Genomic DNA, 57,671 nt, shown 5'->3' on the forward strand with positions numbered 1-57,671 from the left:
GTGTATCTGTCGGTTTGGCAAAGTTGTTTATATGTATTGCAAGATGAACTGCCGTCGCAGCAGTTCAGTATGTGGGTTAGACCATTACAAGCAGAAAGTACCGAAGACACCCTAACTATTTATGCACCAAATCGTTTTGTACTGGATTGGGTTAGAGAAAAATATCTCAATCGTATTAACGAATTATTAGTAGAAATTTGTAAAGATGAAGCCCCTGAGTTACGTTTTGATGTAGGCAGCAAACCTATTTTAAATCAGCCGATGGTAAATTCTCCAGTAGCGACAGAGCACACCAGTGCTGCGCCAGTTGCTGCCACTGCCAAGCAGCCAGTTAGACAAGCAAAGCCTGTAGTTGAGCCTGCACCTAAATCTGGGTATAAATCCAATATTAAAGAAAATTATACTTTTGATAGCTTTGTTGAAGGTAAATCAAACCAACTAGCTAAAGCTGCGGCGACCCAAGTTGCTGATAATCCAGGTTCTGCCTTTAATCCGGTATTTATTTACGGTGGTACAGGCCTTGGTAAAACGCACTTATTACATGCGGTAGGCAATGGCATTATGGCAAATAAGCCTGATGCAAAAATAGTTTACATGCATTCAGAACGCTTTGTACAAGATATGGTAAAAGCACTGCAGAATAACGCGATTGAAGAGTTTAAGCGTTATTACCGTAGTGTTGATGCATTAATGATTGATGACATTCAATTTTTTGCTAATAAAGAACGTTCTCAAGAAGAGTTTTTTCATACTTTCAATGCGCTACTTGAAGGTAACCAACAAATTATATTAACTTCTGATCGCTACCCTAAAGAAATTAAAGGGGTAGAAGACCGCCTTAAGTCGCGGTTTGGTTGGGGGTTAACTATCGCTATTGAGCCGCCAGAACTTGAAACGCGCGTCGCCATCTTGATGAAGAAAGCCCAGCAAAGTAAAATTAATTTACCGCACGAAGTGGCCTTTTTTATTGCCAAAAAATTACGTTCAAATGTACGTGAATTAGAAGGTGCGCTCAACCGTGTAATTGCTAACGCTAACTTTACAGGTCGTCCAATATCTATTGATTTTGTAAAAGAAGCGCTACGTGATTTACTGGCATTGCAAGACAAGTTAGTCACCATTGATAATATCCAACGTACCGTAGCTGAATATTATCGAATTCGTGTGTCAGACTTACTTTCTAAGCGCCGCAGTCGCTCTATAGCAAGGCCACGCCAAGTTGCTATGGCATTATCTAAAGAGTTGACTAACCATAGCTTACCAGAGATTGGCGATGCTTTTGGTGGACGTGACCACACCACTGTATTGCACGCTTGTCGAAAAGTTAAATCACTGCGTGATGAGAGTCACGAAGTGAAAGAAGATTACCAAAACCTAATAAGAACATTGTCATCTTAGGGCTGACTTTATTATGCAAATAACAATATCAAGAGATCAATTTTTAAAACCTTTAGTGCAAGTATCGGGTGCTATTGAGCGCAAACATACTTTGCCTATTTTATCTAACGTATTGTTAGAAGTTGAAAACGGGCAGCTCTCAATGACTGGAACCGATCTCGAAATAGAGCTGGTTGCCAGTGTTTTTGTAGGGGATGATGTTGATGATACTAAACTGACATTACCAGCCAAAAAACTGCTCGATATTTGTAAAAGCCTGCCTGATGGCTCAGAGCTAACGCTCACCAGTCAAGATCATCAGTTATTATTAACCAGTGGTAAAAGTCGTTTTTCATTAACTACTTTGGCCGCAGCTGACTTTCCTAATCTTGAAGAGTGGGATGGCGAAGTCGAGTTTCAATTAACTCGCTTAGAGTTACGTAAACTTTTAGAAAGTACTCATTTTTCTATGGCGAACCAAGATGTTCGTTATTACTTAAATGGTATGTCGTTTGAAGTTGATAATGCTGATATAAAAACAGTGGCTACCGATGGACATCGCCTTGCGATTGCACAAAAAGAATTACCGCAATCATTAAATACTCAGCGCCAACTTATTATTCCACGTAAAGGCGTGCAAGAAATCATGCGTTTAATGGTGGCTGACGATGAGCTCGTAACCATTCAATTTGGTGCTAATCATATTCGTATTATTGATGTAGAATTTACTTTTACCAGTAAGTTGGTTGATGGTCGTTTTCCTGACTATCGCCGCGTATTACCTCGTGGTGGCGACAAAGTTATTACCGCAAACAGAGAGTGGTTACGTAGCGCTTTTCAACGTGTTTCTATTTTATCTAACGAAAAGTTTCGTGGTGTGCGCTTAAACTTGTCTGAAGGGTTATTGAAAATAACAGCCAACAATCCTGAACAAGAACAAGCCGAAGAAGTAGTTGAAGTAATGTACCAAGGTGACGATTTAGAAATTGGCTTTAATGTTTCCTACGTACTCGATGTATTAAACACACTCAAAACTGAAGATGTATTATTTACGCTTGCCGATTCAAATAGTAGTGCGCTAATAGAAGGTGGTGGTGACGAAGAAGCCATGTACGTTGTTATGCCAATGCGCCTATAAGATACTATGAGTTTAAGTCATTTAAGCCTCAATAATTTTAGAAATATTGAGGCTTTGACGCTAGAACCAATCAACGGCGTCAATGTTATATATGGTGATAACGGCTGTGGCAAAACCAGTTTACTCGAAGCCATTTATTACCTTTCTCATGGCAAGTCTTTTCGAACTGCTAAGCACAAAAGCATTATAGCGCATCAACATGATAAATTTACTATTCATGGCCGCAAGGTACTGCATGATTTATCGGTTCCGATCGGTATCAGTAAATGTGTATCCGGTGAAACAAATTTAAAAATTCAAGGTAAAGCATGCCGACGTATTTCTGAGCTAGCACAATTAATGCCGGTGCAAGTTATTACACCAGAAAGCTATTCGTTATTTTTTGGTGGGCCTAAAGAGCGTCGTAAATTTTTAGATTTAGGATTGTTCCACGTGGAACATGACTTTTTCTTTTTGTGGCAATCGTTCAATAAAGTCCTCAAGCAACGTAATGCGTTGTTAAAAACTAAACCTCGTAATTATTTCGAGCAAATAAAGTTTTGGGATAAAGAATTTGTTAGACTATCAGAACAAATAAATAGTTTAAGAATTGCGTATATAAGTAGGTTTAAGCAGCAGTTTTTTGATAAAATGTGTGCAGACTTAGCGCTTATAAGCGATTTAGAAATTAATTTTTATGCGGGCTGGAAAGACGGTGATTCATTAGCCAACAGCTTAGAGCAAAGCTTTGACCGTGATGCACGGCAAGGCTTTACCAGTAAAGGCCCACATAAAGCAGATTTTAGTTTTAGTGTTTCTGGCAACAGTGTCGAAAATACGTTTTCACGCGGTCAATTGAAGTTACTGTTGTATGCGTTAAAAGTAACGCAAAATAGCTTAATTGAGTCAGAAACAGAAAAGCAATCTATATTGCTAATAGATGATTTACCTTCAGAGTTAGGTGAAGATACAAAAGAGAAAGTAGGTCAGCTTTTAGCTCACTCCCGTTCTCAGTTATTTATATCTTCTATTTTAACTGAAAGTATTTCTGCTGTGGTGGAACCCATGCAACGAGAGTTGCAAATGTTCCACGTGAAACATGGCAACCTAATAACAAGATAAGTAGGATTAACCATGTCTGAGAATTACGATTCGTCGAGCATTAAAGTACTTAAAGGATTAGACGCAGTAAGAAAGCGTCCAGGAATGTATATAGGCGACACTGATGATGGCACAGGCTTGCACCACATGGTGTTTGAGGTCGTTGATAACTCAATCGATGAAGCTTTAGCTGGCCATTGCGATGATATCTTTGTAACTATTCACTTAGATGGTTCTGTCTCTGTTCGAGATAATGGTCGTGGTATTCCTACCTCAATCCATGAAGAAGAAGGTGTTTCAGCTGCCGAAGTTATTATGACAGTACTTCACGCTGGTGGTAAGTTTGACGATAACTCTTATAAAGTATCGGGTGGTCTTCATGGTGTTGGTGTTTCGGTAGTAAATGCACTTTCTGAAAAGCTCAAGCTAACTATCCGTCGCCAAGGTAAACTATATCAACAAAGCTATAGTATGGGTGTACCCGATGCACCTTTAGCTGAAATAGGTGAGTCTGATACAACAGGAACCGAGTTACGTTTTTGGCCAAGTGATGAAACCTTTACTAACTTAGACTTCCATTACGATATTTTGGCTAAACGTTTACGTGAATTATCATTCCTGAATTCAGGTGTGAGTATTATTCTAAATGATGAACGTGAAGAAAATAAAACTGACCACTTCAAATATATTGGTGGCATTCAAGCGTTTGTCGAATACTTAAATCGTAACAAAACACCTATTCATAAAGGGGTATTTCATTTTACTCACGAACGTGAAGAAGATGGGATTAGCGTTGAAGTATCAATGCAGTGGAATGATGCATACCAAGAAAATATCTACTGTTTCACTAATAATATTCCACAACGCGATGGCGGTACTCACTTAGCTGGTTTTAGATCTGCGTTAACACGTACGCTAAATAGCTATATGGAAAAAGAAGGCTTTAACAAAAAAGCAAAAACAACCAGTAATGCAACAGGCGACGATGCACGCGAAGGCTTAACTGCGGTTGTGAGTGTTAAAGTTCCTGATCCTAAATTCTCATCACAAACAAAAGACAAGCTTGTTTCAAGTGAAGTTAAATCGGCGGTTGAACAAGCAATGGCTGAGAAGTTTTCTGAGTTTTTGCTAGAACACCCAATGGATGCCAAAATAGTTGTTGGTAAAATAATTGATGCTTCACGTGCTAGAGAAGCAGCTCGTAAAGCGCGTGAAATGACACGCCGTAAAGGGGCTATGGACTTAGCAGGGCTACCTGGTAAGTTAGCTGATTGCCAAGAAAAAGACCCAGCCCAATCTGAATTATATATAGTGGAGGGTGACTCAGCTGGCGGTTCAGCCAAGCAGGGTCGTAATCGTAAAAACCAAGCTATCTTGCCACTCAAAGGTAAAATTCTTAACGTTGAAAAAGCACGGTTTGATAAAATGCTTTCTTCACAAGAAGTTGCGACTCTTATCACTGCATTAGGTTGTGGTATTGGCCGAGATGAATATAATCCAGAAAAACTGCGTTACCACCGTATTATCATCATGACTGATGCCGACGTGGATGGCTCTCATATTCGTACGCTATTATTGACTTTCTTTTATCGTCAAATGCCTGAGATTGTTGAACGTGGCTATATTTATATTGCACAGCCACCGCTTTATAAAGTAAAAAAAGGTAAGCAGGAACGTTATATTAAAGATGACCCTGCACTTGTCGATTATCTAACTTCACTAGCATTAAATAATGCTGCGTTATACACCAGTGCTGATGCTTCAGCAATGGAAGGTGAAGCGCTTGAAAGTGTAGTACACGATTACCAAAATACAGTTAAAGTTATCGAACGCTTAAAACGTAAATACCCTAACTCTGTAATGGAACGCTTAATTTATCAAAGCGAGCTAACGGAAGCGGATTTAGCTGATGAAGAAAAAGTAATTGCATGGACTAAAGAGTTGGTTGATGACTTAGTTGCTCGTGATGAAGATGCGACTATTTTCCATGCTGGTACAGAGTATGACAGCGAGCGTAACTTGTATTATCCGGTTGTGAATATCCGACAGCACGGTGTGGATAAAGCGCATATACTTAACCATGACTTTATTACCTCTCGTGATTACAAACGTATAGCGGCTACGGGTGTTAACATAGCTAACATCCTAAAAGAAGGTGCTTATGTACAGCGTGGAGAGAAAACATTAGCTGTTGATAACTTTGTGGATGCTTTAGAATGGCTTATCGCAGAATCTAAGCGTGGGCTTTACATACAACGCTATAAAGGGTTGGGTGAAATGAACCCAAGTCAGCTATGGGAAACTACTATGGACCCGTCAGCGCGTCGCATGCTTAAGGTAACAATTGAAGATGCTGTTGCCGCTGACCAATTGTTTGCCACCTTAATGGGTGACCAAGTTGAGCCGCGTCGTGAGTTTATTGAAACTAACGCGCTACGTGTTGTGAATCTAGACGTTTAATAAATTACAGCATTTATTTTAAAAGGAGCCTAAGGCTCCTTTTTTATTGCCTGCAATTGCACAAACTGCTTAAAACCTTACTGCACACAAGGTATACTGAAAGCAATTTTTAGACTAAACGCACCAGACTATAAGCCAAATATGCAAAAATATGACGTTAAAACCTTTCAAGGTTTGATCCTGGCTTTACAGGACTATTGGGCACAGCAAGGCTGTGTTATTGCTCAACCACTGGATATGGAAGTGGGAGCAGGGACATTTCATCCATTAACTTTTTTAAAATCGATTGGCCCAGAACCAATGTCGAGCGCCTATGTACAGCCGTGTCGGCGTCCAACGGATGGTCGTTATGGTGAAAACCCAAACCGTTTACAGCATTATTATCAATTCCAAGTCGTGTTAAAGCCTTCTCCAGATAATATTCAAGAGCTTTACTTAGGCTCTTTAGCCGCTGTCGGTATTGATACTCTCACTGACGAAGTGCGCTTTGTTGAAGATAACTGGGAATCGCCTACGCTAGGTGCTTGGGGTCTGGGTTGGGAAATTTGGTTAAACGGTATGGAAGTAACTCAGTTTACCTACTTTCAACAAGTGGGCGGTCTTGAGTGCTCACCAGTCACTGGTGAAATTACTTACGGTTTAGAGCGCCTAGCTATGTATATTCAAGGCGTTGATAGTATATACGACCTAGTGTGGGCAGATGGTCCAATGGGACGTGTTACTTACGGTGACGTCTTTCATCAAAATGAAGTTGAACAATCAACTTATAACTTTGAACATGCCAATGTTGATGTGTTTTTTAAGCAGTTTGATGATTGTGAAAATCAAAGCCAAAAACTGATTGAAGCCAATTTACCGCTTCCGGCCTATGAACAAGTAATGAAGGCATCACATGCGTTTAATTTACTTGATGCTCGTCACGCTATTTCAGTGACAGAACGCCAGCGTTATATTTTACGTGTTCGTGCGTTATCTAAAGCATGTGCACAAAGTTATTATGATGCACGTGAAGCGCTCGGTTTTCCGCTTTGTAAGGATTAAGCATGTCAGCACAAAATTTATTAGTAGAAATTGGCACCGAAGAGTTGCCACCCAAATCGCTGCGTAAATTAGCCGAAGCATTTGCCGCTAATTTAACCGCAGAACTTGCAAGTCTAGAGCTGGCTCATCAAGGGGTAAGCTGGTATGCATCACCTCGTCGTTTAGGTTTACAAGTTACCGCACTTGAAGCAAAACAAGGCGATAAAGAAGTTGAAAAGCGCGGCCCAGCAACTAAAGCTGCATTTGACGCAGACGGCAACCCAACTAAAGCTGCAATGGGGTGGGCTCGAGGTTGCGGTATAGACGTTAGTGAAGCACAAACGCTTGAAACAGATAAAGGCGCGTGGTTATTACATATCGCTAAAGTGGCGGGTAAAGACACCACAGCATTGATGACCGATGTAGTTAATAAAGCGCTTGCTAAATTACCTATTCCTAAGCCGATGCGTTGGGGCGCGAATAAAACGCAATTTATTCGCCCTGTGCATACAGCCACTATTTTATTTGGCGATCAGTTAATTGAAGGTGAGGTGTTAGGCAAAGCGGTAAGTAATCAACTACAAGGCCATCGCTTTCATCACCCAGAAAAGATCAGTATTAACCATGCTGATGATGTGTTTGAAGTACTTAAATCGGCTCATGTTGTTGCTGATTACGAGCAGCGTAAAGCGAAAATACGTGAGCAAATTGAAGCTGCTGCACAAGCGGTGAACGCACAAATTGCCATGGATGAAGATTTACTTGAAGAAGTAACTTCATTGGTTGAATGGCCAGTTACTTTAACGGCCACGTTTGAAGAAGCGTTTTTAGATGTACCCGCTGAAGCGCTAATTTACACCATGAAAGACGATCAAAAATATTTCCCGCTACTTGATCAAAATGGCAAGTTACTTAATAAGTTCCTATTTGTTTCTAACATTGAAAGTAAAGACCCAAGTGTCGTTATTGCCGGTAACGAAAAAGTAGTACGCCCACGGTTAGCTGATGCGCAATTCTTCTTTGAAGCAGACAAAAAGAAAACCCTTGAAAGCCGCTTAGAATCACTCGACAGTGTACTGTTTCAAAAGCAACTAGGTACACTTAAAGATAAATCTGAGCGCATTAGTGAGCTTGCTGGCTATATTGCAGAGCAACTTGGCGCTGATACTGAACTTGCCAAACGCGCAGGCCTGTTAAGTAAAACAGATCTAATGACCGAAATGGTTATGGAGTTTACTGACATTCAAGGTGTGATGGGAATGCATTATGCTCGCCATGATGGTGAAGCAGAAGATGTGGCGCTGGCACAAAATGAGCAATATATGCCACGTTTTGCTGGTGACAACTTACCAACAAACTTGATCAGCTGCGCCGTCGCGATTGCTGATAAGTTTGACACCTTAGTGGGTATTTTTGGTATAGGCCAAGCGCCAAAGGGTGACAAAGACCCATTTGCTCTACGCCGCGCCGCGATTGGTGCATTACGCATCATGGTTGAAAAAGAGTTACCACTGGATATTTTAGACCTAGTAGCAAAATCACAAACTTTGTTTGGCGAAAAGCTAACTAACCTAAATGTATCAGCCGATGTTTTTGAATTTATGTTAGGGCGCTTTCGTGCTTGGTATCAAGATGAAGGCCTTAAGGTTGATGTAATTCAAGCCGTACTTTCACGTCGTCCTACTAAACCTGTTGATTTTGACCGCCGCGTTAAAGCTGTAAGTCACTTTCGTACATTAGATGCTGCAGAAGCGCTTGCAGCAGCTAATAAACGTGTAAGTAATATATTGGCTAAAAATGACATTACTGAGCAAGGTGATATTGATCAGAGCTTATTAAGTGACGATGCAGAAAAGCTATTAGCCTCGCATGTGGCTAAATTTGCCACCGAGCTTGCTCCTCTTTATGAAAGTGGTGATTATCAGCAAGCTCTAACGCAGCTTGCGGGTATTCGCGAAAGTGTTGATAACTTTTTTGACAATGTCATGGTGATGGCTGACGACGATGCCGTTAAGCAAAATCGCCTAGCGTTACTAAGTCAACTGAGTGGGTTATTTTTAGATATTGCTGATATTTCTGTACTACAGAAATAATACCTATTGTATTTAGTCTAATTGGTATTAAGTTCAGCTTAACTTAAAAAGCCAGCAGGTATGCTGGCTTTTTAGTATAAGAGGTTAATTTATGAAACGTATTCTAACATTGGCAGTGGTTAGCTTATTGACAGCTTGTTCTAGCCAAATCCAAATGCCTGATATGAGTGGTGTGCTATCAAGCCAAGAGCTTGATAAAGTCATGTACTTACGTGGCGACTTTACTTTGTGGGATGCAGAGCCGCAGTATCAATTTGAGCAAGTTGGCCCAGCGATTTATCAAGCTAATGTAAAGTTCTCAACACCAGGTAAAGTGTACGAGTTTAAAATTGCCGATGTCGATTTTAGCGAAGGTTACAATTGCGGTTATAGTGAACTTGATCCAGCTGGGCAAACATTAGCTTTAGGCCAACCTGTGACTGCCGACTGTAACACCATCTATAACTACTTCAGCTTCACCCCAGCAATCAAAGGCAGTTATATAGTCAGCATTGATTATCGCAATTTCGATCAGCCAAAAGTAACTATAACGAAGAAGTGAGCGCTTTTATAAACCTTTCTTTACTAAGTATAGGTAGGGCGCCTGTTCGATTTTTTTTGCTATGAGAGTGTGATCCATAAAGGTGCAAAAGCTGGGGATATCGCGAGTGGTAGATGGATCGTCGGCTGTAATTAACAGTGTTTCGCCATTTTCCATTTTACGTACCGCACTTCTGATCATCATAACAGGCTCTGGGCAACGTAGGCCAATAGCATCTAATTGGTGATCGGGGTTATCAAAACTCATGGCTGATTTACCTTAGATTATGTGGTCGCATTTAATGGTGAATTTAAGGCTGCTAGTTTAACCACCTCGACGCGATAAATAAAGTCACTTTAATGATGCATATCAAGCCACCAGCTTAGTTGTAACAAGAATAATAAAAAAGCCGAGCATATTGAAGTGACCCCCAATAGTTGGACAGTCCAATTACTGGGGGTCTTTTTATGTCCAAACATCATCGAGCTTTTAAGCTCAAAGTAGCTGAGTTCGCTTTATCTGAAAGCTCTCCGGCGATAGGTAATAGATTTAATGTTACACAAAGGCAGGTCCGATATTGGACCGCTGTTTATCGAATTCATGGCGCTGAAAGCTTCAGGTCTGTTCACAAACCTTATTCTCAAGCATTTAAGATAGAAGTGTTAAAATCGATGGCAGCTAACAGTTGGTCACTCAGCTATACCAGTGCGTTCTTCGATTTATCGTCCCCAGGTATTCTTTTTCAATGGCAAAAGCTTTATGCTCGCGATGGTATATCCCGTCTCCAACCACAGAAAAAAGGTAGGCCAACCATGACAAATAATTCTTCTTCATCAAAACCAGTAGAGCAAATGACTGAGGAGGAGTTACGAGAAGAGTTAGCATACTTACGAGCAGAGAATGATGTGCTAAAAAAGTTAGAAGCCTTGGCTCAAGCCAGAAAGAAAAAAGCAAAGACAAGACGATAGTCGTCGAAGAGTTCAAGGCAAAACATAGCTTACGACATCTATTAAAGGCCACGGGGTTGGCGAAGAGTGTCTACTATTATCATCGAACTACATGTGAGCAGCCCTGCGCCAACAGTGATTTACTCGTAAAAATACGTGATATCTATCACACGCATAAAGGGCGATATGGCTATCGCAGAATTACGAGTGCCCTAAGAAAAATGGGGGTACTCGTTAATCATAAGCGCGTTCAACGTCTAATGAATGAGTTAGGCCTTAAGTCAAAAGTAAGGCCTAAGCGCTATAAATCTTACAAAGGTGAAGTGGGTAAAATCGCAGAAAATACGCTTAACCGCGAGTTTACTGCGCAGAAGCCTAATCAAAAATGGGTAACGGATGTGACGGAGTTTAAAGTGGATAATGAGAAGGTATATCTATCGCCTATGATTGACTTATTCAACCAAGAGATAATCAGTTACGAAGTAAGAAAATCCGTTGCGCTTCCCTTGGTAACTGACATGCTTAAAACCGCAACGGCTAAGTTGAAGCCGAACGAGAAGCCGATAGTACACTCAGACCAAGGATGGCAATATCAAAACAAGCAATATCAAAAGCACCTTAAAGAAAAAGGGTTAAAACAAAGTATGTCTAGAAAAGGAAACTGTTTAGATAACGCTGTTGCTGAAAATTTCTTTGCCATACTGAAAAGCGAGATGTATCACAACGAAACGTTCAAGGACGCGAATGAACTCATTGAAAACATCAAAGAATATATCCACTATTATAACAATGAGCGTATTAAGCTGAAACTAAAAGGCCTGAGTCCGATACAATATCGAAATCAGGCCTTGGCTGCCGCTTAGAAATGAGTCCAACTTTATGGGGTCACTTCAAAATCAGCGCGGCTTTTTATCACCAAGAAGGTTACGTTAGTCTTGCACACGTTCAAATACAGTCGCTATGCCTTGGCCTAAACCAATGCACATAGTAGCTAAACCATACTTTGCGTTTTTATCTTCCATTAAATGAATTAACGATGTGCTAATGCGCGAACCTGAACAACCTAGTGGATGGCCAAGCGCGATTGCGCCGCCATTTAAATTCACTTTTTCGTCAACCACATCAGCAAGGCCTAAGTCTTTAAGAACAGGTAGTGACTGTGCTGCGAAAGCTTCGTTAAGCTCGGCAACATCAATATCATCAATAGTAATACCGGCTTGCGCTAATGCCATTTTACTTGCTGGTACTGGGCCGTAACCCATGATTGATGGATCGCAACCGGCAACTGCCATTGCTTTAACGCGAGCACGAATAGGTAGGCCTAGTGCTTTGGCTTTGTCTTCACTCATGACTAGCATTGCTGATGCGCCATCTGAAAGAGCCGATGACGTACCGGCTGTTACCGTACCTGATGCTGGATTAAATACGGGGCGAAGTTGTGATAAACCTTCTACCGTTGTTTCTGGACGAATAACTTCATCGTCTTCAACCAGTGTTAATGAACCATCGGCGTCGTGACCTTCCATAGCAAGAATCTCACGGCGGAAACGTCCTTCAACAGTGGCTGCATGGGCACGTTGATGTGAGCGGTATGCAAATTTATCCTGCTGCTCACGGCTAATACCGTGAATCGTTGCCAGGTATTCTGCGGTTAAACCCATTGAGCCCGCAGCTTGTGCAACTGAGGTTGCAAGGCCTGGATGAAAGTCGTTACCGTGCGTCATGGGGACATGGCCCATGTGCTCAACACCACCAATTAGATAAGTGTCGCCAGCGCCCGTCATAATTGCGCGTGCTGCGTCATGTAGCGCTTGCATTGATGAGCCACATAAACGGTTTACTGTGACCGCAGGTACTGTATGTGGAATACCTGCAAGTAATGCGGCGTTACGTGCCACATTAAAACCTTGCTCAAGCGTTTGCTGTACACAACCCCAATAAATATCATTAATTGATGCAGGATCAACGCTTGGGTTGCGATCAAGTAAGCCCTTCATTAAGTGGGCGCTTAAATCTTCCGCACGCTTATTTTTAAATACGCCGTTTTTTGAACGACCCATTGGTGTGCGGATACAATCTACAATTACTGGATTATTCATGTTCTTACCCTTCCACCTTATAGAAAATACGGCCTTCTTCGGCCCATTTGCGAGTTTCATCTGATACTTGGTAAATCGCACCTAAGTGAGCGTACTTGTCTGCTGTAGCAACAAAGTTAGCTAACCCTGTTTGATCTAAGTAACGGAATGCACCGCCTCTAAATGGAGGGAAACCAATGCCGTAAATAAGTGCCATATCAGCTTCTTGTGGTGAAGCTACAATACCTTCTTGTAAACAAAGTAATACTTCGTTGATCATAGGTACCATACAACGGTCGATGATTTCTTTTTTATCAAATTCTTTTGGTGCATCAGCAATTTGACTTAGTAATTCAATTGCCTTTGGATCGTGTGCTTTTTTCAAGCGACCACGTCTATCGGTTGCATATTGATAGAAGCCGGCTTTGTTCTTTTGACCAAAACGTTTTTCGTTAGCAAATACAGCAACAGGGTCTTTCTCTTGACGAGACATACGCTCAGGGAATCCATCTGCCATTACGCCAGTACAATGGAAAGCTGTATCAATACCTACAACATCAAGTAAGTATGCCGGGCCCATTGGCCAGCCAAAGGTGTTTTCCATTACTTTATCTACTTTTGCAAAGTCTGCGCCTTCAACGACCAGTTTGCTAAAGCCTGCAAAGTAAGGGAATAAAACACGGTTAACAAAAAAGCCTGGGCAGTCGTTAACAACAATCGGTGACTTACCTAGTTTAACGGCATAATCTACAACGGCATTGATTGTTTGCTCTGAGGTTTTTTCACCACGAATAATTTCAACTAACGGCATCTTTGGCACCGGGTTAAAAAAGTGCATACCACAGAAGTTTTCTGGTTTATCTAAAGCAGACGCTAACTCATCAATACGAATTGTTGAAGTATTTGAGGTAAGCACAGTGCCTTCAGGCATATCTTTTTCAAGCTGCGATAATACAGATTGTTTTACTTTCGGGTTTTCTACTACGGCTTCAACAATAATATCGGCGCTTTGTAAGTCGCTATCATTTAAAGTTGGTTTAATTTTGCCAAGCGTAGCAACCATTTTATCCATAGCCATATGGCCACGTTTAACTTTTTGGCCTAGTAGTTTAGATGCTTCACCCATGCCTAAATCAAGCGCATCCTGTTGGATGTCTTTCATAATAATAGGAGTGCCTTTATAAGCTGATTGGTAAGCAATACCGCCGCCCATAATACCCGCGCCTAATACCGCAGCTTGTTTAATTTCAAGCTTACTGGTTTTGGCCAGCTTTTTAGCTTTGCCTTTGATGTATTGATCAGCTAAGAAAATACCTGTTTGTGCTGCAGCTTCATTGGTTGCGGCAAGTTTAGCAAAATTAGCATTTTCAATTGCCATTGCTTCGTCGCGTGTGCAGTTTGCAGCGGCTTTAATTGTTCTTACTGCCATAACAGGAGCTGGGTAATGACCTTTGGTTTTACCCATTACCATACCTTCTGCCATTGCAAAGCTCATGCCTTGCTCAACACGGTTTAATTTTAGCGGCTGTAATTTTACTTGTCGTTTAGCTTGCCAATCAAGCTTACCTGAAATAGCAAGTTCAAGTGTTGAAATACTTGACTCTAAAAGTTTGTCAGCACTAACTACCGCGTCAAATGCGCCTACTTTAAGAGCATCTGCTGCACGGTTTTCTTTTCCTGTGGTGATCCACGTCATAGCATTATCAGCGCCAATGATGCGCGGTAGGCGAACTGTGCCACCAAAACCGGGCATAATACCTAGTTTAACTTCAGGTAGACCAATCTTAGCTTCAGTGCTAGCAGTGCGATAGTCGGTAGCAAGTACCCACTCACAGCCACCGCCAAGTGCCATGCCATTTACAGCACTTAGTGTTGGGAATGGTAAGTCTTCTAATGCATCAAAAACATCAGTGGCATTTTTTATCCAAGCGACTAATTCGTCATGTGGCTTGGTAAAAGTAGGTAAAAACTCGAAGATATCAGCACCAATAATAAAGTGGTCTTTATCGCTGGTGAACACCATGCCTTTAATATCTTTATTGGCAGCTAATTCTTTTAATGCAGCTGCACAATCTTGTAAAGTTTGCTGAGAAAGCTTGTTTACCGAACCCGGAACACAAAACTTGAACTCGGCGATACTATCCTTTACGAAAGCAACTTCGAAGGAATCGCTCTTATATAACATTTTAATTCTCCCTAGCTATTGAACTAAGACTGGTACGATGAGTTTGCATTTCAATCAGTGTGCTTGCTTTAAAATTAAAATGCAACGTAAAATTTACTCCGCTTACTTTCTACTGGTTAAAATATAGCTGGTTTGGTGCTAAGGTGTAAGCGTTTGTCTTTTATTTCCCTTTTGAAAACTTAAGGTCATCATGAAAAAACAATCTTTAGGTTGGACGGCAGCTGCATTACTTTTCCCTTTATTCTCTGCCGTGGCTAACAATGAACATGAAGCATTTTTAGATGCCGAGAAAGAAGTTAGGTATGGAAGCTATAAAGAGTTTAAAGAGGTTGTTGGCAAACTTGACCATCCTTTAAAACCGTATGTTGAAAAAGCGTATTGGCAACGTCATCCTAGCCTTAAGCACCAATCTGAAATTGAAAATTACTTAACGATTTATCAAAGCACGCCGCTTGAATGGTCGGTGCGTAAGGCATGGCTTGCGTATTTAAAAGAGAAAAATATGAAAGCGGCTTATATACGTAACTATCGAAAGACCTCAAACGCGGCGATTACCTGTACTTATCTAGGTTACCAATTAGATTTAGGCGCACCTGACAATGCTATTTTTAAGCAAGCAGGCGAACTATGGACTGTAGGCAAGTCACAGCCTAATGAGTGTGATGACTTATTTGATTTATGGCGTAAAAAAGGCCACATGACGTCAGAGCGTGTTTGGCAACGAGTTACCTTAGCTGCAGAAGGCGGTACGCAAAGCTTACTACCTTATTTAAAAACCTTACTGCCTAAAAGTGAGCAGTATTTAGCTGATCTATATTTAAAGGTACGACGTGATCCAAGTGCCGCCGCGGGTTTATATCGTTATAAGAATAAATCGGCTAAAGAGGCGCAAATTGCACACTACGGTGTGCAGCGGTTAGTGTGGCGCGATAAGGAGTTGGCACTTAAAGCATGGGGGAAAATGGAAAAAATGTTTGATTTTTCTGAACAAGAAAAAGCAGATGTTTACTACACCTTTGCTTTATCGCTTGCTTCAAGTGGACATAAACAGGCGAGTTTTTGGCTTAATAAAGTACCTAAAGATCGGCAAAATAGTAAGTTAATGCAGTGGCAGTTAGGCAATATGCTTAAAGTTCAAGATTGGCCTGGGATTATTGCGTTTTTTACGGGTAAAGAAAATTTAGGTTTAGGGCAGCAGTATTGGCTTGCCTATAGTCTAGATAAGCGCGGTGATACGCAGCGAGCTAAAGCTATTTGGAAAACTGTCGCAAAAGAGCGTCACTACTATGGCTTCTTGGCATCAGCAAGGCTTAATCAACCTGTTAGTTTAAATACTATACCTATTAATGTATCTGATGCGTTGGTTACACAAGTGTCTGAGGCTCCTGGTTTTAAACGCGCCAAAGCACTTTATGAATTAGATCGCTTTACCTCGGCGCGCCGTGAATGGAATTACCTTACCCGTACTTCTAGCGAAGATGAAAAGCTTGCGGCTTCTAAACTTGCAGCAAAGCTTAACTGGTACGACAGCACCATTTATACTTTGGCACAAATAAAAGCATGGGACTATGTAGAGCTACGGTTTCCATTTGCCTTTCAAGACTTATTTGAGCGTTACAGTAAACGCAGTCATGTTGACCCAACGTGGAGCATTGCGATATCGCGCCGTGAAAGTTCATTCGCTTCTGATGCTCGTTCACATGCTAATGCTCGGGGGTTAATGCAATTACTGCCAAGCACTGCTAAATACGTAAATAAAGGCTCGGTTTCAAGCCGTAGCTTATATCAACCCAAAACAAATATTCGTTTAGGTACTCAATACCTTGAATATTTAAAAAAGAAAAATAATGGCAATGAAGTGCTCGCTACCGCCTCTTACAATGCAGGTTACCACCGGATAAGGCGTTGGCTACCCGATGAAGCAATGCCAGCTGAATTGTGGGTTGAACTTATTCCGTATCGTGAAACCCGAAATTATGTAAAAAATGTTTTTGCATATAGGCAGATTTATCACACGCGGTTAGGTCGCAAGGGGAATATACTGGCGCCAATTTTAGATATGAAAATGGGCGGTTAAAGTCTGTCTATGCTAGACTAGTGGAAAATTAAATTTAATAGATGGGTTTATGATGGATAAATTAGCTGTTTTATACGCTGAACATATTGCAACATTACAACAACGTACAACTACAATTATTGAGCGTGAAGGATTGGAAGGGTTGGTTATTCACTCTGGCCAAGCTAAACGTCAATTCTTAGATGATATGTACTACCCGTTTAAAGTTAACCCACATTTTAAAACGTGGTTACCAGTTATTGATAATCCTCATTGTTGGATTGTGGTAAATGGTAGCGACAAGCCTAAGCTAATTTTTTATCGCCCCGTTGATTTTTGGCATAAAGTGCCAGACGCGCCGCGTGATTTTTGGGCTGAATATTTTGATATTGAGCTGTTAGTAAAGCCAGATCAAGTAGAAAAGTTATTACCGTACGATAAAGCAAAGTACGCTTATATTGGCGAGTATGTAGACGTTGCCCAAGCGTTCGGTTTTAGTATTATGAACCCTGAGCCTGTAATTAACTTTTTTCATTATCACCGAGCATATAAAACTCAGTACGAACTTGAGTGTTTACGCCAAGCAAACCGTATTGCTGTTGATGGGCATAAAGCTGCGCGTGACATGTTTTTTAATGGTGGCTCTGAGTTTGATATTCAACAAGCGTATTTATTAGCTACCCGTCAAAGCGAAAACGAAATGCCGTATGGCAATATTGTTGCGCTTAACGAAAACTGCGCTATTTTGCATTACACGCATTTTGAGCCTAAAGCGCCGCAAGAGCATCGTTCATTTTTGATTGATGCCGGTGCGAATTTTAATGGTTATGCAGCTGATATTACCCGTACATACGACTATGTAAAATCAGGTGAGTTTAGTGAGTTAATTAAAGTAATGACTCAGCATCAAATTGAGTTAGGTAAAGCTTTAAAGCCGGGTCTATTATACGGTGAGTTGCACTTAGACTGTCACCAGCGTGTGGCACAAGTACTTAGCGATTTTGATATTGTTAAATTACCAGCTGCTGAAATTGTTGAGCGCGGTATTACTTCAACTTTCTTCCCGCATGGCCTTGGCCATCATCTTGGTTTACAAGTACATGATATGGGCGGCTTTATGGCTGATGAATCGGGGGCTCACCAAGCACCGCCTGAAGGTCATCCATTCTTACGTTGCACACGTTTAATTGAAAAAAATCAAGTGTTCACTATTGAACCAGGACTATACTTTATCGATTCACTATTAGGTGATTTGGCGAAAACTGATAATAAGCAGTTTATTAATTGGGAAAAAGTTGAAGCCTTTAAACCATTTGGCGGCATTCGTATTGAAGATAATATTATCGTTCACGAGAATAGCCTCGAAAATATGACCCGCGATTTATTGTTAGATTAATCGTTGAGTATTAGAAAAGCAGGGGCCATATTTGGCCCCATTTTTATGTAAGCCCATAAAATTATGTCTGAATATAAATATCCAGCAGAGTCTGTTTTCTATCAAGAAGAAATCAAAAAAAGCACTTTTATTGTGCATATTGGCCATACTCCCGATTTAGATGCAGCCAAAGCATTTATTCGCGATATTGAGCAAAAATATAGCGATGCTCGCCATAATTGCTGGGCGCATGTTGCAGGAAACCCAGGAGGAAGCCATGTCTATGGGTTCTCAGACGATGGTGAACCGAATGGCACGGCAGGTAAACCCATGCTAAATGTACTAGTGGGCTCGGGATTAGGTGAAGTAACCGCAGTGGTAACTCGTTACTTTGGTGGTATAAAGTTAGGCACCGGTGGTTTAGTACGTGCTTATGGTGGCTCGCTCAATAATGCGCTTACACATTTAACTACTATTATTAAAGTACCTAGTGTTGAGCTTGTTGGCAGCAGTGACTACAGCAGCCAAGGGGCAATTGAGCAATTATTAAAAACTCAGTATCACGTACTTAATATAGAAAAGCAATTTACTGCTAATATTGAATGGGTTATTACTATAGATAGCCGCCAAGCGAAGCAAGCGATCAAAGATATTTATGATTTGAGTCATGGCGCAGTTGAGTTAAGTGTTAAACAGTAAGACAATAGCCATTAGTTAATAACGACATTCTAATAAAAAAGCGATAGCTGAATGCAATTTCGTACCATAATAAAAATTCTTGGCCAGTTAGTGATGTTGTTTAGTATCACAATGGTTCCACCTGCTATTGTGTCACTAATCTACAAAGATGGTGGCGGTGTGCCGTTTGTTTTGGCATTTATATTTAGTGTGATTATTGGCTTAATTGCGTATTACCCTAATCGCGCTGAAAATGGTGATTTAAAAGCCCGAGAAGGGTTTTTAATTGTGGTGTTGTTTTGGTTGGTACTGGGTGCGTTCGCATCGCTACCGCTTATTTTTTTACAAGAACCTAATTTATCTTTAGCAGACTCTGTATTTGAAGCGTTCTCAGGGCTAACTACCACGGGAGCAACGGTACTTACAGGCATTGAATACTTACCTAAATCACTTCTATTTTATCGCCAACAATTACAGTGGTTAGGTGGAATGGGGATCATTGTATTAGCGGTGGCAGTACTACCTATGCTTGGTGTAGGTGGTATGCAGCTCTATCGAGCGGAAACACCAGGCCCAGTTAAAGATTCTAAAATGACACCACGTATTGCCGATACTGCAAAACACCTTTGGTATATTTATGTGTCACTTACTACAGCCTGTACGCTGTCATATTGGGTGGCAGGTATGAACTGGTTTGATGCAATATGTCATGCCTTTTCTACCGTCGCGATAGGGGGGTTTTCAACATATGATGCCTCTATGGGGCATTTTAACAGCCCTGTAATCAACTTTATCAGTGTGGTTTTTTTATTAATTGCGGCGGCTAATTTTTCTTTGCACTATGCTGCAGTCGCTAATCGTAACTTAAAAGTTTATATTCGCGACCCAGAGTTTAAAGTATTTTTGTTTATTCAATTAGCGTTAGTGGTTGTGTGTTTTGCGGTACTTTCGTCGAACAACATTTATGCCAATGGTGATGAAACGCTAGATCAAGCGCTATTTCAATCCGTATCTATGGGCACTACCGCGGGCTTTACTACCGATAACTTTTCTGCGTGGCCGTTGTTTTTACCAATATTATTAGTCTTTTCTAGCTTTATTGGTGGTTGCGCGGGATCAACCGGTGGTGGCATGAAAGTAGTACGAGTATTGTTATTGTACTTACAAGGTATTCGAGAGCTTAATAGGTTGGTGCACCCGCGCGCTATTTATTCTATTAAGTTGGGTCGTAAAGCTTTACCGGATAAAGTTGTTGAGGCGGTATGGGGGTTTTTCTCTGCTTACGCCTTGGTTTTTGTAATTATTATGCTGGCTTTAATGGGCACCGGAATGGATAACATTACTGCGTTTTCAGCAACGGCAGCGTGTTTAAATAATTTGGGTCCTGGTCTTGGTGATGTTGCAGCTCATTACGGTACTATTTCAGATGCAGCAAAATGGTTACTTACGATTGCAATGGTATTTGGTCGGCTCGAAATCTTTACTTTACTGGTACTGTTTACACCGACCTTTTGGCGAGGCTAGCACTTAAATCATATCGATATTTTAGTCATTAATCACCTTATTGATTTAACCGTATTAGAGCCTTTTGAGTAAACAGTTTTCGCTAGTTTGCGACAAGTTAACGAAAAGTCAGCAGCATATTTATATTACCTGCTATTAATTATAAAATTAATTTTTTTATTTAAAAACAAAAGCTTAATTTATTTTTAATAAGAAAAAAGTTAACAGTATAATTTTTTTGCAGCGTTTTAATTTAAATTTCCCTTCTAAATCTACCCTAAATTTATATTTGGTTTAATTGGCGCCACTTTAATTTAATGTAACCAATATTGATTATATTGGTAATGATGTATTTCCTCTTAATTACTGTTGCTAATTGGCAACAAAAAACACTTCAAAAAAAGTATAAACTGATATGCTTATAATATAACTCATTGAAATATAGTGATTTTAAAGTTTTGGCACTGAAGTTGTAATAGTTAGTTCGAACTTAATGAAGAAGTGATTGACCATTAAGAGTTTAATCACTCACATATAATTTGAAGGAATATTACTATGAACATACTTAGCAAAGGGATAGTACTTATTGCATTAACTTCTTCATCTGCGGCATTTGCTTTTGAGGCGCTAGACTTTGATACGCTTGATGTAGATAAAAGTGGAGCTATTAGTCAAGTCGAAGCGTCGGAAGATGCTGAGCTTATGAATAGGTTTGCAGAACGAGATACTGACCAGAACGGTGAGTTATCAAAAGAAGAGTATTCAAAAGCGTAAAGCTAACGTGTTTATCCTGTGTTGCCAAAGACAACCTAAGTGGATAAGGAATTACTGAAAGAGGATAACAAGGACTGTGTTAAACCTAGTTTAAGCGATTTTTTTGATAGTACATTGAAGGATTATATTATGAATACATTAAATAAAACATTAGCATTAATCGCCCTAGCTTCATCTTCAGCGGTATTCGCGGGTACCGACTTCGACACCCTTGATGTTGACGGTAGCGGCACCATTAGCCAGCAAGAAGCGGCGGTTGATGCAGCGCTTTCAGCTAAGTTTGCAGAGCTTGATACCGATCAAAATGGTGAGCTGTCTCAAGACGAGTTTGCTAAAGCTTAATTTCATTATTGGAATACCCGAAAAGGATTTCTCCCTATACGAACAAAGCAGCCAATTGGCTGCTTTTTTGCGTTTGTATAAAGCAACTATTCACCCACCTCACTGTTATTGTTAAATTTATTTGGTTTGTTATCTATCATGTTCTTAACTGGCGCATGGAAGTAAATTATTTTTGAGCTAATAAGTTCTACGCTGCACTTATAGTCAGTATTTGGATTTTTAGGCATTTATACAGCCGCTCAATATTACCCAAATTATAATCATAAAAAACAATACTGTAGCGAACTAGACGCAAAATTTTTCCTATAGAAAAATTACCCCCACTTATTAATAACGACCCCTTAGGTTTACTTTTTTATTTGGGTGCCGAGCCCCAAAAAATACCTACCTTGAGTTGTCAAAATCACGCTAGGGACAGGGCTATCATGTTGTTATCTTTGTTTTATGTCCCTATGAATGTTTATGTCCCTATGAATGACTATGCCAGCATTGCTTTAGCGTTTTATTAATCTTGAGTGTCGGTCTCAGCGGCTATTTAGTAATTTTTCTGGCAAGAGCTTTTAAGCGACAAGAATACCGGGTTGTATCAACGCCTTGCCTATGGAGTGCAATTAATATGGTTAAGCATTTTCGTTAGTGATTTAATATTTATAATAGGAGGTACTTATATCTGAATATGCAGTAAGTGTTGATGCATCTTCTTCTTCAGATAGAGTGCCACTGAAGAAAAATTCGATCTAGAAGAGGCTTTTATTGCATCACTGTCGAGTTGCCATATGTTGTGCTTTTTCTCCATTGCTGTAAAAAATAACTGGTTGTTGATGGGGTTATCGATAATGCTTTCGCGTGATGAAAAAAGAGACCTATTGTAAAATTGTTATGACGCAAGTAACACTTCGGCCTGTGATTATATTTTTACAGACTAAACCTACTACTTTATAAGGCTGAAGAAATGCACCACCAGTCACATGAACTGTGTTTCATTACTAATTCGTAAAACGAAGGTGATCATTGAAGTGTAAAATTGAGAGTTTTTTAGTGCAGGTAAGCGGTGGGTTTCGCTTACTGGCAACAAATAGTGGTTTCTTTTTCTAATTTAAAAAAATAATTTACTAATATTCACCAAATTAAAAATTACTATATATAAATCATTGTGTTATGCATAAAAAAGTAATTGAATTTATCATAACTATTTTTATTAAGCATTTTAAGTTAAGCCGAGCACACCCTTTAAAAGCACATAGCCGCCTGCAAGAAATCATTTTTGTGTTATTTATAAAAAACATAACAACTTGATATTTATATCTTTTAATTTATCCCTAGCAATCGTGTTGCTAAAAAGAAACAGTAAATCCGTTTTAAAATCTTTGTTCATTCAAAATAACCATTTAACATGTTGAAATTGTTTAATTTTTAAATGTTGGCATCGAAGTTGTAATAGTTAGTTCGAACTTAATGAAAAAGTAATTAACCATTAAGAACTTAATTACAAACATACAATTTGAAGGAATAGATTATGAACACATTAAACAAAACGTTTGCACTTATCGCCCTAGCTTCTTCATCTGCAGCGTTTGCTGCAACTGATTTCGACACACTTGATGTTGATGGTAGTGGATCAATTAGCCAAAGTGAAGCATCAATAGATGCAGAGCTAATGAGCATGTTTACAGAGCTTGATACTGACCAAAATGGTGAGTTATCAAAAGAAGAATTTTCAGAAGCTTAATTAAAAGTTACCCATCCTGAGTTGCCAAAGACAACCTAAGTAGACAAGGGAGTTTACGAAAGAGGATAACAAGGAAGTTAAAACTACTTTATTAGTTAAATAAGCTAATTCTTTTGATAGTACATTGAGGGGGTAATTTTATGAATAGATTAAATAAAGCGTTAGCACTAATCGCTGTTGCTTGTTCATCTGCAGCGTTTGCTGCAACTGATTTCGACACACTTGATGTAGACGGAAACGGCGTAATTAGCCAAAGCGAAGCGGCAGTAGATGCAGAACTTATGAATAACTTTGCTGACCTTGATACAGACCAAAGTGGTGAGCTATCGAAAGAAGAGTTTTCAAAAGTCTAGTTTTCTCTCACTGGGATCTCTGAAAAGGATTTCTTTAATTAAATATTGTTAAAATTTAAATAGGATACTTATTATGAAACGTATTAACACAGCTCTAGCACTAATCGCACTTGCATCATCTTCAGCTTTTGCCGCTGGCGTAAGCTTTGATTCTTTTGATACTGATGGCGATGGTGCTATCACGCAAGAAGAAGCGTCAGTAAATACGCAACTTGTTAAAATATTTGCTGATTTAGATACTGACAAAAATGGTGAGTTATCTAAAGAAGAGTTTTCAAAAGTTCAGTAATTCGTAAATAACTCATACGACACTACAAACGAAAAAGCAGCTTAATTAAGCTGCTTTTTTTTGTTTTTATAAATTGTAGTCTAGTTGCAATGTAAACTTACGTGGGCTGCCATAACGGTATTGATTGTAAAAACCAATTTGGCTGTAATAGGTTTTATCAAATAGGTTATCAACATTAAAGCTAACCGCTATTTGTGAGTTTATTTGATAGCTTGCCATAAAGCTGGCAATGCCATAGCTTGCTTGTTCTACTTCAACCTTTCCCTGTACTGGGTTTGTAACCTCATCAAAACTGCGGCTTTGCCAGCGATAACCAGCACCTAGCTTTAGTCCTTCTAAACTATTAGTGAGTTTATAGGTTGTAAATAGCTTAAATTGATCTTTCGGATTGGTGGTATTTAAAAGCTCGCCCTCAGGCGTTTCCCCTTCGCTGCGGGTATAGCCAAAATAACCATTCCAATTGTCGTTAAATGTACCATTGAGCTCTAATTCATAACCTTCGGTTACAGTGCCATCAATAGGTTGATAAATAGCCTGCAAAGTCTCGGGAATAGTCTCGCCGGTATATTGGCCGAGATTATCTTGATGAATTTCAAAACCAGACAAAGAAACATCTAAGCGTTCGTTTAGCAGTGATGCTTTGATGCCAATTTCATAGTTTTTACCTAGAATAGGATCGAGATAATTACCATCTTGGTCAATTTGACTTTGAGGTGTGAATATATCGGTATAGTTAGCATAGAGCGCCCAGTTATCTGTTAAAGCGTAAGTGGTGCCGAGGTAATTGGTAAGCTCGTTATCTAGTTCATAGTTGTGCTTACTGCCAAAGTTATCTTGGTCAGTTTGCCATTGATTTAGTCGGCTGCCTAAAATAACTGATAACGAATTAGTTATATTAAGCTGTGAGGAAAAATATAGAGCATCTTGTTCGGTAGTACCGTATGAGCCATAGGCCGGTGTGGATTGCCAAGTTGGTTTTGGGTAGTTGTAATCGGCAGCTGTAAAGTCGCCAATGATCATTGACTCTTCTTGTCCTGGATAATAAGGCGTCGAAAAGTCTTGCTCTTGGTTATTATAGCCAAACATTAATTGGTGACTTTGTCCTAACCAATTAAATCTGCCGCTAAGTTCAACTTCGTAGGTACGTTGTATTCTATTGGCATCAATATAATTTAACGAACCAGGCACCATACCAATGTTGGTTTGTGAGTCTGGATTACCTGTTGCCCAAAACACATCGTAATCTAAGTCATTATTGCCATAGATATAACTGGCGCTAAGTTGCCAGTTGGAATTGAAGTTGTGCTCAATACTAATAAAACTATTTAGTGCGTTGGTTTGTGACGATGACCAATTAGGCGCTGTAGAAGCTTCCCGATCATAATGGGTGCGAGTGCCATCTGCATAAAAAATAGGTAGTCCACCGGACATAGTGCCTTTTGGCTTAGTGGCTTGGTTATCAATTGATACAGTAAGCAAGGTGCTGTCAGTTAAATCCGCTTCGATAATACCGTATAAAGTCGTGCTGCTTTGCGAGAAACGATTTTGGTATGACTCCTGATCTTGGTAAGCGACAACAGCACGACCGCGAATACTTTCGGTATCATTTAAACTACCAGAAACATCGACAACACCACGATAGTTTTGCCAAGAGCCAACTGATGCAGAAAGATTTACTTGGTTGTGCGCAGTAGGGCGTTTGCGTATTAAATTAATAGCGGCAGAGGGGTTACCTGCTCCCAACATTAAACCCGTGGCGCCACGGACTATTTCAATACGCTCATAAATTGCGGTGTCGGTTAAATTATCACCGTAATTAAAGCGAGTGTCGTAGGTTGTTGCAATACCATCGTACAGAATGCTTGTTACGCTTATTCCACGAGCGGAAATTGAAAACTTACCGTTGTCGGCCTCTCTTGCATTTATACCCGTCACACCCGTTATCGCTTCAATAGCGCTGGTTAGGTGCTGATCGTTCATAAACTCGCTGGTAACAGCGATAGCTGATTGCGGAGTTTGTAAGTGAGATAAATCAAGGCCTGTAGCCGAGCTCATTGAACTTACTTTATAATCATTATGCTCCTCGCCAACGATAGTTAGCTTTTCAATATCTTCTTTAGTTTCGGCTATTGTATTAAGTGAGAAGGTTGAAAGGAGTACACTAATTACGCTGCAATAAGTAAGGCTGAGCGGTTTATTTAAGGTTGGGAGTGTCATCTGAAGAAGTCCATTTTGTATTAAAAATATAGAAGTAATTATCCACATAAAGCGTGTTTTATTTTCAAGCACCGGGAGACTAATAGATTTGATAATTAAAGTAAATGTTTTTGAGAGTGATTTTCAATTGCATTAATGGGTGGTCTACTGTGTTTATTTATACACAGTAGCGTAAAAGACTATATGAGGGTGGCTTATAAAAATATAGCGCTTACTTGGAATAGTTTTTCGACTACAGTAATGTGTTTTTTATCAATCAAGAACATAATTACGTGATCCCCTGAGTGGATAATAGTATCGTCATGAGCAATCAACACGTCGTCATTGCGTACAATCGCACCAATTGTAGTTCCGGCGGGGAGTTTAATATCGGCAATTGCGCGGCCTACCACTTTTGAGGTATTCTCATCACCATGAGCAACGGCTTCAATTGCTTCAGCTGCACCTTTGCGCAGTGAATACACATTAACAATATCACCACGGCGAACGTGAGTTAAAAGTGCTGAAATAGTGGCTTGCTGAGGAGAAATAGCAATATCTATATCGCCGCCTTGTACTAAATCAACATATGCGCCACGCTGTATAAGCACCATGGTTTTTTGTGCGCCCATACGTTTAGCCAGCATTGCTGACATAATATTGGCTTCATCATCGTTAGTGACGGCGATAAACACATCAACTTGCTCTATATGCTCTTCTGAGAGTAGCTCTTGATCTGAGGCGTCACCACAAAATACCACAGTATTATCAAGCGTTTCAGATAACTGCGCCGCACGTTCATAATTACGTTCAAGCAATTTTACGCTGTGGTTTTTTTCAAGAGATCGGGCAAGGCCTGCACCAATATTACCCCCACCAGCAATCATGATTTTTTTGTATGAACGCTCAAGTTTTTGCAGCTCGTTCATTACTGCACGAATATGTTTCGTTGCGGCAATGAAAAACACTTCATCATCTGCTTCAATAACCGTTGTACCAAGGGGCTTAATTGCTTTACCTTGACGGTAAATAGCGGCCACACGGGTTTCAACGTTAGGTATATGCTCTTTTAATGCTGAAAGTGCATAACCAACTAATAAACCACCATAATAGGCTTTTACTGCAACAAGCGATAACATGCCATCAGCAAACTGTAGTACTTGTAGTGCGCCTGGGTAGTCTATTAAACGGCGAATATATTTAGTTACCAATGCTTCAGGGGCAATATAGTGATCGACCGGCAAGTCATCATTTTGGAATAACTTTTCACGGTATTTTAGGTATTGATCTGAACGAATTCGAGCTATTTTAGTCGGCGTATTAAAAATACTGTAAGCCACTTGGCAGGCAACCATATTCACTTCATCTGAACTGGTTACGGCAATAATCATATCGGCGTCTTCAGCACCAGCACGACGAAGTACGTCGGGGTGAGCACTATGGCCGATAACCCCTTGTAAATCGTATTTGTCTTGTAGTTCACGTAAGCGGTTGCCATCAATATCGACTACCGTTATTTCATTTTGCTCACCGACTAGGTTCTCAGCAAGAGTGCCGCCGACTTGCCCAGCACCGAGTATGATTATTTTCATTGTTTACCCGTGGCGTTAGCTTTGTTTAATAATTTTTGCATAATAAAAACCATCACTTTCACCGGGCAATAATTGTAAGCCAGGGTTCGTTGTGGTGTCGTTATCATGCAGAGGTTGATGCATTGCGTTTGTGTTGTTTGCTAAAAATTTTGCGACTTGGTGTTGGTTCTCTTGCGGTAATACCGAACAAGTTGCATAAACCAAGGTGCCTCCCGGCTTTAGTAATGGCCAAATGCTATCTAAAATATCACCCTGTAGTACGCTAAGATCGTTGATATCTGAGGCGCGACGTAACCATTTTATATCTGGATGACGACGAATTACTCCCGTTGCTGAGCACGGAACATCTAATAGAATGCGGTCAAAATGTTGTTCATCCCACCATTTATGTGGCTGCGAAGCATCACCACATTGTAGGTCTGCCCCTAAACCAATTCGAGTTAGGTTTTGCTTTACGCGCTCCAAACGTGTTTCGTCGCTATCAAGGGCAAGTATATCAGCATCGGCAAGCTCTAAAATATGGCAAGTTTTACCACCTGGAGCGGCGCACGCATCTAAAATATGATCATCACTTTGGGGGGCTAAAAAGCGGGCAGCTAGTTGCGCTGCGGCATCTTGAACAGAGCAAGCACCGGTATCAAATTCTGGTAATGAAAATACATCGCGGGGCTTATCCAGCTTTATACCATCAGGAAAATCTGGGTTTAAGGTGTGTTCGATATCATTTGCGCGAAGCATTTCGCTATATTCTGCGGTGCTGTACTGAGCTTGATTTACGCGTAACCACATCGGCGCTTGGCGCTGATTTTCTTCAAGTATTTGTTGCCAGTTATCAGGGTAGGCTTCGCTTACTTGTTTGATAAACCAATTAGGGTGGTTATATAAACATACTGGTATTTGCTTCGCTTTTTCTTCAAGTTCGTTTTGTTGGCGTTGAAAACTACGTAAAATAGCATTGATCAGGCCTTTTAAACCCAGTGCCCGCATTTGCTGTAATGCATTGACTGTTTCACTAATTGCAGCATGCGGTGGAACACGCATATGTTGTAGTTGGTAAATCCCCACATACAATAAAAACTGGAATATTCGGCGTTTACCCTTTAGTGGTTGTTCAACTAAATGTTGGCAATAATTTTCAAGACTGGGTAAATAACGCAGTACGCCATAGCAAATTTGTTGTAATAAGGCTTTATCTTTTGGCGGTAAACCCTGGCTTGCAAAAGGAAGCTCTTGATTAAGTGACGCGCCTTTATCTACTACGTTATATAAAGTTTCGGCGGCCAGTGCTCGTACGTTTGGAACATTACTCATTATTTTCACCTAATACGGTGCCTGGAGTTACCCAGTCACCGCGACCATTTAAAAAGTCGCTAATTGCCATTGGCTTTTTGCCTTGCGGTTGTAGTTGTGTAATACACAGTGCTTGCTCGGAACAGGCAATAATAATTCCACTTTTATCACTTGATAAAACTTGCCCGGGATTACCTGTTTGTGCAACAACGTGTGCTTGGTAAACTTTAACCGTTTGTCCGCCCATTTGGGTGAAGCATACTGGCCATGGGTTGAATGAGCGAATGTTACGTTCAATTTGCACTGCACTCATTGACCAGTCAATATTGGCTTCTTCTTTTGAAAGTTTTTTAGCATAATTGGCTTGCTCATTATTTTGTTGTTGGGGCGTAATTTCACCTGCCGACAATTTATTAATGGTCTTAAGCAGCGCGCTAGGGCCAAGTTCAGCTAATTTATCGTACAGTGAAGCGCTGGTGTCGCAGCTTTGTATCGGGCAGCGGCTAATATGCAGCATGTCGCCAGTATCTAAGCCTTCGTCCATTTGCATTATAGTGACACCGGTTTCGCTGTCGCCCGCCCAAATAGCGCGTTGAATAGGCGCTGCACCACGCCAACGCGGTAAAATTGAGCCATGCACATTCAAACAACCTAGACGAGGTGCATCTAATATGGCTTTTGGTAGCAATAAGCCATAAGCGACTACGATCATAATATCGGCGTTTAAGTTGTTTAACTCGTTAAGGGCTTCATCGCTTTTTAAGGACGCGGGTTGAAAAACGGGTAAGTCATGCGCTAAAGCAAGTTCTTTTACCTCACTGGCTTTTAATTTTTTTCCGCGTCCAGCAGGGCGATCTGGTTGACTGTAAACACCAACAACTTGATGTTCAGAGTTAATTAGCGCGTTTAGATGGCGCGCAGCAAAATCAGGCGTGCCAGCAAAAATAATGCGTAATGGTTGTGTCACTGCAGTTCCTAATGGTTTATTTATTTTTAGCGGCCAATTTAGCTTCTTTTTCAAGCTTCTTACGAATACGTTGGCGCTTTAGTGGTGATAAATAATCAATAAATAACTTGCCTTGTAGGTGATCAAGCTCATGCTGAATACAAATAGCGAGCAATTCGTCAGCGTCAAGACTCAATGGCTCACCTTGTTCATTATGAGCCGTTACCGTTACAGTCTCTGCTCGGTCAACTTTTGCATAAGATAAAGGCACTGATAAGCAGCCTTCTTCACTTACTGTTTCTCCATCTTGCTTAGTAATTTCAGGATTGATCAACACAAGCGGTTGGTCGCGCTCTTCAGAAACGTCGATCACCACAATACGCTGATGAATATCAACCTGCGTTGCCGCTAAGCCAATTCCATTTTCGTCATACATGGTTTCGAGCATATCTTTAACTATTTGACGAACATCATCGTTTATCTCTGGTACTTCTTTCGCGATAGTACGTAAACGCTCATCCGGAAACCTTAAAACTTCTAACCTTGCCATAGTAACCTTTTACACTTGTGATTCATTTAGGATATTGTATGCTCTTATTTTAGCCATTCGCGTTCACCTTTAACAGGTTTTGATTAATAATAATAAAAAAACACCATAAGGAAACCCAATGAAATACCCTTTATTGGCAGCAATTCTTGCTTTAGGCGCTGCTTTTCCATCTATAGCGGATGTGTTAACTATAAAAAAAGATGCTCCAAAACAGTATGTTGTAAAAAAAGGGGATACACTTTGGGATATTTCAGGGGTTTATCTTGATGAGCCTTGGCAGTGGCCTGATTTATGGCAAATGAATCCACAAATAAATAACCCGCACCTTATTTATCCCGGTGATTCGTTGTCATTGATTTACGATGCTGACGGAAATCCGAGGTTAGTGGTGAACGAAAAATATAAAAAGTTATCCCCAGATGGACGTATTACCCCAAAAGGCAAAAATGCGATACCGACATTACCACTTGAACTGATTCGGCCTTTTTTAAGTTATGAGCAAGCATTAAGCAACGATGAAATAGCCGATAAGCCTTATATTTTAGGTGCTAACAGTAATACTAAAATGAATGTTACTGGGAAAATTGTTTATGTAAAAGGTAATTTAGAGTTACATAAAGCTTATGCTATTTACCGAAAGGGAGAGCCTTATACCAATCCGGGAAGTGACAAGGTGCTAGCTTACAAAGTTGACTTAATGGGGGTTGGTCGTGCTTTTCGTACTGGTGATGAAGAGCAGGGGATTCCTGCCTCAGTTAACATTGAAAGTGTCAAACGTGAAGTAAAACCGTCAGACTTTTTAGTACCTGCAATGCAAGGTAATACTTTGCCCGCCTATTTTAATATGAAGCGTCCTGAACGCCCAATTGAGGGTAATATCATTGGTTCAGCGAATGAGCTAAGAGAGTTCAGCACGATGGATATTGTAGTGCTAAACTTAGGGTCAGAGCAGGTAAAAGTAGGCCATGTACTTGATATTGAGCGCCAATCACCAGATGTATTAGAAGGGAGTCATGGCCCGCGTTATAAAGAAGATTCAAACAGCTTAGAAAAATTAGTAGCAGATACAAACGAATTTTTTGGTGTAAAGCCAGATAAAGACAGCAAAGTATGGCACATGCCTAAAGAGAAAGTTGGCGAGCTAATGATATTTAAGGTTTATGATAAAGTTAGCTACGCTTTAATTGTAAAGAATCAGCACCCAATCCGCGTCGGTGATTTTGCAGTAATAAATTAAACATGGTTTGAGTGCTCTAAGGAGGGAGCATGACACAATCTACAGACAAACTAATGCATTGGCTGGCCTTTTACTTATGTAAAGGCCTAGGTATTAAAACACTTATAACACTGGCACAAACCTATCCATTAGAAAGCTTATTTAGCCTTTCCCATCAACAATTGCTCGAATGCGGCTTAAATCAACGAATTGCTACAAACTTATTAAAAACCAATTGGCAGCAAGTTGAGCACTATCAACAGTTAATTCAAAATAGTGATATTCAGGTTATTGATTATTACCATCCGAATTACCCCGATAATTTAAAAGAAATAGCCAGCGCCCCTTTATTGCTATTTTGCCGTGGTGATTGTGATTTACTAAAAAGTTCACAAATAGCTATTGTAGGCAGTCGTAATGCAACACCCATAGGGCTTGAAACAGCTGCTGAATTTGGCCATCAATTATGCTTGGCTGGTTTAACTATTACCTCAGGCATGGCACGTGGAATCGATGGCGCGGCCCACAAAGGTGCACTATCAGCTAACGGTAAAACTATTGCTGTGCTAGGCACTGGTGTAGACGTTTACTATCCAAAGCGGCATCGCTTATTGACTGATCAGGTGCTTACGCAAGGTGGATTATTAGTTAGTGAGTTTTTACCCGGTACGCCAGCTAATGCCAATAATTTTCCAAGGCGAAATCGCATTATTGCTGGGTTATCACTTGGCGTAATGATTGTAGAAGCTGAAATAAAAAGCGGCTCGCTCATTACTGTGCGTTACGCGATTGAGCAAAACAAAGAAGTATTTGCGGTGCCTGGCTCAATTAAAAATCCATTAGCGCAAGCGAGCCATTTTTTGATCAAGCAGGGCGCAAAGTTAGTCGAAAATGTCAGTGATATTTTAGATGAAGTGAGCTTTTCGCCACAAAGCAGTCTATATAACATAGAGCAGCCTATTAGTGACCAACAGTCCTGTCCGGTGTTTGACAGTATCGGGTATGAAGTCACTAGCATCGACGATATTGTTCGCCGTACACAATGGCCTATAGATAAAGTACTGACGCGATTGCTCGATTTAGAATTAGTCGACAGGATAGAGCGAGTACTTGATGGGTATATTAGATTGGGAGCAAAGTAATATGTTTGACATTCTTATGTATTTATTTGAAAACTATATTAATGGTGAAGCTGAAATATTTGCCGAACACAACGAGCTCACTGATGAGCTACAACGCGCCGGTTTTAATAAACCCGAAATATATAAAGCGCTTAACTGGCTAGAGCAACTGGCTGATTTACAACACAGCGATGAATTCCCTTACCTCAATGCGCAGCCGCAAAAAGTAATACGTGTATATACTGACTCAGAGTGTCAAATGCTTAGTGTAGAATGCCGGGGTTTTTTAATGTTTGTTGAGCAAATAGGGGTGATCAACAGTATCACTCGCGAAATGGTTATTGACCGCTTATTTGCTCTCGATAAGCCGTTTATTTCGTTAGAGGATTTAAAGTGGGTGGTACTCATGGTGCTATTTAATGTGCCTGGCTCAGAGCAAGCTTATGCGCAAATGGAAGATTTAATCTTTGATGAACCCACGGAGTTACTGCATTAACTTGTTTCTTTAATTAGTTTGGGTATATTAGGCGCAAATCAGCCAACAGGTAGCCACACTATGAGCAAAATTGATCATTCGCTTTTCGCTGCAGACAAATATGCTTTAGAAAAAGAGCACGGTCAGTGCCCCGAGTGTGGCTCAAAACTGATCATGCGTAATAGTAAAGCAGGTCCTTTTTTAGGCTGTAGTAGTTACCCAGACTGTGACTTTATACGGCCACTTGTCTCGCACGAAACGCAGCAAATTAAAGTCCTAGATGACAGCCCATGCCCTGAATGCGGTAATCCGCTGGTGGTTAAAAATGGTCGTTATGGCATGTTTATAGGTTGCACAGGTTATCCTGAGTGCCATTATATTGCCCACGATGAAAAAGAGCCTGACCAAGAAATACTACCTGCTTGTCCTAAATGTAAAAAAGGGCAGTTAGTGGCACGCAGTAATAAGTTTGGAAAGACATTCTATTCATGTAACAGCTACCCAAGCTGTAAATATACCTTAAACTATAAACCTGTTGAGCATGCTTGCCCACAGTGCCAGTGGCCTATAATGATGCGTAAGCAAATGGCTAATAGTGTTGTGTTACAATGCCCCCAGAAAAGTTGCTCGCATAAAATCACGCAGAGCGAATGAAAGCTTAAATTAATTGTACTTGGAGATCTTCTTTGACCGACTCAACTTCAGTTCCATTTACGGCACTTACTGCTTTAGAGCAAGGTGGCGTTATTTTTTATCCAACCGAAGCGGTTTATGGCTTAGGTTGTGATCCTGATAATCAACAGGCCGTTGAGCAATTGCTAGCAATGAAGCAGCGTCCAGTCGAAAAAGGCTTAATTTTAATTGCAGATAATTATGGTCAACTTTTAAAGTATGTTGATGACGCAAAAATCCCTATGGATAAACGTACTGATATTTTCTCTAGTTGGCCAGGAGCAATCACTTGGGTGATGCCTGCAGCTAAAACCACACCAAAATGGTTAACTGGGCAGTTTGATACCATTGCTGTACGCGTTACAAACCACCCAACGGTAAAGCATTTATGTCAAAAGTTTGATAAACCTTTGGTATCGACCAGCGCTAACTTATCAGGCCAAGATACGGTAACCAGCATAGCGATGGCTAAAAGTGAGTTTGGCGAAAAAGTAGCATTTTACGTTGATGAGCCTCTTGGGGATAATACCCAGCCAAGCACTATTAAAGACGTTATGACCGGCAAAGTATTTAGAGGATAGACCATGTACAGCAATCGACTCGAGCAAGTACAAACCTACTTACTGGCGCTGCAAGACACTATTTGTCGGGGTCTTGAGCAAGCCGATGGCAAAGCTAAATTTGTAGAAGACTGTTGGCAGCGCGCCAAAGGGGGGGGTGGCCGTACCCGCGTAATAAGTGGCGGAGATGTGATTGAGCAAGGCGGGGTTAACTACTCACATGTATTTGGTGATTCAATGCCCGCATCAGCAACCGCGCATCGTCCAGAACTTGCAGGACGCAACTTTAATGCCTGTGGCGTGTCGCTAGTTATTCACCCTAACAATCCGCATATTCCGGCCAGTCACGCTAATGTACGGTTTTTTATCGCCGAAAAAGAAGGTGAAGAGCCTATTTGGTGGTTTGGCGGTGGCTTTGACTTAACCCCGGTTTACCCAAACTTTGACGATGTTAAGCATTGGCATCAGGTGGCTCACGACCTTTGTGCACCATTTGGCGATGATGTTTACCCTAATTATAAGAAGTGGTGCGACGAATATTTTTACATTAAACACCGCGACGAAACCCGTGGCGTGGGTGGGTTGTTCTTCGATGATTTAAACGAACAAGGTTTTGAACAAAGCTTTGCCTTCATGCAAGCCGTGGGGGATAGCTTTTTAGATGCTTACTTGCCAATTATTGAGCGTCGTAAAAATGACGAATACACCCAGCAACAGCGTGATTTTCAATTGTATCGCCGTGGCCGTTATGTTGAATTTAACCTAGTGTGGGACAGAGGGACTTTGTTCGGCCTACAAACTGGTGGACGTACTGAATCTATTTTAATGTCTATGCCGCCACTCGCCCGCTGGGAGTATAATTATAACCCAGACCTCGATAGCGCTGAGGCACAGTTATATCAATATTACTTACGCCCACAAGATTGGCTAAATAGTACACCAAGTAAGTTGATACCCAGAGAGTGGCAATTATAATTTTTGGAAAGTAAAAAGGCGCTAATTGGCGCCTTTTTACTACTTACATTAAGACTGTTATGGTTTACTCAATGTTGATTAATCATATGGCTTGCTAGTTGCTCAAGCGATTTTCGCAACCCTTCGCGCAATAGCGGGTTATCTACCTCAATATCTAACGCTTTATTCATGCAATGCATCCATTGGTCGCGCAAATTTTGATCAATAGGAAAAGGCATATGGCGTTTACGAAGCATGGGGTGACCATGCTTTTCGGTAAATAAATCAGGGCCGCCTAACCAGCTCGATAAAAACTCAAAAAACACTTGGCGAATGCGATCTAATGGTTGAGGGTGCATATCATATAACGGTTTGGCGTATTCATCGCTTGCCATAATGTCGTAGAATCTATTCGCAAGCGCACGAGTACCTGCTTCACCACCTATAATTTGATAAGGTGTTTTTTCTGGGGTTGGTGCTTGTTGTGGCTCTGGTTTTTTCGATTTTGAAAAAAATCGTTTAATCATCGTTTTTATCATCGTTAATTAGCAGTATGTAGCTGAACAAAGAGGTTGCTCGAATATGGACAAATATGCAGTTTTTGGAAATCCTATTAAACACTCAAAATCCCCTGCGATACATAAGCAATTTGCAACCTCATTAGGTGAACAAATAGATTATCAGGCAATATTAGCACCAATAGATGGCTTTAAAACAGCAGTGGCAGATTTTTTTTCTGCTGGTGGTCTTGGCGCGAATGTTACCATGCCCTTTAAAGAGCAAGCTTTTGAGCTAGTCGATGAGCGAACAGAGCTTGCCACTATTGTGGGAGCGGTTAATACTATTAAGTTATTAGATGATGGTCGCTTATTGGGTGATAACACTGACGGCGTGGGCTTTGTAAATGACTTACTCGCTAATAATGTAGCAATAGCAGGCAAGCGTATACTACTAATAGGTGCTGGTGGCGCTGCGCGTGGTGTTATATTGCCGTTACTTGCACAAAACCCAAGTGAAATAGTTATCGTAAACCGTACAGCATCAAAAGCTAAAGCGCTGGCGGAGTTGTTTACTGAATATGGCAAGATTACAGGTTATGGTTTTGACGATTTGCCTGTTAGTGATTACGCGTTAATTGTAAATTCTACATCAAGTAGTATGTTAGGAGAATTACCCGCACTTGCTGAAAAACACCTTAATGGCTGTAATTGTGTTTATGATATGTTTTATTCTCTGCAAAACACGCTATTTATGCAATGGGCAAAGGATTATAAAGCTGATATTACCGTTATGGATGGTAGTGGCATGTTAGTGGGTCAAGCTGCTCAAGCATTCTATGTATGGCGAAATAAAATGCCAGAGATACTCCCCGTCGTAAGCGCGTTAAAATCTGGAGAGCTAAAATGAATCAAGCCGTACAATTTATTGATCGTATAGATTATAATGAGAAAACTCAGCAACTGACGTTTTACGCACAAGTAAGTGGTCTAATGGTCGAGTGTATTATTGATATGCAAAGTTTAACTATTGCAGACTCAGCGGCAGCGCAACATCACTTTGAGCTACGGCGTTTTGACTACGAAGAACTTGCCGAGCAATTAATCGAAGACGAAGAATATAACTCGACAGGTCAAGTGGCTATAAAGATGATAAGTTAACCCTCTGCTAGGTATTCGTCTTTAAGTTCAACATAGTTAGTTGCAGATACTTTTAAAAAGCCAAGTTCTTGCTCTGTTAAAGGGCGAGCTTGCTTTACAGGGCTCCCTACATATAAAAAGCCAGACTCTAAACGCTTGTTAGGTGGCACTAATGAACCACCGCCAATAATGACATTATCTTCTACAATGACATTATCCATCACAATGGCGCCCATACCCACCAAGATGCGGTTTCCTAAACGACAGCCATGTAACATTACTTTATGACCGACCGTTACATCATCACCAATAATAAGAGGATAACCATCAGGATTGCTTTTACTTGCACGAGTTAGATGTAAAACACTGCCATCTTGTACATTAGTACGTTCGCCAATACGTATATAATTAACATCCCCACGAGCTGCTACTAAAGGCCATACACTACTGTCTTTACCTAATGTAATATCACCGACTAATACGGCTGACTCATCAACATACACAGATTGATTAAAAGTAGGGGTAATTCCTTTATAAGAACGAATAGACATAAAAGCACCTAATAAATATGAGAGTAGTTGAACCAGATGATAGCAGTAGAGCTAATAAAATGACCAGTCAGTATTAGTATTGGTTACTAAACTAGCGTTTTTGAGATGTTTAGCTCGTAAATCGAGCGAACAGTGCTTTATTTCAAGTTTTCTTTAAAAAACGCTTGCGTAAAAATCTGTCCTCCCTATAATGCGACCCCACTGACACGGCAGAGCAGGCAACGCTTAGCGAGGCAAGCAGCAAGTCAGTGAGTCGAGTAAAACTTGAGTTTAGATTTTTTAGAAAGTTTAAAATTAAGTGTTGACAAAAAAATAGGAAAGCGTAATATGCGCAGCCCTAGCGAGGTAAAGCAAAGCGCTTTAATCGCAACGTTCTTTAACAATATAAAGCAATCATCTGTGTGGGCACTCGTACAGATTGAGTTCTAACAGCCGAATCTAGTTCGCTAGATGAGGCAAAAAATTTAGAGTCTCAATTGAAACTGAGTGACCAACGGAATAAATTTATTTATTCAGCACAGTCAATTCAATATCGAAAGATATTAAATAAATTCAGAATTCATTGAGCATGTCCGCTCCCTTTATGGGAAGGACAGAAAAAACTTTTAATTGAAGAGTTTGATCATGGCTCAGATTGAACGCTGGCGGCAGGCCTAACACATGCAAGTCGAGCGGTAACATTTCTAGCTTGCTAGAAGATGACGAGCGGCGGACGGGTGAGTAATGCTTGGGAACATGCCTTGAGGTGGGGGACAACAGTTGGAAACGACTGCTAATACCGCATAATGTCTACGGACCAAAGAGGGCTTCGGCTCTCGCCTTTAGATTGGCCCAAGTGGGATTAGTTAGTTGGTGAGGTAATGGCTTACCAAGGCGACGATCCCTAGCTGGTTTGAGAGGATGATCAGCCACACTGGGACTGAGACACGGCCCAGACTCCTACGGGAGGCAGCAGTGGGGAATATTGCACAATGGGCGCAAGCCTGATGCAGCCATGCCGCGTGTGTGAAGAAGGCCTTCGGGTTGTAAAGCACTTTCAGTCAGGAGGAAAGGGTTGTAGTTAATACCTTCAATCTGTGACGTTACTGACAGAAGAAGCACCGGCTAACTCCGTGCCAGCAGCCGCGGTAATACGGAGGGTGCGAGCGTTAATCGGAATTACTGGGCGTAAAGCGTACGCAGGCGGTTTGTTAAGCGAGATGTGAAAGCCCCGGGCTCAACCTGGGAACTGCATTTCGAACTGGCAAACTAGAGTGTGATAGAGGGTGGTAGAATTTCAGGTGTAGCGGTGAAATGCGTAGATATCTGAAGGAATACCGATGGCGAAGGCAGCCACCTGGGTCAACACTGACGCTCATGTACGAAAGCGTGGGGAGCAAACAGGATTAGATACCCTGGTAGTCCACGCCGTAAACGATGTCTACTAGAAGCTCGGAACTTCGGTTTTGTTTTTCAAAGCTAACGCATTAAGTAGACCGCCTGGGGAGTACGGCCGCAAGGTTAAAACTCAAATGAATTGACGGGGGCCCGCACAAGCGGTGGAGCATGTGGTTTAATTCGATGCAACGCGAAGAACCTTACCTACACTTGACATACAGAGAACTTACTAGAGATAGTTTGGTGCCTTCGGGAGCTCTGATACAGGTGCTGCATGGCTGTCGTCAGCTCGTGTTGTGAGATGTTGGGTTAAGTCCCGCAACGAGCGCAACCCCTATCCTTAGTTGCTAGCAGGTAATGCTGAGAACTCTAAGGAGACTGCCGGTGATAAACCGGAGGAAGGTGGGGACGACGTCAAGTCATCATGGCCCTTACGTGTAGGGCTACACACGTGCTACAATGGCGCATACAGAGTGCTGCGAACCTGCGAAGGTAAGCGAATCACTTAAAGTGCGTCGTAGTCCGGATTGGAGTCTGCAACTCGACTCCATGAAGTCGGAATCGCTAGTAATCGCGTATCAGAATGACGCGGTGAATACGTTCCCGGGCCTTGTACACACCGCCCGTCACACCATGGGAGTGGGTTGCTCCAGAAGTAGATAGTCTAACCCTCGGGAGGACGTTTACCACGGAGTGATTCATGACTGGGGTGAAGTCGTAACAAGGTAGCCCTAGGGGAACCTGGGGCTGGATCACCTCCTTATACGATTTAGAACTTATTTGTTCGTAGTGTCCACACAGATGATTGTTAGTTAGTTTTACCCTTTGGGTTAACTAATTAATATGCTCTTTAAAAATTTGGAAAAGCTGATAATAAAATTCTGATAGATACATTGTATTTATCAAGAGTTTTCAAAAGTAAAAAAGAATGATAGCAGTATCATTCAGTGCCAATTTAATCACTCTTTTATTAGATAATGATTAATTGGTATCTACTTTAGTATTCAATATTAACTTCTGGCGAAGTTAAACTGTCACAAAACAAAGACCCGTTTGGGTTGTATGGTTAAGTGACTAAGCGTACACGGTGGATGCCTTGGCAGTTGGAGGCGATGAAGGACGTATTAACTTGCGATAAGCTTAGTCAAGCTAGTAAAAAGCACTTGAGACTAAGATTTCCGAATGGGGAAACCCACCTGCTTGCAGGTATCGTTAACTGAATACATAGGTTAACGAGGCGAACGCGGAGAACTGAAACATCTAAGTACCCGTAGGAAAAGAAATCAACCGAGATTCCGGAAGTAGCGGCGAGCGAAACCGGAACAGCCCTTAAGCTTTTGTTGTGTTAATGGAAGGCGCTGGAAAGCGCCACGATACAGGGTGATAGTCCCGTACATGAAAATGCAATTTAAGTGAAATCGAGTAGGTCGGAGCACGTGAAACTTTGACTGAATATAGGTGGACCATCATCTAAGGCTAAATACTCCCAACTGACCGATAGTGAACCAGTACCGTGAGGGAAAGGCGAAAAGAACCCCTGTGAGGGGAGTGAAATAGAACCTGAAACCGTGTACGTACAAGCAGTAGGAGCCTACTTGTTAGGTGACTGCGTACCTTTTGTATAATGGGTCAGCGACTTATATTTTGTAGCGAGGTTAACCGAATAGGGTAGCCGTAGGGAAACCGAGTCTTAACTGGGCGATGAGTTGCAAGGTATAGACCCGAAACCCGGTGATCTAGCCATGGGCAGGTTGAAGATTGAGTAACATCAATTGGAGGACCGAACCCACTAACGTTGAAAAGTTAGGGGATGACCTGTGGTTAGGAGTGAAAGGCTAATCAAACCGGGAGATAGCTGGTTCTCCCCGAAATCTATTTAGGTAGAGCCTCGGACGAATACTTACGGGGGTAGAGCACTGTTAAGGCTAGGGGGTCATCCCGACTTACCAACCCTTTGCAAACTCCGAATACCGTAAAGTACTATCCGGGAGACACACGGCGGGTGCTAACGTCCGTCGTGAAGAGGGAAACAACCCAGACCGCCAGCTAAGGTCCCAAAGTCATAGTTAAGTGGGAAACGATGTGGAAAGGCACAGACAGCCAGGAGGTTGGCTTAGAAGCAGCCATCCTTTAAAGAAAGCGTAATAGCTCACTGGTCGAGTCGGTCTGCGCGGAAGATGTAACGGGGCTAAACTATGCACCGAAGCTGCGGATTCATCTTAGGATGAGTGGTAGGGGAGCGTTCTGTAAGCGGTTGAAGGTGTGCCGGGAGGCATGCTGGACGTATCAGAAGTGCGAATGCTGACATGAGTAACGATAATGCGGGTGAAAAACCCGCACGCCGGAAGACCAAGGGTTCCTATCCCATGTTAATCAGGGTAGGGTAAGTCGACTCCTAAGGCGAGGCCGAAAGGCGTAGTCGATGGGAAACGGATTAATATTTCCGTACTTGGTATAATTGCGATGGGGGGACGGAGCAGGCTAAGCAAGCATGGCGATGGTTGTCCATGTGAAAGTGAGTAGGTTAGTGACTTAGGTAAATCCGGGTTACTGTTAGACTGAGACACGAGACGAGCCACTAAGGTGGTGAAGTTGTTGATGCCATACTTCCAGGAAAAGCCTCTAAGCTTCAGATTATACCGAATCGTACCCCAAACCGACACAGGTGGTCAGGTAGAGAATACTAAGGCGCTTGAGAGAACTCGGGTGAAGGAACTAGGCAAAATCGTACCGTAACTTCGGGAGAAGGTACGCTCCGATGGGTGACGGGATTTACTCCCTGAGCTAATTGGAGCCGCAGTGACCAGGTGGCTGGGACTGTTTATTAAAAACACAGCACTGTGCAAAATCGCAAGATGACGTATACGGTGTGACACCTGCCCGGTGCCGGAAGGTTAATTGATGGGGTTATCCTTAGGGAGAAGCTCTTGATCGAAGCCCCGGTAAACGGCGGCCGTAACTATAACGGTCCTAAGGTAGCGAAATTCCTTGTCGGGTAAGTTCCGACCTGCACGAATGGTGTAACCATGGCCACGCTGTCTCCACCCGAGACTCAGTGAAATTGAAATCGCAGTGAAGATGCTGTGTACCCGCGGCTAGACGGAAAGACCCCGTGAACCTTTACTACAGCTTGGCACTGAACATTGAACCTACATGTGTAGGATAGGTGGGAGACTTAGAAGATGAGACGCTAGTTTTGTTGGAGTCGTCCTTGAAATACCACCCTTGTAGTTTTGATGTTCTAACGTCGGTCCCTGAATCGGGATTACGGACAGTGTCTGGTGGGTAGTTTGACTGGGGCGGTCTCCTCCTAAAGAGTAACGGAGGAGCACGAAGGTTGGCTAAGTACGGTCGGACATCGTACGGTTAGTGTAATGGTAGAAGCCAGCTTAACTGCGAGACAGACACGTCGAGCAGGTACGAAAGTAGGTCATAGTGATCCGGTGGTTCTGAATGGAAGGGCCATCGCTCAACGGATAAAAGGTACTCCGGGGATAACAGGCTGATACCGCCCAAGAGTTCATATCGACGGCGGTGTTTGGCACCTCGATGTCGGCTCATCACATCCTGGGGCTGAAGTCGGTCCCAAGGGTATGGCTGTTCGCCATTTAAAGTGGTACGCGAGCTGGGTTTAGAACGTCGTGAGACAGTTCGGTCCCTATCTGCCGTGGGCGTTTGAGAATTGAGAGGGGTTGCTCCTAGTACGAGAGGACCGGAGTGAACGAACCGCTGGTGTTCGGGTTGTCATGCCAATGGCATTGCCCGGTAGCTACGTTCGGAACTGATAAGCGCTGAAAGCATCTAAGCGCGAAGCAGGCCTCGAGATGATTTCTCACTAGACTTTTAAAGTCTCTGAAGGGCCGTTGAAGACTACAACGTTGATAGGCAAGATGTGGAAGCATGGTGACATGTTAAGCTAACTTGTACTAATTACCCGTGAGGCTTAACCATACAACGCCAAACGCGTTTTGTGTGATAGTTTAAGACAGAAGTTAATGACTAAAGTAGATATTACGCAGAAAGACTTAAAAAATATTATCAGAATTTCCAAATTCAGTTAGTTTGTAGCGATACGAATTAACGCCCAAATTTGCTTGGTGACAATAGCGTTTTGGACCCACCTGACTCCATGCCGAACTCAGTAGTGAAACGAAACAGCGCCGATGATAGTGTAGCATTTGTTATGCGAAAGTAGGACATTACCAGGCTTCAAATTGTAGAAAGCCCGGCTCATTGAGTCGGGCTTTTTTACGTCTGGAATAAAGTAAAAACCCCAAGCCAATACCCCGTACCGAACTCAGTAGTCTCGCAAAAAGAAATACAGCAGCCCTAGGCGAGCCTCATGGAATGTCCATTATTATTTGTTCACAAGCCTTGCAGACATTCTATCCGCGGCTAATGTATATAAAGAAACTTCAGAGCTTTGAATATATTGACTTGGCAGTGTCAGTCTTTTGCATATGTACGGTGTCACTTTTTAACATTGAAAAGTAACTAATATGGATCAAAAACGCCAGCGCGAGGCTGGCGTTTTTGATGCAGTTTAAAGCTATTTATTAAGCTTTAGGGCCTGCATTTTTAATTTCGTCTGATACATCGTACTTCGCGAAATTTTCAGTGAAGTCAGTTGCAAGCTTGGTCGCATACTCAGCGTATTTAGCTTTATCTTCCCAAGTATTGATTGGGTTAAGTAGCTCGCTATCAACACCTGGGACAGCCACTGGCACGTCTAGGTTTAGCACGTCGATATGTTGTGTTTCAACACCTGCAAGTTTACCTGATACAATCGCATCTACAACAGCGCGAGTTGTAGGAATATCAAAGCGCTTACCCGTACCGTAAGGGCCACCAGTCCAGCCAGTATTAACAAGGTAAACTTTAGCGCCAAACTCGCGTACGCGCTTCATAAGAAGCTCTGCATAAATGCCTGCTGGACGTGGGAAGAAAGGTGCGCCGAAACACGTAGAGAAGGTTGATTCAATATCACTCGTTGAGCCAATCTCCGTTGAGCCCACTTTAGCCGTGTAGCCACTTAAGAAATGAAATGCTGCTGCTTCTTCTGTTAAAACAGATACAGGAGGTAAAACACCGCTAACGTCACATGTTAAGAATACAACTGCTTTTGGTTCACCTGCGCGGTTTTCAACTTTACGCTTTTCAACATGTTCAAGTGGATACGCTGCGCGGCTATTTTGAGTTAGGCTAGTATCGTTAAAGTCAGGTACGCGATTTTCATCAAGTACTACATTCTCTAAGATAGTACCAAAGCGAATTGCATCCCAAATGACAGGTTCATTTTTTTGCGATAAGTCGATACATTTAGCGTAACAACCCCCTTCGATATTAAATACACTACCCGGCGCCCAGCCATGCTCATCATCACCAATTAAAAAGCGAGTTGGATCTGCAGATAACGTTGTTTTACCTGTGCCTGATAAACCAAAGAATAAAGCCGTGTCGCCAGCTTCGCCTACGTTAGCAGAGCAGTGCATTGGTAATACACCTTTTGCTGGAAGTAGGAAGTTTTGAACTGAGAACATTGATTTTTTCATTTCACCGGCATAACGCATACCTGCTAGCAACACTTTACGTTGTGCAAAGTTGATAATAACTGTGCCATCACTGTTTGTGCCATCACGCTCTGGGTCACATACAAATGAAGGAACATTCATTACCTGCCACTCGGGTAAATCAGATGCATTATAAGATTTAGGTTCGATAAACATGTTTTTAGCAAAAATATGGTGCCATGCAGTTTCTGTAGTTACAACTACAGGTAAATAGTGCTCAGGATCAGCGCCAACTTCAAGGTGAGAGATGAAGTGGTCATTGCTTTGCACATGTGCTTCTACACGTGCCCATAAAGCGTCAAATTTATCTGAATCGAAAGGGCGGTTTACATCACCCCATTGGATATCATTTTCAGTGCTTGGTTCTTGAACAACAAAACGATCTTTTGGAGAGCGACCAGTACGGTGACCAGTTTTTGCAACAAAAGCTCCATTAGCGGCTAAAGTCCCTTCACCACGACTGATTGCGTGTTCGACAAGTTCAGCTGCAGTTAGATCGACAAAACGATTAGCGTTTGAAGTCATGTTTTTACCTAATTTTTGTGAGATTGAACGGGATAGCTCTGGGGTTCTGTATAACCTTTAAGCTGTAATTATAGTAACAGATGGATTGGGAGTATTCGAGCCTGTGAAAGCCCTAAAAAGACATATATTTATAAAAAAACATGAATAATTTCAATGATACCGGTATCACAAAGTTCCGTTTTTTCATGATACCGGTGTCATCTTAATTTATAAAAAAACCACTTTAAAAAGTGGTTTTGAGTAAGGTTTGTTATTAAAGGGAGGTAAATTAGTTAAAAATAGCTTTTATATCTTGTTCATTAAACACGTATTCTTTTAAGCAGTAATGGCAACCTATTTTTACTTTACCATTATTGGCTGCCACATCGTCTAACAAGGCTTGTTGACCAATATTAACGAGTGCGGTAATTGTTTTGTCGCGACTACATCCACATCTGAAGTTAATCGGCTGTGGTTCAAAAATGCGTGGGTTATCTTCGTGGTACAAACGAGTTAATACCGTGTTAGCGTCGAGTTGTAACAACTCTTCATTGTTAATGGTGTTGCTGAGTGCTTCTAAGTGTGTAAAGTCAGTAATTGATTTTTCTTTATTGACGGGTAAAACCTGTAAAAATAGTCCAGCGGCTTTAGCTTTACCGGATGCGCTAGTGCCTGTAGTAAACCACAAACGAGTTTTTAGTTGCTCTGATTGCTCAAAGTACGCTTCAATACATTCACTTAAGGTTGGGTGCTCTAGTGGCACTATACCTTGATAGCGCTCACCTTTAATAGGAGTGATCGTAATCACCATATGGCCTTTGCCAAGCAGCTCTTGAATAGTTGTGCCTTGAATCTCTCCCTGCAAACGAGCTATACCACGCATATTTTGATTATGGTCGCCATTTATAACCGCAAATTTAACAGGGCCATCACCTTGTACTTGTACCGCTATTTCACCTTCAAACTTTAAAGTGGCAGTTAATAAACAGGTAGCAACTAGTAACTCACCTAAAAGCGCTTGCACAGGTTGTGGGTAATTATGGTTAGTGAGCATTTCATCATAAGCATGCTCAATCTGTACGAGTTCACCACGAACGTCGAGGTTTTCAAATATATAACGGTGAAGTAAATCTTGTTGCATGACGGGTTACCTAACTGGATTTCAATTTTAAAAGTTCGCGTCTTTGCTTTTTATCTGGCTTGCGCTCAGGGTGAGGAGCAAAGAAGCTGTTATTTTTACGGGCTATTGAGTTTTTAGCTCGTTGTTCAATGCTAGCATCGGACTCTTGATACATAGTTTGTGCAATGGGGGCACCTTTGCGTTTATCAAACAGTTTTAAAACGGTGATTGTTTTTTCATCAACCCCTTGCGCTAGTTTTAATACCGCGCCAAGCTCAACAACTTTACTTGGTTTAGCACGTTGGCCATTATAATGTACTTTGCCGCCTTGTACCATGTCGCGTGCGATTGCGCGGGTTTTATAAAAGCGAGCAGCCCATAGCCATTTGTCTAATCGAATACTGAGCGTTTGATTATCTTGATTGGAATTACGGATGTTACTTTTTGACATAACTTCACCCTTAGAATATCAGCAAGTCAGGTGCAAAACTTACCATGAAACATGGACTGAGAGAAATAGCCAAAGAGCCTTAGTAATAGTACGGACCTATTTACTCACCTCGTTTTAAAAGTTTAATATTAGCGTGCTTGTTGAATGAAAAATGAAAAGGTACTATAGGTCAGCGATAAAGCAGTAAATTAAAAAGATAATAATATATGGATCAGTACTTACAACAGCTTAAGCACTTCATGGATAAGTTACCTCATGGCAAACTGAGTGCCTTGGTAATTTTTTTAGTTGTTGTTTATATTGCATTTTTATCGGCAAAATTATTCTGGCTATTGTGGCCAACCCCCGTTAATACAGTATTAGCTCCCAGCTATATAAACACCACGTCAGGGCAAGCAAAAGCGGTTAGTAGCCAGCAAATTGTTGAGCAGTTTTTGTTTGGTAAGGTGGTTGTTGGGTCTAAAAAACCAGCCGCGCAGCAAGCTCAAGTTATTAACAATGCGCCAGAAACACGTCTAAGTATTAATTTAACTGGGATTGTAGCTGTTAGTGAAAACGACCAAGCGGGACTTGCGATTATAGAATCACAAGGTCGCCAAGAAACCTACTTAGTTGATGACGTGGTTCAAGGCACGCGAGCAAAACTCGCGCAAGTGTTACCCGATCGCGTTATTTTAGATGTCAGCGGCGCCTTTGAAACCTTAATGCTTGATGGTATTGATTTTACTAAAAAAGTATCTATGCCTGTACTTGCTGAGCGAAAGCAGGAAAATCCATTAGAGTCTGGACCTCAATTAGAAAATCCTGATACACAAATCGATGCAACTGCAGACCAAGAGGTAAAAGAAGAAATAATCGAAACTCGCCAAGAATTACTACAAGACCCAGGTAAGTTATTTGACTATATCCGTGTCTCTCAGGCTATGCAAGATGGTGAGTTAATTGGCTATCGTTTAAGCCCTGGTAAAGACCCTGCGCTATTTAAGCAAATGGGACTAGAAAATAATGATTTAGCTGTATCTATTAATGGCTATCAATTAAATGATTTACAACAGGCTATGTCAGCAATGAATGAGCTGCGCAATAGTACCGATGCCAATATCACCATAGAACGTGATGGTCAGCAAATAGATGTGCAATTTAGCCTGCAATAACCTAGCTTTGGAGTTTTAATATAATGGTTCACGCGCTACACCTAAAAAAGATCAAAAAAGGGTTGGCAAAGTATGCGGCGCTCTTTTTTGTAGCCAGCCTGTCTTTGTCGGTGTCTGCAGTTGAATATGCTGCAAACTTTAAAGGCACAGATATTAACGAGTTTGTTAATATCGTAGGTAAAAACCTGAATAAAACGGTGATTATTGACCCAAACGTACGTGGTAAAGTAAATGTACGCAGTTATGAGTTAATGGATGAGAAGCTTTATTATCAATTCTTTTTAAATGTATTAGAGGTCTACGGTTATTCAGCGGTCGAAATGGATAACGGCATTATAAAAATTGAAAAAAGCTCAGACGCTAAAAAGTCAAATGTTCCGCTAGTTACCGAAGGTGACCAAGTCGGTGGTGATGTAATGATCACTCGTGTGGTACGGGTTAAAAATGTAAGTGTGCAAGAGCTTGGCCCGTTAGTTCGTCAGTTCAGTGACCAAAAAGACGGTGGCCACGTAGCTAACTTTAACGCAGCGAATGTAATGATGCTGACTGGTCATGCCGCTTCAGTTAATCGTTTAGTGGAAATCATCCGTTCGGTTGACCAAGCGGGTGATAAACGTGTAGACATTGTTAAGCTTAAATTTGCCACCGCGGATGATGTTGTCTCAGTGGTTGATAATATTTATAAAAATAGTGGTAAAGGTAGCGTTCCAGAATTTTTGATCCCCAAAGTAGTCGCTGATGGCCGTACTAATAGTGTAATTGTTAGCGGTGAAGGCCAAGCCCGAACCCGTGCTATTGCACTTATTGAGCGCTTGGATGGTGAACTTGAGAATCAAGGTAATACCAAGGTTATTTACCTTAATTATGCCAAAGCTGAAGACATAGTAAAAGTATTGCAAGGTGTGAGTAAAACATTAGCTGAAGACGCGCAAAGTGGCACAACAAAAACACGTAGTAATAGTAGCAATAACGAAACTAGTATCGAAGCCCACCCTAATTCAAACTCACTTGTCATTACGGCACAGCCCGATACTATGCGCTCACTTGAGCAAGTTATTGAACGCTTAGATATTCGTCGTGCACAAGTATTGGTTGAAGCAATTATTGTTGAAGTTATGGAGGCTGATGGTATTAACTTTGGCTTACAATGGATTTCTGAACAAGGTGGTATGGTACAGTTTAATAATGGCACAACAGTGCCTGTTGGCTCTCTTGCCGTTGCTGCTGAACAAGCTCAGGACGATACAACGATCAGTAATGTAATCGGGAGTGAAACTGGCACAGTAACAGAATACGAAGAAACTGTTGAAGGTGATTTAGGTCCACTTGGAGAGTTACTAGGTGGTATAAACGGTCTTGCTATGGGGATTGTTAAAAACGATTGGGGCGCGATTATTCAAGCGGTATCAACCGATACAAACTCGAATATTCTTGCCACGCCTTCTGTTACCACTATGGATAACGAAGAAGCGTCGATTATTGTTGGTCAAGAAATCCCTATTATTACCGGTTCTCAAACGGGTTCTAACAATGATAACCCGTTCCAAACGGTTGAACGCCAAGAAGTGGGTGTAAAGCTTAAAGTGACCCCACAAATAAATGACGGATCGGCTGTACAATTAAAGATTGAACAAGAAGTATCAAGCGTGAGCGGCGCAACATCTGTTGATGTTTCAGTGAATAAACGTGCAATAAATACCACGGTTATGGCTGATGATGGCGGTATGGTGGTGCTAGGTGGTCTGATTGACGAAGACGTACAAGAAAGTGTATCTAAAGTACCATTGTTAGGTGACATTCCTATTCTAGGTCAATTATTCCGCTCAACCAGTAGCAGTAAGCGTAAACGTAACCTTATTGTATTTATTCGTCCAACCATTGTGCGCGATGGGATAAGCATGAATAAGCTCAGCCACAGCAAGTACAACTTTATTCGCGGCGAACAATATAAACAAAAAGAAGATGGTATAGATTTAATGCCATTGACTGAGATGTCTATTTTACCCGAGTGGGATGATGCGTTGGTGTTACCACCAACGTATGAAGATTATTTAAGAGAGCAAAACGCGGGTGAGCGTAACAATGACTAACGCCATCACTGAGCTCAACGAAGATCTGGCAGCTGAACATGCTGCAGAGCAAATAACTGTAGGTGCAGAGCTACTTACCAGCGATGACTTGGTTGAGCTACCGGCGACACGGTTGCCATTTTCATATGCCCGTCGGGCCGGTGTGTTATTAAGTAAAAATAAAGAAGAGCGCGTGGTGTTTTATCGCGGCGAACTTGATATTGATGTGCTTCTTGAAGTACGCCGCATTGCCGGGCATGGTTTTCGTTTAGAGCAATTAGCTGATGACAAATTTGAGTTGCTGCTTGAAGCGTCGTACCAGCGTGATAGTTCTGAAACCCAGCAAATGATGGAGGATATCGGTAACGAGGTTGATTTATTCTCCCTAGCTGATGAGCTACCGCAGACGGAAGATCTACTTGCGGGCGATGATGACGCACCCATTATAAAACTTATTAATGCCATGCTTAGTGAGGCGATTAAAGAAGGCGCTTCAGATATTCATATTGAGACCTTCGAGCAAGAGCTTGTAATTCGTTTTCGGGTTGATGGCGTGCTTAAAGAAGTATTAAAACCAAACCGTAAACTAGCCTCGTTGTTAGTGTCGCGTATAAAAGTTATGGCTAAGCTCGATATCGCAGAAAAGCGTATCCCGCAAGATGGTCGTATTAGTTTACGTATCGCTGGGCGTGCCGTTGATGTACGGGTATCAACTATGCCGTCGAGCTTTGGTGAGCGTGTTGTTCTGCGTTTACTTGATAAGAATAATGCGCGTCTAAACTTAGCCGATTTAGGTATGACCGAGCGCAACCGAAATTTATTTGCCGATTTAATTAGTAAACCGCATGGAATTATCTTGGTAACCGGGCCTACGGGCTCTGGTAAAAGTACCACTTTATATGCGGGAATGAGCCAAATTAACTCACGCGATCGTAATATTTTAACGGTTGAAGATCCTATTGAGTATGAAATTCCCGGTATTGGCCAAACCCAAGTAAACACTAAAGTTGATATGACCTTTGCCCGCGGCCTTCGAGCTATATTACGTCAAGATCCAGATGTGGTAATGGTTGGTGAAATACGTGACCTTGAAACCGCACAAATTGGTGTACAAGCTTCATTAACTGGGCACTTAGTCATGTCGACTTTGCATACCAATACCGCTGCAGGGGCTATTTCGCGTATGGAAGATATGGGGGTAGAGCCATTCTTGCTTTCGTCATCTTTGCTGGGTGTGTTATCACAGCGTTTAGTGCGTACTTTATGTGAAAGCTGTAAAGAAGCCCATGTTGCAGACGAGCAAGAATGCGATTTACTTGGCGTACCGTCTGATAATCCACCGACAATTTACCGCGCAGTAGGTTGTGAAGAATGTAACTTTAATGGTTACCGTGGTCGTACGGGAATTCATGAACTACTTGTGGTTGACGAAACTGTACGTGAGTTGGTTCACAGTGGTAAGGGTGAACAAAGTGTTGAAAAATATATTCGTAAACATACTCCTAGTATTCGCCAAGATGGTTGTAGTCGCGTGCTAGTAGGTAAAACAACTCTTGAAGAAGTGCTACGTGTTACCCGCGAGGAAAGCTAACTATGTCAGCGTTTGAATATCGCGCTTTAGATGGTCGCGGCAAAGAGACAAAAGGTATTTTAGAGGCGGATACCGCTAAACAAATACGTCAAAACTTACGTGAACAAGGACTTACCCCATTAGAGGTTGTCCCTGCTGCAGAAGGTGAAAAGCAAGTTAAAGGTGCTAAGCCCTCTTTGTTTGGTGGCTTTTTTAAGCCAAAAATATCGACTTCTGATTTAGCGCTTATTACTCGCCAACTAGCAACCTTGGTGCAATCAGCTTTACCGGTTGAAGCCGCAGTAATGGCAGTAGCTGAGCAGTGTGAAAAGCCGCGCTTAAAACGCATGTTAATGTCGGTGCGTTCTAAAGTAGTCGAAGGTTATACCTTAGCCGATGGTATGTCTGAATTTCCGCATGTGTTTGATAATTTATATCGCTCGATGGTAGCTGCCGGTGAAAAGTCAGGCCACCTAGATGCAGTATTGAATCGTCTTGCTGATTACACCGAGCAGCGTCAGCATATGCGTAGCCAAATTACTCAAGCTATGGTATATCCAATTATATTGGTTATTTTTGCGATTGGTATTGTCTCAGTACTGTTAGGTACTGTAGTGCCAAAAATATTAAAAACCTTTGAAAAATCTAAACAAGTATTACCTTGGACCACTGAATGGGTAATGGCGGCCAGTAACTTTGTACAAAATTATTGGTTTATATCATTAGTGCTGATCACGGTCATTTCTATTGGTATTAAACATGCTCTAAAACAACCTAAAATTCGTTTTTGGTATGATGCAAAAATACTGGTAATGCCAGGTATTGGTAAAGTGGCACGAAGCATCAACACGGCGCGTTTTGCTCGAACTTTAAGTATATTGTCATCAAGCTCGGTACCGCTATTAGAGGGCATGAAAATTTCTGGGCAAGTATTAATAAACGAAAAAATTAAACAAGCAGTGGCAGAGGCCGCCACACGTGTTAGTGAAGGTGCAAGCTTGCGAGCTTCTTTACAACAAACAAAACTGTTTCCGCCAATGATGCTACATATGATAGCAAGTGGTGAAAAATCCGGTGAGTTAGAACAAATGTTAGAGCGAGCCGCAAACAATCAAGATCGTGAATTTGAAAGCATGGTAAATGTCTCGCTTAAATTACTTGAGCCTGCCATGATAGCGTCGATGGCGGTTATTGTATTATTTATTGTTATGGCTATTTTACAGCCTATTATGGCAATGAATGAAGCCATAGGACTTTAATAGCCTAACTTTTAACTTATTTTCATACTCAAATTTAAGTATTTAGAATTAATTATTAAGAACTACAGAGGTATGCACGTGAACAAACAATCAGGTTTCTCATTACTCGAAGTTATGGTGGTACTGGTTATTATTGGCATGATTATGTCAATTGTGGCACCTAATATTATGGGTCAACAAGAAGAGGCAGCCATAGATAAAGCTGCATTAGATATTCAACAGCTTGAAGATGCAATGAGTCTCTATAAGCTTAAAAATAAAACTTACCCAACTACAGAACAAGGGCTTGAAGCGTTAGTAACACAAACGAGCATTGAGCCAATTCCAAGACGTTTCCCTGATGGTGGGTTTGTTTCAAAGTTACCATTAGATCCTTGGAACAATCCATACCAGTTAATTAGTCCGGGAGAAATTGGCAAAATTGATATTTTCTCAATGGGGCCAGATGGGGAAGCTGCAACAGATGACGACATCGGAAACTGGGATGAAGAAGCGCAGTAATGTTGTTAATTAAGCATCAGCACGTTAATCAATTTAAAGGCTTGCTATGTTAGTAAGCCTTGCTCGCTCACGTACTCAATTACCGCAAAGTAATAAAGTGCGTGGGTTCAGTTTAATTGAAATGTTATTTGTGCTGCTTATTATCGGATTTGCCACCAAAATGGTGGTATATAGTCTTGACGGCGGCGCCGAAGATGAACTTGATAAACAAGCATTAAGACTACATACCACTATTAATATGGCTTCAGAGTTTGCCATTCTTAATCAAGTTGAGCTGGGGTTTCATATTGATGAGGATGTATTTGAATTTTTAGTATTTGATGGTGAAAAGTGGGTCACATTTGATCGTGAAAAAATCTTTCAGCCTATAACCATTGATGAACGTTTAGAACTGACCCTCAATTTAGAAGATTTAGCATGGTCACAAGAGAACATGCTAGAGCAGTCAAACTGGCGAGAGCTCATGAGCGGTGGTGATGATGAAAGTTTACTGGAGCTACAAAAATTAAAAATTCCGCAGGTGCTTATTTTATCCTCAGGCGAAGTGAGTGCTTTTCAGCTGACTTATGAATTAAAAGAGCAAGCTGAGCCTATTTATTTTATTGAAGGAGAGTTTACCGCTCCTGTTAATTTACGTAGGGAGCCGGAGTAATGAAAAAAGTACGTGGTTTTACCTTGTTAGAGGTGATGGTAGCACTGAGTATTTGTGCCATGGCCGGTATTGCTGCAATGCAGGCAACGGGTGAGCATATAAACCATTTAGTTAGTCTTGAAGAGCAAACTTACGGTTCTTGGGTGGCTGAAAATATTATGGTTGAACAGCGTGCCAAAGGTAAAGAGTGGCAAGGAAAAAATGGGGCTAAAGGCAGTGAGGCAATGGCCGGTGTAGATTGGTATTGGCGTCAAGATGTAACCGAAACGACCGATAAAAGCTTTGTAAAAATCACCATTAACGTATTTTCAGATGAAAAGCTGGAATATCCAGTTTATGAACTTATTAGCTATTTAAATAAAGGTAATGGCTAAGTGAAACAGCGCGGTTTTACACTTCTTGAGGTTATGGTAGCGCTGGGAATTTTAGCCTTTGTGGTATTAGCGACTCACCAAATATTAGATTCGACCACCAAAGCTAAAGCCGCTTCTGATGAAAAAATAGCTGAGCTTAATGGCTTGCAAACGGCTTTTCGTTTAATGGATCAAGATTTTAGCCAAATGACTAAGCGCGAAGTGCGCAACGAATCAGGTGATGTACAAGATAGATATATACGCACAGGACGTTATATTTTAGATAGCCAATACGATGGTATTGCTTTTGTGCGAGATGGATGGGTGAATCCAATTAACTTACTGCCACGCTCAGAGTTACAAGCTGTGGGTTATCGCATTATGGATGACAATTTAGAGCGGGTATATCGGGTGTATGTTGATCAGCTAGATAACATGGAACCGCGAGTACAGGTAATACTAAAGGATATTGAAGATTTAAAGTTTGAGTTTTTAGACGAGCAGAATGAGTGGCAAGAGCAATGGGAAATCAAAGCTTTACCTAAAGCTGTATCGGTTACATTAAAGCAAGTTGATGCCGAACCTATTACACGGTTATTTTTAGTGCCAGGTGACGGCAAAGTCGCACCGCCAAGCAGTAACGAACAAGATAATAATAATGGTGCTGGCGAGGGCTTTAATAATGGCTAAAGCTCAACGCGGTGCGGCGCTTATTATCGTTTTATTTATTGTGGCTTTAGCTTCTATTTTAGCAGTCGAGATGAGTGCCAATTTAATGGTACAAGTGCAAAAAAGTACTAACTTACAAAGCCACCAACAGGCAAAGTGGTATGGTTACGCCGCAGAAGAGTTAGCGGTTAAAGCATTACTTGCTAGTAAAAAAGATAACCCAGATAAAACAGATTTAGAGCAAGTGTGGGCGCAGCAGGGAGATATTCCTTACCCCGTCGACAACGGCACCTTGCAAGGCAGTATTACCGACTTACAAGCATGCTTAAATTTAAACGCACTTAGGGCTGCTCCGTCACTTAACCTAGGTGGTGATGGGACTGACACTGGAAATACGAGTAATAAAACAAATCCAGCGCATAAAGCGTTATTCGCCTTGCTTGAAAATATTGAAGAGCTACCCATTGATGAATCAGAAGAGGCAATGGCTGATAGTGTATTTGACTGGTTAGATAAAAATAGTATTACCTATCGCTCAGGCGCAGAAGAAGACGAGTACTTATCTCGGGATTTTCCTTATTTAACGGCTAATAATTATTTTGCTTCAGTGTCAGAGCTGCGTTTAATTAAAGGTTTTAACCCCTTAGTGATGGAAAAAATATTACCTTACGTATGTGTGATCCCAGGCAGTGAGTTACTCGCTATCAACGTAAACACTATCGATCCAGAGCATGGACTATTACTGAGCGCACTGATTGATGGCTTGAGTGAATCAGGCGCGCAAAGTTTACTGGCATCACGGCCAGAAGCCGGTTATGACGATTTAAATGAGTTTTTTGAACAAGCGAATCAACAAGGTGCTAAAAATACTAAAGCCGTTGAAAAGCTGTTCACCATAAATAGCGAATATTTTAAACTACAAACGCAAGCTGAATTTGTTGAGTTGCGTTTTTCGATGACCACTTTACTACATGCCAAAGATGGCGAAGTAACAATACTGGCGCGAAAATTTGGAGGCGTACAGTGACAGAAATATTGTTGATCCGCACGGGCCGAACCCAACAAGAAAAATTAAATTGGTTAATATTTTGTACCGAGCAACAAGAAATTATCGCCAGTGGTGAGCTGCCTAATGTTAGCCACTTAGAAGAGTTAACCGAAAAAGCATTGAGCCGCGAGGTCGTGGTGTTATTACCCAGCGACCAAGTGCAACTTAAAACGGTTACTTTACCTACAAAGTGGAATAGAAAGCTTGAGCAAGCATTACCGTACATGCTTGAAGAAGATATTGCTTGTGATATTGATGACTTATTTATTGCCACTGGTGCGTCAACACTCATTGATGATAAGCATGCAATAAATGTAGCCATAACTGACAGAAAGTGGTTTGAAGGCTGGCTGGCCGCTTTTAATGAGCATGATATTGTCACGTATAAAATTTTACCCGATGCACTATTACTTCCAACCCCAAATGAGCAGGCGCTTAGTGTTATTGAACTTAATAACCAGTGGCTGTGTAAACAAGGTAATTGGCGCATTAGTATTGTCGAACCGTTGTGGTTAAATGACTTTCTAACCGCTCTTGGTAATCCTGATGTGGCGCATTACAGCCCTGCATCACAGTTTCCTGAGTCAGTTAATTTAACCGCGCAAACACAAGCCTACGATTTACCTTTAGCGTTATTTGCTAGGCAATTACCTGAGGTAAAGTTTAACTTACGCCAAGGCCAGTACCAGCTGAAAAAGAAAACGGCGCTATGGTGGGGCTATTGGAAGGGGGCAGCTATTGCTGCAAGTGTTGCATTGGTTGCATCGGTATTAGTTAAAACGCTTGAGTTACATCAACTAAGTAGTGAAGTCGGCGCAGCTAAAGAGCAGGTGGTTGAACGTTATAAAAATGCTTTTCCAAATAAAGTGGTACGCCCGCATTTAATTAAAAGCCAAATTAACGGTGAGCTCGATAAACTTGATGGCGGAAATCGCACTGGTTTTTTAGAGCTGACTAATGAGCTTGTAACCGTATTTAGTCAAGTAACAGAGTTTACTCCTGAAACCTTACGCTATGACCAGCGCCGTAATGAGTTGCGTATTCGTGCTCGTGGTAAAGACTTTCAAACCTTTGGTAAAGTTAAAGCCATATTAGAGCAACGTGGTTTAAGTGTGGATCAGGGGTCATTAAATAATGATGGTGACTTTGTGGTTGGCGAAATTAGATTGCGAGGTGCAGTATGAAAAAGCAAATAATTGCCTACTGGCGTTCGCTAAAAGATCAAGAGCAGCAACTTGTTATGGTTGCCGGGGTTATTTTTGTTATTTTTGTATTAGTTATGGGTATATTCAGGCCGCTTAATAATGCTATTGACGAGGCTAAAGAAGATCAAATCAAACAGCAAGAGTTGCTAACTTGGGTTGATGCCAGTATTGCTAAAATAAAATCCTCAAGTGGCGGCACTATCACAAATAGTCGTAATTTAAGTCAAATAGTTAATGCCACCCGAGGCCGTTATAATATTGCGATAAGCAAAATGCAACCCAATGATAACTCTCTCAGGTTAACTATTGATAGTGTGCCGTTTAACCAACTTATTGAATGGCTTGATGAGCTGGTAAATAAGCAAGGTGTACTTATTGAAAACTTAGATCTCAGTCGCGATGATAAATCAGG

At 41.4% G+C, this 57,671-nt stretch carries 50 protein-coding genes and 3 rRNA genes (1 of these 53 running past the window's edge); 40 read left to right on the forward strand and 13 right to left on the reverse strand.

All coding sequences use genetic code 11. From position 1 onward, the window contains the following. The 7 genes from dnaA to ACT3S9_RS00035 all read left to right on the forward strand — a co-directional run. A partial coding sequence (gene dnaA, locus ACT3S9_RS00005; protein WP_444750570.1) for a chromosomal replication initiator protein DnaA occupies positions 1-1,398 on the forward strand: 1,398 nt, incomplete at its 5' end. A gap of 13 nt (positions 1,399-1,411) precedes the next feature. Beyond that, complete coding sequence (gene dnaN / locus ACT3S9_RS00010; RefSeq protein WP_444750571.1) at positions 1,412-2,515, forward strand: DNA polymerase III subunit beta; 1,104 nt, start codon at positions 1,412-1,414, stop codon at positions 2,513-2,515. 6 nt (positions 2,516-2,521) lie between these two features. After that, a complete protein-coding gene (gene recF, locus ACT3S9_RS00015) occupies positions 2,522-3,616 on the forward strand; it encodes a DNA replication/repair protein RecF (protein ID WP_441834683.1) in 1,095 nt (364 codons plus the stop codon). 12 nt (positions 3,617-3,628) lie between these two features. Beyond that, positions 3,629-6,055, forward strand: a complete 2,427-nt coding sequence (gene gyrB, locus ACT3S9_RS00020; RefSeq protein ID WP_441834684.1) for a DNA topoisomerase (ATP-hydrolyzing) subunit B — start codon at positions 3,629-3,631, stop codon at positions 6,053-6,055. Positions 6,056-6,196: 141 nt separating this feature from the next. Further along, positions 6,197-7,096: a glycine--tRNA ligase subunit alpha gene (gene glyQ / locus ACT3S9_RS00025; protein WP_441834685.1), complete on the forward strand. Its 900-nt coding sequence runs from the start codon at positions 6,197-6,199 to the stop codon at positions 7,094-7,096. Between the two features lie 2 nt (positions 7,097-7,098). Beyond that, positions 7,099-9,168, forward strand: a complete 2,070-nt coding sequence (gene glyS / locus ACT3S9_RS00030; RefSeq protein ID WP_441834686.1) for a glycine--tRNA ligase subunit beta — start codon at positions 7,099-7,101, stop codon at positions 9,166-9,168. A gap of 91 nt (positions 9,169-9,259) precedes the next feature. Further along, the gene (locus tag ACT3S9_RS00035; protein ID WP_441834687.1) at positions 9,260-9,709 is read left to right on the forward strand and encodes a hypothetical protein; all 450 of its coding nucleotides are present in this window, start codon (positions 9,260-9,262) and stop codon (positions 9,707-9,709) included. Positions 9,710-9,715: 6 nt separating this feature from the next. Here ACT3S9_RS00035 and tusA read toward each other — a convergent pair whose 3' ends face one another. Then, on the reverse strand, positions 9,716-9,955 hold the full coding sequence (gene tusA / locus ACT3S9_RS00040; protein ID WP_441834688.1) for a sulfurtransferase TusA: 240 nt from the start codon (positions 9,953-9,955) through the stop codon (positions 9,716-9,718). 200 nt (positions 9,956-10,155) lie between these two features. On the opposite strand from tusA, the gene ACT3S9_RS00045 reads away from it, so the two are divergent. Then, entirely contained in the window at positions 10,156-10,656 is a 501-nt protein-coding gene (locus ACT3S9_RS00045; RefSeq protein ID WP_444750572.1) for a transposase, read from the forward strand. Then, positions 10,653-11,498: an IS3 family transposase gene (locus tag ACT3S9_RS00050; protein ID WP_444511517.1), complete on the forward strand. Its 846-nt coding sequence runs from the start codon at positions 10,653-10,655 to the stop codon at positions 11,496-11,498. The genes ACT3S9_RS00045 and ACT3S9_RS00050 overlap by 4 nt, the downstream gene beginning before the upstream one ends. Positions 11,499-11,564: 66 nt before the next feature. On the opposite strand, the gene fadA is transcribed toward ACT3S9_RS00050, so the two are convergent. Both fadA and fadB read right to left on the reverse strand, forming a co-directional pair. Further along, the gene (fadA, locus tag ACT3S9_RS00055) at positions 11,565-12,734 is read right to left on the reverse strand and encodes an acetyl-CoA C-acyltransferase FadA (RefSeq protein ID WP_441836526.1); all 1,170 of its coding nucleotides are present in this window, start codon (positions 12,732-12,734) and stop codon (positions 11,565-11,567) included. 4 nt (positions 12,735-12,738) lie between these two features. Beyond that, positions 12,739-14,898, reverse strand: coding sequence for a fatty acid oxidation complex subunit alpha FadB (fadB, locus tag ACT3S9_RS00060; protein ID WP_441836525.1), 2,160 nt, complete (start codon positions 14,896-14,898; stop codon positions 12,739-12,741). Positions 14,899-15,088: 190 nt separating this feature from the next. Here fadB and ACT3S9_RS00065 point away from each other — a divergent pair, with 190 nt between their 5' ends. From ACT3S9_RS00065 to ACT3S9_RS00105, 9 genes are all read left to right on the forward strand, one after another. Continuing rightward, the gene (locus tag ACT3S9_RS00065; RefSeq protein WP_441993468.1) at positions 15,089-16,975 is read left to right on the forward strand and encodes a transglycosylase SLT domain-containing protein; all 1,887 of its coding nucleotides are present in this window, start codon (positions 15,089-15,091) and stop codon (positions 16,973-16,975) included. A gap of 52 nt (positions 16,976-17,027) precedes the next feature. Continuing rightward, complete coding sequence (gene pepQ / locus ACT3S9_RS00070) at positions 17,028-18,350, forward strand: Xaa-Pro dipeptidase (RefSeq protein WP_441835356.1); 1,323 nt, start codon at positions 17,028-17,030, stop codon at positions 18,348-18,350. A gap of 63 nt (positions 18,351-18,413) precedes the next feature. Continuing rightward, positions 18,414-19,028 (forward strand): YigZ family protein, encoded by a 615-nt coding sequence (locus tag ACT3S9_RS00075; RefSeq protein ID WP_441835334.1) that lies wholly within the window; start codon positions 18,414-18,416, stop codon positions 19,026-19,028. Between the two features lie 51 nt (positions 19,029-19,079). Then, positions 19,080-20,531, forward strand: coding sequence for a TrkH family potassium uptake protein (locus ACT3S9_RS00080; protein WP_441835335.1), 1,452 nt, complete (start codon positions 19,080-19,082; stop codon positions 20,529-20,531). Positions 20,532-21,065: 534 nt separating this feature from the next. Beyond that, the gene (locus ACT3S9_RS00085; RefSeq protein ID WP_441835336.1) at positions 21,066-21,284 is read left to right on the forward strand and encodes a calmodulin; all 219 of its coding nucleotides are present in this window, start codon (positions 21,066-21,068) and stop codon (positions 21,282-21,284) included. Positions 21,285-21,413: 129 nt separating this feature from the next. After that, the gene (locus tag ACT3S9_RS00090; RefSeq protein WP_441835337.1) at positions 21,414-21,626 is read left to right on the forward strand and encodes a calmodulin; all 213 of its coding nucleotides are present in this window, start codon (positions 21,414-21,416) and stop codon (positions 21,624-21,626) included. Between the two features lie 1,516 nt (positions 21,627-23,142). Then, entirely contained in the window at positions 23,143-23,355 is a 213-nt protein-coding gene (locus tag ACT3S9_RS00095) for an EF-hand domain-containing protein (protein ID WP_441835338.1), read from the forward strand. Positions 23,356-23,495: 140 nt separating this feature from the next. Next, positions 23,496-23,708, forward strand: a complete 213-nt coding sequence (locus tag ACT3S9_RS00100; protein ID WP_441835339.1) for a calmodulin — start codon at positions 23,496-23,498, stop codon at positions 23,706-23,708. Positions 23,709-23,781: 73 nt separating this feature from the next. Further along, complete coding sequence (locus ACT3S9_RS00105; protein WP_441835340.1) at positions 23,782-23,997, forward strand: EF-hand domain-containing protein; 216 nt, start codon at positions 23,782-23,784, stop codon at positions 23,995-23,997. Positions 23,998-24,063: 66 nt separating this feature from the next. Here the strand turns inward: ACT3S9_RS00105 and ACT3S9_RS00110 are convergent, their stop codons facing one another. The 5 genes from ACT3S9_RS00110 to def form a co-directional block, all read right to left on the reverse strand. Then, the gene (locus tag ACT3S9_RS00110) at positions 24,064-26,214 is read right to left on the reverse strand and encodes a TonB-dependent siderophore receptor (RefSeq protein ID WP_441835341.1); all 2,151 of its coding nucleotides are present in this window, start codon (positions 26,212-26,214) and stop codon (positions 24,064-24,066) included. A 194-nt stretch (positions 26,215-26,408) separates the two neighbouring features. Then, positions 26,409-27,785, reverse strand: coding sequence for a Trk system potassium transporter TrkA (gene trkA, locus ACT3S9_RS00115; protein ID WP_441835342.1), 1,377 nt, complete (start codon positions 27,783-27,785; stop codon positions 26,409-26,411). A gap of 15 nt (positions 27,786-27,800) precedes the next feature. Continuing rightward, positions 27,801-29,096: a 16S rRNA (cytosine(967)-C(5))-methyltransferase RsmB gene (rsmB, locus tag ACT3S9_RS00120; protein WP_444750573.1), complete on the reverse strand. Its 1,296-nt coding sequence runs from the start codon at positions 29,094-29,096 to the stop codon at positions 27,801-27,803. Next, complete coding sequence (gene fmt, locus ACT3S9_RS00125) at positions 29,089-30,042, reverse strand: methionyl-tRNA formyltransferase (RefSeq protein WP_444750574.1); 954 nt, start codon at positions 30,040-30,042, stop codon at positions 29,089-29,091. Before fmt ends, rsmB begins: the two co-directional genes overlap by 8 nt. A 16-nt stretch (positions 30,043-30,058) precedes the next feature. Further along, positions 30,059-30,571 (reverse strand): peptide deformylase, encoded by a 513-nt coding sequence (def, locus tag ACT3S9_RS00130; RefSeq protein WP_444750575.1) that lies wholly within the window; start codon positions 30,569-30,571, stop codon positions 30,059-30,061. A 118-nt stretch (positions 30,572-30,689) separates the two neighbouring features. Between def and ACT3S9_RS00135 the strand changes: the two genes are divergently transcribed. From ACT3S9_RS00135 to hemF, 6 genes are read left to right on the forward strand one after another with little or no spacing between them, the layout of a single operon-like run. Further along, the gene (locus ACT3S9_RS00135; RefSeq protein ID WP_444750576.1) at positions 30,690-31,808 is read left to right on the forward strand and encodes a LysM peptidoglycan-binding domain-containing protein; all 1,119 of its coding nucleotides are present in this window, start codon (positions 30,690-30,692) and stop codon (positions 31,806-31,808) included. 29 nt (positions 31,809-31,837) lie between these two features. Beyond that, on the forward strand, positions 31,838-32,929 hold the full coding sequence (dprA, locus tag ACT3S9_RS00140; RefSeq protein ID WP_444750577.1) for a DNA-processing protein DprA: 1,092 nt from the start codon (positions 31,838-31,840) through the stop codon (positions 32,927-32,929). A gap of 1 nt (position 32,930) precedes the next feature. Then, positions 32,931-33,404, forward strand: coding sequence for a DUF494 family protein (locus ACT3S9_RS00145; protein WP_441993511.1), 474 nt, complete (start codon positions 32,931-32,933; stop codon positions 33,402-33,404). A gap of 60 nt (positions 33,405-33,464) precedes the next feature. After that, a complete protein-coding gene (locus ACT3S9_RS00150; protein ID WP_444750578.1) occupies positions 33,465-34,037 on the forward strand; it encodes a DNA topoisomerase family protein in 573 nt (190 codons plus the stop codon). Positions 34,038-34,069: 32 nt separating this feature from the next. Next, entirely contained in the window at positions 34,070-34,636 is a 567-nt protein-coding gene (locus ACT3S9_RS00155; protein WP_444750579.1) for an L-threonylcarbamoyladenylate synthase, read from the forward strand. A 3-nt stretch (positions 34,637-34,639) separates the two neighbouring features. Next, entirely contained in the window at positions 34,640-35,590 is a 951-nt protein-coding gene (gene hemF, locus ACT3S9_RS00160; RefSeq protein WP_444750580.1) for an oxygen-dependent coproporphyrinogen oxidase, read from the forward strand. 68 nt (positions 35,591-35,658) lie between these two features. Here hemF and ACT3S9_RS00165 read toward each other — a convergent pair whose 3' ends face one another. After that, complete coding sequence (locus ACT3S9_RS00165) at positions 35,659-36,096, reverse strand: group II truncated hemoglobin (protein WP_444750581.1); 438 nt, start codon at positions 36,094-36,096, stop codon at positions 35,659-35,661. Between the two features lie 55 nt (positions 36,097-36,151). Here ACT3S9_RS00165 and aroE point away from each other — a divergent pair, with 55 nt between their 5' ends. Together aroE and ACT3S9_RS00175 are read left to right on the forward strand one after the other, a co-directional pair. Then, positions 36,152-36,976 (forward strand): shikimate dehydrogenase, encoded by an 825-nt coding sequence (gene aroE, locus ACT3S9_RS00170; RefSeq protein WP_444750582.1) that lies wholly within the window; start codon positions 36,152-36,154, stop codon positions 36,974-36,976. After that, positions 36,973-37,227 carry a DUF1488 domain-containing protein gene (locus tag ACT3S9_RS00175; protein ID WP_444750583.1) on the forward strand — a complete coding sequence of 85 codons (255 nt, stop codon included), beginning with the start codon at positions 36,973-36,975 and terminating at the stop codon, positions 37,225-37,227. Before aroE ends, ACT3S9_RS00175 begins: the two co-directional genes overlap by 4 nt. Here ACT3S9_RS00175 and ACT3S9_RS00180 read toward each other — a convergent pair. Beyond that, positions 37,224-37,757 (reverse strand): gamma carbonic anhydrase family protein, encoded by a 534-nt coding sequence (locus ACT3S9_RS00180; RefSeq protein ID WP_444750584.1) that lies wholly within the window; start codon positions 37,755-37,757, stop codon positions 37,224-37,226. The two genes, ACT3S9_RS00175 and ACT3S9_RS00180, sit on opposite strands and share 4 nt — an antisense overlap. 606 nt (positions 37,758-38,363) lie before the next feature. Between ACT3S9_RS00180 and ACT3S9_RS00185 the strand changes: the two genes are divergently transcribed. The 3 genes from ACT3S9_RS00185 (at position 38,364) to rrf (ending at position 43,342) form a co-directional block, all read left to right on the forward strand. Continuing rightward, a 16S ribosomal RNA gene (locus ACT3S9_RS00185) occupies positions 38,364-39,897 on the forward strand. Positions 39,898-40,198: 301 nt separating this feature from the next. Next, positions 40,199-43,085, forward strand: a 23S ribosomal RNA gene (locus ACT3S9_RS00190). Positions 43,086-43,227: 142 nt separating this feature from the next. Next, a 5S ribosomal RNA gene (gene rrf / locus ACT3S9_RS00195) occupies positions 43,228-43,342 on the forward strand. The 16S, 23S and 5S rRNA genes sit together here, the layout of an rRNA operon. Positions 43,343-43,690: 348 nt before the next feature. Here the strand turns inward: rrf and ACT3S9_RS00200 are convergent. From ACT3S9_RS00200 to hslR, 3 genes are all read right to left on the reverse strand, one after another. Continuing rightward, a complete protein-coding gene (locus ACT3S9_RS00200; protein WP_441835110.1) occupies positions 43,691-45,229 on the reverse strand; it encodes a phosphoenolpyruvate carboxykinase in 1,539 nt (512 codons plus the stop codon). A 268-nt stretch (positions 45,230-45,497) separates the two neighbouring features. Then, entirely contained in the window at positions 45,498-46,349 is an 852-nt protein-coding gene (hslO, locus tag ACT3S9_RS00205; protein ID WP_441835109.1) for an Hsp33 family molecular chaperone HslO, read from the reverse strand. Between the two features lie 10 nt (positions 46,350-46,359). After that, the gene (gene hslR / locus ACT3S9_RS00210; RefSeq protein ID WP_441835108.1) at positions 46,360-46,779 is read right to left on the reverse strand and encodes a ribosome-associated heat shock protein Hsp15; all 420 of its coding nucleotides are present in this window, start codon (positions 46,777-46,779) and stop codon (positions 46,360-46,362) included. Positions 46,780-46,985: 206 nt separating this feature from the next. Between hslR and gspC the strand changes: the two genes are divergently transcribed. From gspC to gspM, 11 genes are all read left to right on the forward strand, one after another. Next, positions 46,986-47,933, forward strand: coding sequence for a type II secretion system protein GspC (gene gspC / locus ACT3S9_RS00215; RefSeq protein WP_441835107.1), 948 nt, complete (start codon positions 46,986-46,988; stop codon positions 47,931-47,933). Between the two features lie 23 nt (positions 47,934-47,956). Then, the gene (gene gspD / locus ACT3S9_RS00220; RefSeq protein WP_444750585.1) at positions 47,957-50,023 is read left to right on the forward strand and encodes a type II secretion system secretin GspD; all 2,067 of its coding nucleotides are present in this window, start codon (positions 47,957-47,959) and stop codon (positions 50,021-50,023) included. Continuing rightward, a complete protein-coding gene (gene gspE, locus ACT3S9_RS00225; protein ID WP_444750586.1) occupies positions 50,016-51,593 on the forward strand; it encodes a type II secretion system ATPase GspE in 1,578 nt (525 codons plus the stop codon). The genes gspD and gspE overlap by 8 nt, the downstream gene beginning before the upstream one ends. 2 nt (positions 51,594-51,595) lie before the next feature. After that, the gene (gspF, locus tag ACT3S9_RS00230) at positions 51,596-52,831 is read left to right on the forward strand and encodes a type II secretion system inner membrane protein GspF (RefSeq protein ID WP_444750587.1); all 1,236 of its coding nucleotides are present in this window, start codon (positions 51,596-51,598) and stop codon (positions 52,829-52,831) included. 78 nt (positions 52,832-52,909) lie between these two features. Continuing rightward, positions 52,910-53,332: a type II secretion system major pseudopilin GspG gene (gene gspG / locus ACT3S9_RS00235; protein ID WP_444750588.1), complete on the forward strand. Its 423-nt coding sequence runs from the start codon at positions 52,910-52,912 to the stop codon at positions 53,330-53,332. Between the two features lie 46 nt (positions 53,333-53,378). After that, a complete protein-coding gene (gene gspH, locus ACT3S9_RS00240) occupies positions 53,379-53,984 on the forward strand; it encodes a type II secretion system minor pseudopilin GspH (RefSeq protein WP_444750589.1) in 606 nt (201 codons plus the stop codon). Continuing rightward, positions 53,984-54,358 carry a type II secretion system minor pseudopilin GspI gene (gene gspI / locus ACT3S9_RS00245; protein WP_444750590.1) on the forward strand — a complete coding sequence of 125 codons (375 nt, stop codon included), beginning with the start codon at positions 53,984-53,986 and terminating at the stop codon, positions 54,356-54,358. The genes gspH and gspI overlap by 1 nt, the downstream gene beginning before the upstream one ends. After that, the gene (gene gspJ / locus ACT3S9_RS00250; protein ID WP_444750591.1) at positions 54,359-55,027 is read left to right on the forward strand and encodes a type II secretion system minor pseudopilin GspJ; all 669 of its coding nucleotides are present in this window, start codon (positions 54,359-54,361) and stop codon (positions 55,025-55,027) included. It abuts the gene before it with no gap. Then, positions 55,020-56,033, forward strand: coding sequence for a type II secretion system minor pseudopilin GspK (gene gspK, locus ACT3S9_RS00255; RefSeq protein WP_444750592.1), 1,014 nt, complete (start codon positions 55,020-55,022; stop codon positions 56,031-56,033). Before gspJ ends, gspK begins: the two co-directional genes overlap by 8 nt. Further along, positions 56,030-57,238, forward strand: a complete 1,209-nt coding sequence (gene gspL / locus ACT3S9_RS00260; RefSeq protein ID WP_444750593.1) for a type II secretion system protein GspL — start codon at positions 56,030-56,032, stop codon at positions 57,236-57,238. Before gspK ends, gspL begins: the two co-directional genes overlap by 4 nt. Next, a protein-coding gene (gene gspM, locus ACT3S9_RS00265) for a type II secretion system protein GspM (protein ID WP_444750594.1) crosses the window boundary here: on the forward strand, positions 57,235-57,671 show its 5' portion. The gene runs 37 nt beyond the window's last position; only the first 437 of its 474 coding nucleotides appear in the window; it begins with the start codon at positions 57,235-57,237; its stop codon lies off the right edge, out of view. The genes gspL and gspM overlap by 4 nt, the downstream gene beginning before the upstream one ends.

Source organism: Pseudoalteromonas sp. AOP31-A2-14 (assembly GCF_052378035.1).
GTDB lineage: Bacteria > Pseudomonadota > Gammaproteobacteria > Enterobacterales > Alteromonadaceae > Pseudoalteromonas.

Coding starts and splice junctions, on each gene's coding strand:
- dnaN (WP_444750571.1), top strand. CDS start 1,412: ATGCAAATAACAATATCAAGAGATCAATTTTTAAAACCTTTAGTGCAA.
- recF (WP_441834683.1), top strand. CDS start 2,522: ATGAGTTTAAGTCATTTAAGCCTCAATAATTTTAGAAATATTGAGGCT.
- gyrB (WP_441834684.1), top strand. CDS start 3,629: ATGTCTGAGAATTACGATTCGTCGAGCATTAAAGTACTTAAAGGATTA.
- glyQ (WP_441834685.1), top strand. CDS start 6,197: ATGCAAAAATATGACGTTAAAACCTTTCAAGGTTTGATCCTGGCTTTA.
- glyS (WP_441834686.1), top strand. CDS start 7,099: ATGTCAGCACAAAATTTATTAGTAGAAATTGGCACCGAAGAGTTGCCA.
- ACT3S9_RS00035 (WP_441834687.1), top strand. CDS start 9,260: ATGAAACGTATTCTAACATTGGCAGTGGTTAGCTTATTGACAGCTTGT.
- tusA (WP_441834688.1), bottom strand. CDS start 9,955: ATGAGTTTTGATAACCCCGATCACCAATTAGATGCTATTGGCCTACGT.
- ACT3S9_RS00045 (WP_444750572.1), top strand. CDS start 10,156: ATGTCCAAACATCATCGAGCTTTTAAGCTCAAAGTAGCTGAGTTCGCT.
- fadA (WP_441836526.1), bottom strand. CDS start 12,734: ATGAATAATCCAGTAATTGTAGATTGTATCCGCACACCAATGGGTCGT.
- fadB (WP_441836525.1), bottom strand. CDS start 14,898: ATGTTATATAAGAGCGATTCCTTCGAAGTTGCTTTCGTAAAGGATAGT.
- ACT3S9_RS00065 (WP_441993468.1), top strand. CDS start 15,089: ATGAAAAAACAATCTTTAGGTTGGACGGCAGCTGCATTACTTTTCCCT.
- pepQ (WP_441835356.1), top strand. CDS start 17,028: ATGGATAAATTAGCTGTTTTATACGCTGAACATATTGCAACATTACAA.
- ACT3S9_RS00075 (WP_441835334.1), top strand. CDS start 18,414: ATGTCTGAATATAAATATCCAGCAGAGTCTGTTTTCTATCAAGAAGAA.
- ACT3S9_RS00080 (WP_441835335.1), top strand. CDS start 19,080: ATGCAATTTCGTACCATAATAAAAATTCTTGGCCAGTTAGTGATGTTG.
- ACT3S9_RS00085 (WP_441835336.1), top strand. CDS start 21,066: ATGAACATACTTAGCAAAGGGATAGTACTTATTGCATTAACTTCTTCA.
- ACT3S9_RS00090 (WP_441835337.1), top strand. CDS start 21,414: ATGAATACATTAAATAAAACATTAGCATTAATCGCCCTAGCTTCATCT.
- ACT3S9_RS00095 (WP_441835338.1), top strand. CDS start 23,143: ATGAACACATTAAACAAAACGTTTGCACTTATCGCCCTAGCTTCTTCA.
- ACT3S9_RS00100 (WP_441835339.1), top strand. CDS start 23,496: ATGAATAGATTAAATAAAGCGTTAGCACTAATCGCTGTTGCTTGTTCA.
- ACT3S9_RS00105 (WP_441835340.1), top strand. CDS start 23,782: ATGAAACGTATTAACACAGCTCTAGCACTAATCGCACTTGCATCATCT.
- ACT3S9_RS00110 (WP_441835341.1), bottom strand. CDS start 26,214: ATGACACTCCCAACCTTAAATAAACCGCTCAGCCTTACTTATTGCAGC.
- trkA (WP_441835342.1), bottom strand. CDS start 27,785: ATGAAAATAATCATACTCGGTGCTGGGCAAGTCGGCGGCACTCTTGCT.
- rsmB (WP_444750573.1), bottom strand. CDS start 29,096: ATGAGTAATGTTCCAAACGTACGAGCACTGGCCGCCGAAACTTTATAT.
- def (WP_444750575.1), bottom strand. CDS start 30,571: ATGGCAAGGTTAGAAGTTTTAAGGTTTCCGGATGAGCGTTTACGTACT.
- ACT3S9_RS00135 (WP_444750576.1), top strand. CDS start 30,690: ATGAAATACCCTTTATTGGCAGCAATTCTTGCTTTAGGCGCTGCTTTT.
- dprA (WP_444750577.1), top strand. CDS start 31,838: ATGACACAATCTACAGACAAACTAATGCATTGGCTGGCCTTTTACTTA.
- ACT3S9_RS00145 (WP_441993511.1), top strand. CDS start 32,931: ATGTTTGACATTCTTATGTATTTATTTGAAAACTATATTAATGGTGAA.
- ACT3S9_RS00150 (WP_444750578.1), top strand. CDS start 33,465: ATGAGCAAAATTGATCATTCGCTTTTCGCTGCAGACAAATATGCTTTA.
- hemF (WP_444750580.1), top strand. CDS start 34,640: ATGTACAGCAATCGACTCGAGCAAGTACAAACCTACTTACTGGCGCTG.
- ACT3S9_RS00165 (WP_444750581.1), bottom strand. CDS start 36,096: ATGATTAAACGATTTTTTTCAAAATCGAAAAAACCAGAGCCACAACAA.
- aroE (WP_444750582.1), top strand. CDS start 36,152: ATGGACAAATATGCAGTTTTTGGAAATCCTATTAAACACTCAAAATCC.
- ACT3S9_RS00175 (WP_444750583.1), top strand. CDS start 36,973: ATGAATCAAGCCGTACAATTTATTGATCGTATAGATTATAATGAGAAA.
- ACT3S9_RS00180 (WP_444750584.1), bottom strand. CDS start 37,757: ATGTCTATTCGTTCTTATAAAGGAATTACCCCTACTTTTAATCAATCT.
- ACT3S9_RS00200 (WP_441835110.1), bottom strand. CDS start 45,229: ATGACTTCAAACGCTAATCGTTTTGTCGATCTAACTGCAGCTGAACTT.
- hslO (WP_441835109.1), bottom strand. CDS start 46,349: ATGCAACAAGATTTACTTCACCGTTATATATTTGAAAACCTCGACGTT.
- hslR (WP_441835108.1), bottom strand. CDS start 46,779: ATGTCAAAAAGTAACATCCGTAATTCCAATCAAGATAATCAAACGCTC.
- gspC (WP_441835107.1), top strand. CDS start 46,986: ATGGATCAGTACTTACAACAGCTTAAGCACTTCATGGATAAGTTACCT.
- gspD (WP_444750585.1), top strand. CDS start 47,957: ATGGTTCACGCGCTACACCTAAAAAAGATCAAAAAAGGGTTGGCAAAG.
- gspE (WP_444750586.1), top strand. CDS start 50,016: ATGACTAACGCCATCACTGAGCTCAACGAAGATCTGGCAGCTGAACAT.
- gspF (WP_444750587.1), top strand. CDS start 51,596: ATGTCAGCGTTTGAATATCGCGCTTTAGATGGTCGCGGCAAAGAGACA.
- gspH (WP_444750589.1), top strand. CDS start 53,379: ATGTTAGTAAGCCTTGCTCGCTCACGTACTCAATTACCGCAAAGTAAT.
- gspI (WP_444750590.1), top strand. CDS start 53,984: ATGAAAAAAGTACGTGGTTTTACCTTGTTAGAGGTGATGGTAGCACTG.
- gspK (WP_444750592.1), top strand. CDS start 55,020: ATGGCTAAAGCTCAACGCGGTGCGGCGCTTATTATCGTTTTATTTATT.